Here is a 56134-nt window from a genome sequence, read left to right as displayed (position 1 = left end):
TTGTCACGCAAAACTGGACATTTCCCCTTGTGATTAATGTCAAGCGATTGGCCAGCACCCGCACCGGTGCCGTCACGCCGTCAAGGCGCCCCACACTGCCTGCCCGATGCACATGACCAGGCTGACGACCACGACGAGACCGGTCAGGGAGAAGATCACTCCGGCCCTGGACGGTTTGCGGATCGGCAGGTCGTCGCCCAGCAGTTGAGCGATCCTGGCCTCGGCTGCGCCGTCGAAAGCCGCGGCTGTCGCCGGTGCGGGGCCAGCGCCGTCCATCCGGGTCAGCGCCCGTGCCACCGCCTTGGCGCCCAGCCGGTCGATCGCGGCCCGGTCGGCTGACAGCTCGGCCCGTTCGCTCTGCCGCCCGAACCACCATCCCGCCAAGGGCAGGAAGAACAGGACGTCAGCGGCGGCGCGGAGCATGAGACGGCGCAGCGGGTCACGGCGCCGCGCGTGTGCGGCCTCGTGGACGAGGATCGCGTCGAGCTCTTCGGCGGGGATCGCCTCGGCGGCCCCGGCGGTGAGGTAGAGGCGTGGCCGCAGCACTCCGGCGCAGAAGGCCGCCGGATTCGCACCGGCCAGACAGACGACACCTGGAACGCCGCTTCGCCGTATCGCGCCCTCAAGACCGGCCGGCTCGGCCGCCCGCGGGAGTGCGGCCAGACTGCGGGCGGCGGCGACGCCGAGCCAGGTGGCGCGGGCGGCGACAGCCAGCAGGCTCGCCCCGGCCACGACGGCGATGGAGACGAGCCAGCACTGGGCCATCGTCATCCCGGCGGAAACGCTGGGGTGCCATACCAGGCGGACGCCTATCAGTCCGGCCAGCACTGCCAGGCCGATGCGGTTGTGCCGCCACAGGTAGACGATCACTCGGTCAGCTCCCGCAGGCGGCGCCGCTGCTCGGGCGACAGGCCGTCGAGGTGTGCGGCGAAGGCGGCCAGTGCGGCGTCGCCGTACTTGTCCACGAAGCCCGCGGCGGCCTGACGGCTCGACTGGGAGAGGAACTGAGCGGGCGTGACCGCGGCCCGGTATTCATGGGCGCGGCGACCCGGCTCGGCGTGAGCCGCCAGCATTCCCTTGTCGGCCAGCCGTCGCAACGTGGTCATCACGGTGGTGTAGGCCAGCTCCGGCACCAACCCCTGCACGTCCCGGACCACGAACGGCTCAGTGACCGCTCCCGTCCACACGGCCCGCATGAGCCGCCCCTCCAGCGGGCCGAGAACGGCGACCGCCCGATCCAGTTCATCCTGCACGACGTCATACTACTATCCACTGTGAGTACTATCTTTAGATAGTAGATCGTCCGATTCGAGGAGCTTCTATGTCGCACACCGAACATGCGTCTGTCGCCAACCCCGAGCAGGCCAAGGCGTGGAACGAGGGCGACGGCCGGCACTGGGTCGCCCACCGGGATCGCTACGACGAGATGATGAAAAGGATCAGTCCCCACCTGTTCGAGGCGGCCGCCATCGCCCCCGAGGACCACGTGCTCGACATCGGGTGCGGAAGCGGCCAGACCACCTGCACGGCCGCTCGGGGCGCGCAGGACGGCCAGGCACTCGGCATCGACCTGTCCGCTCCCCTGCTGGAGGAGGCCCGGCGCCGAGCCAAGGGCGAGAACCTCGGCAACACGCGCTTCGAACAGGCCGACGCACAGGTTCACCCCTTCGCCGCGGCGAGCGTCGATGTGGCGATCAGCCGTTTCGGGGTGATGTTCTTCAACGATCCTGTGGCGGCCTTCACCAACATCGCACGGGCGACTCGCCCCGATGGGCGTCTGGCGTTCCTGTGCTGGCGGAAACCGCTCGACAACGAATGGATCACCGAACTGGGCGCGGTCCTGGCCTCGTACGTCCCCCTGTCCGGTTCCCTCGACAACGACGGCCCGGGGCCCTTCTCCCTGGCGGCATCCAGTCGGATCACCGATCTCCTGCGCACAGTCGGCTACACCCAGATCAGCGTGGACCCTGTGGACGAGCCCATGAGACTCGGGGACGACGTGAACGACGTGCTGGACTTCGTCTCCCAGATGGGCCTGGTCAGCGGCCTGCTCGAGAAGGCCGACGAAGAGACGAGAGTCAAGATGCTCGACGCCCTCCATGAGCGCCTCGCCTCGCACGAGACGGCGGCCGGAGTCTTCCTCAGGAGCGCGGCCTGGCTGGTCACCGCTCGACGTCCCAGATGAGCTCCCGGTATTGAGATCAGTGAGAGGTGAGACGGATGGAATCGAGGCCACGCGACGAACGGTTGCGCCGCTACTGGGACAAGCAGTCCGGCTCCTACGACAAACAGATGACCTTCCTCGACCGGAAGGTGTTCGGAGACACCCGTTCGTGGATCTGCGGGCAGGCCGGCGGCGACACCCTTGAGGTCGCCATCGGGACGGGCCTGAACCTCCCCCTCTACCCGGAGGACGTACGGCTGACCGGCATCGATTGGAGCCCGGCCATGCTGGACATCGCCCGGCGCCAGGCCGCCTCCCTGGGCCGGGAGGTGGACCTGCGTGAGGGGGATGCTCAGGCGCTCGACTTTCCGGACGAGAGCTTCGACACGGTTGTCGGCACCTTTTCCCTTTGTGCGATCCCTGATGATCGGCGAGCGATCGCCGAGATGGTGCGCGTACTCCGACCCGGCGGCGTTCTGCTGCTCGGTGACCATGTGGCCGCGTCAGCGTGGCCGGTCCGGGCGGCTCAACGCCTGATCGAACTGGTGACCGTGCCCCTGGGAGGCGAGCACTTCCTGCGCCGCCCCATCGAGCGGCTACCTGATCACGGCCTGACCGTTGAACGTCACGACCGGTTCAAGCTCGGCATCGTCGAACGGTTGGCCGCCCGGAAACCTCCCGGGTGACCAACGTACGGCTATGAGACGGCGGACACCGGGATGTCCGTAAATTTGGTGCCTTCGCAGGCCAACCACCACCAGAAGCTGTCAATTACCCCCTCCGATCAGGAGGGATGCAAAATTACCCCAGGGGGGTACTTGACGCTTCGGACATAATGGCCCACCGTATACGCCATGGACATGTAAGCCCCAACCTGGGGATGTCCACGGTTCACGGGGGTTTAGAGCCGGGCGACTGCTGCATGACAAGGAGCCCATGGTGGCGAAGAAGATACGTATTCAACCCCTGCTGGCGGCAGGCCTGTCCACCGCCCTAACGATCACCCTGTCGGCGTGCGGCCACAGCTCCGCGGACGCCGCCGACCTCCTGCAGCGGGTCAAGGAGTCCGGCACCCTCCGGGTGGCCCAGACGCAGGCCAATCCGCCGTGGAACTTCCTGGACGGCGGCAAGCCCGCGGGCTACGACGTCGACGTGGCCAACGAGCTCGCCAAGCGGCTCGGCATCGCCAAGGTCGAGTTCGTCGCCTCCAACTACCAGAGTTTCATCGCGGGCGTTCAGGCCGGCCGGTTCGACGCCGTCGTCGCCGGTCAGACCATCACCCCGGAACGTGCCAAGCAGGTGGACTTCTCCCGCCCGTACGAGGTCAACGGGATCTCGATCTTCGTGGCCGACGCCAATTCCGACATCACGGGGCTGACCGACCTCCAGGGCAAGAAGATCGCGGTGACGGCCGGAACCACACAGGCGGCCTTCGCCAAGAAGAGCATCGCCGACGCCGACATCAAGACCTACGACAACGCCACACTCGGGCTGACCGAGGTGGCGCGGGGGCGGGCCGACGCCGTGCTGGCGTCACGGTTCCAAGGGGCGTTCCTGGCGGCGAAGAACAACCTGAAGGTCAAGGCCGCAGGGCCGCTGCTCGAATCGGAGGTCAACGGGATCTCCTTCGCGAAGGGCTCGGTGAGCTTCAAGCAGGCCGTCGACAAGGCGCTCAACGACATGATCGCTGACGGCACCCTGACCGCCATCTCCCGCAAGTGGCTGGGCGGTCTCGACATGACGCAGGAACTCGCCAAGGTTCCGGCGAGCTGAGCAGGGAAGGTACTCATGGATCTGCTGGTCGACTCCTTTCCCGATCTCCTCACCGGCCTGGTGATCACCCTTCTCCTCGGTGTGGTCTCCTTCATCCTGGGCAGCCTCCTCGGGGCCGCGATCGTGCTGGCGAAAATCTCCGGCAACCGCGTCCTCTCCGCCGTGGCGACCGCGTACGTCTCGGTCTTCCGCGGCACGCCGCTGCTGATCCAGATCATGATCATCTACTTCGGGCTGCCACAGATCGGCCTGGAGATTCCGCCCATCCCGTCGGCGATCATCGCCTTCACCCTGTTCACCGCCGCCTACCTCAGTGAGAACTTCCGCGCGGGCATCCTCGGCGTCGACAAGGGACAGTGGGAGGCGGCGGCCTCGATGGCCATGCCATACGGGAAGACGCTGCGCCGCGTCATCTTCCCCCAGGCCATCAGGATCGCCCTGCCGCCCGTGGGCAGCCGGTTCATCGCCCTGATGAAGGACACCTCCCTGGCCTCCGCGGTCACCGTGGTGGAGCTGACCAGGGTGGCCGAGGGCATCGGCACCTCCACCTTCCGCTACATGGACGCGCTGCTGATCGTCGGACTCATGTACTGGATGATCAACACCCTCCTGCAGGTCGGCCAGCAGGCTCTCGAACGCCGGATGAGAAAGGCCTACGCATGACCAGCTCAGAACCCATCGTGAGCGTGCGCGGGCTGACCAAGCGCTTCGGCGACAACGAGGTGCTCAAGGGCATCGACCTCGACGTGCGGCCGGGCGAGGTCGTGGTGGTCATGGGCCCGTCCGGCTCCGGCAAGACCACCCTGATCCGCTGCCTCAACCTGCTGGAAGAGCCCGACTCCGGCACCGTCCGCCTGTGCGGCAACCACGTCGACTGCGGCACGCGCCAGGGCGGGCGTCGCGCCAGGGCCGCCCGGATCCGCGAGATCCGTCGGCATTCGGCGATGGTGTTCCAGCAGTTCAATCTCTTCCCGCACCTGACGGCGCTGCAGAACGTCATGGAAGGCCCGATCTCCGTACGGAACGTGCCCCGCGCCGAGGCGACCGAGCTCGCCCGGCGGCTGCTCGCGCTGGTGGGCCTCGGCGACAAGTGCGACTGCTACCCCGCCACGCTGTCCGGCGGTCAGAAGCAGCGCGTCGCCATCGCCCGTGCACTGGCGATGGAGCCGCAGGTCATCCTGTTCGACGAGCCCACCTCCGCGCTGGACCCCGAATTGCACGCCGAGGTCCTGCAGGTCATCCGTGACCTGGCCGGAAACGGGATGACCATGGTCATCGTGACGCACGAGACCGCCTTCGCCCGCGATGTGGCCGACCGGGTGGTGTTCATGGACGGCGGGAACGTCATCGAAGAGGCTCCCCCGCAGCGCTTCTTCACCGCGCCCGCACATCCCCGCGTACAGGCGTTCCTGCGCCTCATCGGCCCTTCGCACAACGGCCGCCCCTCACTCGAGAACGTGGAGCGAACATGATCGACCTCGCACGGGCCCGGGAGCTGACCCCGGGCACCGCGAACACCGTCCATCTCAACAACGCCGGAGCCTCGCTGCCCTCCACGGCCGTACTGGAAGCGACTGTCGGGCATCTGCGCCTGGAGGCGGAGATCGGCGGGTACGAGGCGGCCGACCGCGCCGCCGACTGCGTCGAGGCGGCCTACGACTCGGCCGCCCGGCTGCTGAACTGCTCCCGCGACGAGATCGCGATCGTCGACAGCGCGACCCGCGCCTGGGACCTGGCCTTCTACGCCATCCGGTTTCGCCCCGGCGACCGGATCCTCACCAGCAAGGCCGAGTACGCCAGCAACTTCATCGCCTACCTGCAGGTCGCTCGCCGCCATGGCGTGAGCGTCGAGGTGGTGCCCAACGACGGACTCGGCCAGCTCTCCGTCGACGCGCTGCGGGTGATGATGGACGAGCGCGTACGCCTCATCTCCGTCACCCACATCCCCACCAACGGCGGCCTGGTCAACCCGGCCGCGGAGATCGGCAAGATCGCGGCCGAGGCGGGCGTGCTGTACCTGCTCGACGCGTGCCAGTCGGTGGGCCATATCCCCGTCGACGTCGAGCAGATCCGCTGCGACATGCTGTCCACGACGGGGCGCAAGTACCTGCGTGCGCCCCGTGGGACTGGCCTGCTGTACGTCCGGCGGGCCGTACTCGACCAGCTCGATCCCCCCTTCCTCGATCTGCGGTCCGCCAAGTGGACGGCGCCCGGCCGGTTCGAGATCCAGCCGGGCGCCCGCAGATTCGAGAACTGGGAGTACGGCGTGGCGGGCCGGGTCGGCCTGGCGACCGCCGTCGAGGAAGCCCTCGCCTGGGGCCTGGACGACATCCGCGACAGCGTCTACCTGCTCGGCGAGACCCTGCGCGAACGGCTGGCGGCCGTTCCCGGCTGTACCGTGCGGGACGTCGGCGCCGAACGCTGCGGCATCGTGACCTTCACTCTTGACGGTGTCACGGCCGACACGATCAAGGCCTTCATGGCGGAGCGCCGGATCAATGTCAGCGTGTCGCGAGCTCCGTCGACGCTCCTCGACATGACCGACCGCGACATCTCCGAACTCGTCCGAGCGTCGGTCCACTACTACAACTCCGAGGAGGAACTGGACCTCTTATGCGAGGAACTGACCCGGCTCAGTGCATGACGTGAGACCGCCCGGGCACGCATGAAGATCCCTTCATCTGCTATGCCATCTAGTAGCGAATATTCAGCAGTTGCTAGATTTATGCAAAAGCGATGAAGGGCTCCCATGCAGACCAGCAGCCGACGATTCACCCGGACCGACGTCCTACGCCTGATCCCCCTGCTCGGCGTGGTCGCCGCTCTCCACGTCGCGGGGTTCGGGCTGTTCGCCTACTACAACGCCCAGCCCGCCTACCACAACCTGACCGACGGCCGCGGCCAGCTCGTCTTCGCCTCCGCCGCCGGGATCGTCTACCTGCTCGGCATGCGCCACGCCTTCGACGCCGACCACATCGCCGCCATCGACGACACCACCCGGCTCCTGCTGCAGAAGGGCCGGCCCTCGCAGGGCGTGGGGCTGTTCTTCTCGCTCGGCCACTCCACCGTCGTGCTGGCACTGTCGGTGGCGGTCGCGTTCGCCACGCAGGCGGCCGTGCGGTTCCAGAGCTCGTTCGCCGACATCGGTGGCATCATCGGCACGACCGTCTCAGGCGCCTTCCTCTACCTGGTGGCCGGGCTGAACCTGGTCATCTTCGCCGGCATCTGGAAGATGTGGCGACAGGTACGCCAAGGTGCCTACGAACCGGAGCGGCTCGAACGCCTGCTGGCCGAACGCGGCCTGCTGAACCGCCTGCTCAAAGGCCGCTACACCCGGCTGATCAGCGCCGGCTGGCACATCTACCCGGTCGGCCTGCTGTTCGGGCTCGGCTTCGACACCGCCACCCAGGTCGGCCTGATCGGCGTCTCCGCCGGAGCGGCCGCGGGCGGTCAACTCCCTCCGCTGGCCATCATCTCGCTGCCGTTGATCTTCGCCGCGGGCATGTCGCTGTGGGACACCCTCGACGGCGCGTTCATGGCCCACGCCTACAACTGGGCCTTCAGCAACCCGCTCCGCAAGATCTACTACAACCTCTCCACCACCGGCCTGTCCATCTTCGTCGCCTTCGCCGTCGGCACCGTCGAACTGCTCGGTATCCTCGCCGACCAACTCGGCCTGGCCGACCGTCAGCCGTGGGCCGCTCTTGCCGCCATCGACCTCAACACGATCGGGTACGGGATCGTCGGCGTCTTCCTCCTGACCTGGCTGGGCAGTGTCGCGTACTGGAAGCTCGCCAAGCTCGAACAGCGGTACGCCCAACCGGTGACCGCCGAAGCCGACCTCCGATGAACATCACGCGCGGCCTCGTCTGGCCAGGTACACGGTCAGTGACAGCATGACCAGCCCGGCCAGATACAAGCCGACGCCCGCCGCGATCTGCCCGCCGATCACTACCGCCCGACCTGCTGGAAGGTAGATGTCACGTCTCTGCCGCACGACCTTGCGGTCAATCGGGAGCCATGCCTCGACCACGCCGCCCCGATAACGCATCTCCGCGTACAGGAACCACCGGCCCTCCTGGTCGACCCGTACCTGGCCACGGCATCCACCAGGTGTCGAACCAAGCGGACCGGCTATCTCCTCTCCGGCCCGGCGAGCGACCACTCTGAGCGGCGTCATACCCCCACACCCCTCGACCGTGAGCGTCATCCCCCCAGAACCGTCCGAGGTGCCGGTCAGCACGGCCGTAGCGACAACCTGCCCCTGTCCGGGATCGTGCGCCGAAGCAGGCTCTGGATCCAGGACGGTCAGACCGAGCGGCAGCAGCAGTGCGACGACCGCGACCGCGCCACGCGTCCGGCGCTCGCCCAAGATCACAACCGCGCCGAGGGCGGCCACCACCAACGCGGGCACGAGCACGGCGTCGGGACTGACACTGCCGATGCCCAGCACGGAGGACAGGTAGGAAGTGACGGCGGCCCCCGCCGCTCCTGCCGCGTAAGCGGTCACGGGCCGCCGCCACGGCAGGTCGATCGCCGCCAGCCCGACGACGGCCAGCGGAAGGTCGGGGCTGGTACGCCCGAGGGCCGGCAGCAGCGCGGTGATCACCAGCCGCGCGAGCACGTAGACGCCGACCGCTCCCGCCACGAGATGTCGGCGCGGTGCCAGCGACCGCAGCAGCACGGCCGCGTACATCGAGCAGACCAGCAGCACGGGGAAGTACAGCACCTCGGAGAACTGCGGCACGTCCGTCTCGAACTCCATCACCGACGTGACAGCGCTGCCCAGCAGCAATGCCCCGCCGGCCCACCACAGCGGTCGAGGGCTGTCCGGCCGCATGCCCGCGAGCACCCCGCCGATCAGGGCCAGTGTGCTGAACACGGTCAGCATGTGACTCGGGCTCCACAGCACCGAATCCCGGCCGAAGGCGTCGTGCCAGAGTGCGTCGACGGGCGCGGAAGCCAGCGTGGCCACGCCGCCGACAGCGGCGATGAGCAGCGGAGGTTGTCTCAGCACGGCGATCAGCGATCGCGTACGCCACAGCGTGAGCAGACCCCAGCCCGCCACTGTCAGCCCCACGACGGCCACCGCTCCATACAGCAGCAGGTGCGGCGGTATCAGCGCGTCGTCCCTGCCGATATCGGTGTGCCAGGCATCGTCCCAATACGTGGCGAACAGCGAGATAAAGCCGGCCGCCACCACGAGGACGACCGCAGCGGGAGAAAGGCGCTGTGGCGCTCCGTCGTCCGGCATGTCATCAGTCATGCCGTCAGCCTGGCCCTGCCGCCTCCTCGATCGCTTGTACGGAGCGGCTGACCTTCACTTCCAGCTCATCCCGCGAGCCAGCACCGAGGGTGCCAGTCCGAACATGGCATGCGTCACCCGGGTCAGATGGGCGCTGTCGGTGAATCCGGCGGCATGCGCGGCATCCGTCAGCGAGCCACCTGCGCGTACGGTGTCCATCGCCGCGCGCAGCCGCGCCCACCGTACGTACGCCGTGAACGGCAACCCCCATTGCTCACTGAACAGATGCCCCAGCCTGCTCGGCGACAGGCCCACCCGCGCCGCCAGGTCGCGCAGCCGCAAAGGACCGGCGATGCCCCGCCCGACCAGCTCCATCACCTGCCGGACCACCCGATCCGGACAGGCGGCGCGCGACTCGCTCAGCAACGCCAGCGCCGCATCGGCGAACTTCTCATCAACCTGAAGCGCCAGCAGGCCGGCCACCAGGCTCTCCCCGTCGTCCTCCAGAAGAGCCGGATCGAGATAGACGGACGCTCCGAACGCGTCCTCGGCGCGCATGGCGTGCGGGACCCCGGCGGGTATCGCCACTGCCGACACGCTCCTCTCGGCTGCCCGCTCGTCGGTGAGGATGACGCGGCCGGAGCTGACGACAAGCAGTTGCACGGCGGCATGCGCGTGAGCGCGCGCGTCGCCGAGCCTGCCGATGTACACCAAAGCGCCCGGCCTCAGCCACACCGCTCCCGTCCATGACGCCATGTCTGACATGACTACGATGATAGATAGTAGGAACGGTCCAGGCGCAGCAATCCCACCAAAGGGGATTGACCACCATGAGTCGGTGAATTAAAACCAATTCACCGACTCATTCTCACGCTATGGACATCAAACCTGTGCGCCGCGAGCGGCGCGGACGACGGCGGCTGGCCACTGAGAACCCCGAGGTCCAGCGGCGGTTGCTCGCTGCCGCAGGGGAGATCATCGCCTCAGATGGCTGGCCGGCCCTACGCATCGAGGACCTCGTCCGGCGTGCCGGGCTGTCGGTCGGCACGTTCTACCTGTACTTCGACAACAAGGCCGACCTGTTCGTCCAGCTCGTCATCCAGCACACCGAACGGCTGCAGGCACGGCTGCGCGAGGCATACGACGCAGAAGGCACCGCGCAGGACCGCCTCGACCGGGCCCTGGACGCCTACCTCGACTTCGTCACCGACACCGGACCGGGCTTCCTGCACTTCCGCAACGCCGGCAACATCGAGACCACCATCGGCCCGCTGTCCACGTGGGCCTTCGAGCAACATGCGAGCGATCTGCGGCCCATCCTGGAGACGGCGATGGGTGAAGGGGCGGTCCGCCGCGACGACCCGGACCTTCTCGCGCAGGCCATGCTCGCCCTGAACCAGCACATCGCCGCCTTCTGGCTGGAGCACCCCGACCGGTACTCCCGCCGGCAGATCAAGCAGTTCCTCTCCGATTTCGTCGCCTTCGGCCTGAACGGCAACCGCTGAGCAGGCTCATACTTCCTGGCTGAAACAAGGGAGACGCACATGCGAAATCGCACCCTCGTCGTGCTGGTCGGCGCGCTCCTCCTGGTGGTGATGTCCGCGCCCGTCAGGGCCGGCGCGGCGTCGTACGAGCCCCCCGCCTGGAATCCGCCCGCCGGTCAGAACGTCACGACCGTCCGCTGGGGCCCCATCACCATTCCCGCCATGTCCGGCGGCAAGGTGGGCGAGATCAAGAACGAGATCGCGCTCGACGGCAACTGCAACCCGCTCATCGGCATCATCACCAGTTGCCGCAGCATGAAGATCGCCAAGCCGTGCGAGAACTGCTACATCACCGGCATCATGCCCGACCTCGTCTTCGCCGGGACGAACACCGGCGTCAACATGGACACCGGCGGCATGCTCCACCACGCCGTCAACGTCAACTTCAGCCGCTGGGACGCCACCTGCCCACCCGGCCTGGGAGACTCGATCAACCGACTCGGCCTGCTCCAAGGTGGCAACGAACGCTTCTTCGCGGCCGGCAACGAACGCACGCTCAACACCCTCTACACCACCGGCAACAACGGCTACTACGTCAAGGCCGGTGACAAGTGGGGTCTTATCTACGACCTGATGAACATGACCGAGCGGCCGATCACCGTCGAGTTCAAGTACACCTTCAGCTGGGTCCCGAACGCCACCCGGGTCGACCCGGTCTGGCTGGACATCGACCAGTGCGGCGACTCCGAGCGCTCCATCCCGGCCGGCTACTCCGACTCCCACTGGACCACGATCGCGGCGCGCGCCGGGACCCTGGTGGCGGTCGGCGGCCACGCCCACGACCACAGCATCAGCGTGTCCCTGGAGAACGCGACCAAGAACCGCTACTTCTGCACGTCAGTCGCGGGGTACGCGCCGGACTCCATGGACGTGCCGGCGGGACCGGGAGCCGGTACGGACGGGCATCCGGCGAGCGCGAACACCGTGACCACGGACGGGCATCCCAACGCACCGCTGATGGCATACATGGGATCGGTATCGGACTTCAGCCCCTGCGAACCGAACCTGTCCTTCTCTCTCGGCGACCGGATCCGGGTGCACACCCAGTACAACGAGCCGGCCGCCTATGACAGCGCCATGGGCATCATGGTGGCGTTCGTCCGCTGGCGGTGACCAGTTGAGACCGGCCCTGGCGCTTTGGCGCGCCCGGGCCGGTCACCAACGAGCCGAGGACGGTCCGATCAAACGGCGGTCAGTTCGTAGCCCGCCTCTTCGACGGCATCGCGAACGAGGGCCTCTTCTGCGGTTCCGGCCACGGTGACCGTGCCGCTGGTCAGGTCCACCTCAACGTCGGTGACCCCGTCCACCTTGGAGATCTCCGACTTCACCTTGCCCGCGCATCCGCCGCAGGTCATTCCGCTCACCTTGTACGTGCTGCTCATGACATCTCCTCCTGGTTCAGATAACTAACCCCCGAGGGGTATTTTGCATCATATACCCCCTGTGGGTATAGTCCGCGACCATGAGAACGCTGAACACCGTTGCCGTCGTCGGTGCCTCCCTGGCCGGCCTGCGTGCCGTGCAGACGCTCAGGCGGGAGGGCTTCGCGGGCGACATCACCCTGATCGGCGCCGAGCGCCACCTGCCCTACAACCGCCCGCCCCTGTCCAAGAGCATGCTGAGGGGCGACGACGAGATCACCCTCCCCGGCGCCGAGGAGCTCGGCGACCAGTGGCTGAAGGGCCGCCAAGCGGTGCGCCTGGACACCTCCGACCGGCGTCTTACCTTGGACGACGGCACCGAGCTCGGCTACGACGGGCTTGTCATCGCCACGGGCGCCCGCCCGCGCCGCCTGCCCGACCACCCCGACGGCGTCCGCACCCTTCGCACCATCGAAGACGCCTTGGCCCTGCGCGCCGAGCTACAGGCCGGGCACGAGCGCGTCGTGGTCATCGGCGGCGGTTTCATCGGCGGCGAGGTGGCCTCGACCGCCCGTGCCCTCGGCCTGGGCGTCACCCTCGTCGACGCCTCCCCGTACCCCATGACGAATGTCCTGGGTGCCGCGGCGGCGCGCTGGCTCGCGCGCCACCACCGCGACAACGGCGTCGAGCTGGTCAGCGACACGCGCGTGACCGGTTTCGAGAGCAATGGCCGGGTGACGGGCGTGCGGTTGGGCAACGGCCGGACGCTGCCCGCCGACCTGGTCATCGCGGGCATGGGCGTTACCCCGAACACCACCTGGCTGGAGGGCAGCGGCCTGACGCTCAGTGACGGCGTGGTGTGCGACGAGACCCTGTACGCCGCCGGCAACGTGGTGGCGGCGGGTGACGTCGCGCGCTGGCCGCACGGCCTGTTCGGCGGCGAACTCGTACGCGTCGAGCACTGGGCGAACGCCAACGACCAGGGCGCCCTCGCCGCCCTCAACCTCCTGGCCGGGCCGGAGAACGCCAAGCCGTACGCCGACCTCCCCTCCTTCGCGACCCACATGCACGGCGCCCGCATCCAGACCGCCGGGCTGCCGCACCTGGCCGACGAGAGCCGCCTGGTAACCGGGGAGCCGGACGAGAACCGATTCGCGATCGCCTTCGCCAGGAGCGGCGTGCTCGTCGGCGCCGTCACCGTCAATGCCCCCAAGGACCTGATCCGCCTCAAGCGCGCCACCGCCGCGGGTGACCACCTGGACGCTGTCGGGTGACCCAAGGACGCTATCTACGATAGTCAATAGTAGTATTTGGCCATGCAACATGTGGGTCGGCGGCTGCTGTCGGCAGCCGCACTGAGCTTCGCCTTGGTCGCGTGCGGACAGGCGGCCCCGGAGCACGGCGGAACGAGCGGGTCGCCGGACCTCGGGGTCGGCCACGTCCACGGCGTCGGCGTCGATCCGGCCGATGGCGTCCTCTACGTCGCCGGGCATTACGGGCTGTTCACGGTCACCTCCTCGACCACCGTCGCCCGCGTCGCCGACCGGGACCAGGACCACATGGGCTTCACGATCACCGGCCCCAAGACCTTCCTGGCCAGCGGCCATCCCGCTGCCGAGGACGTCTCCCCGGATCGCCCGCCGCACCTCGGACTGGTCCGCTCCACCGACGCGGGGCTCACCTGGAAGACGATCTCGCAGGACGGCTCCGCCGACTTCCACTCCCTCCAACTCGCCGGCGAGAACCTGTACGCCTTCGACAGCCAGACCTCGAAGGTCTGGCGCAGCGGAGACGGCGGCGCCACCTGGACCCAGGGCACCGAAGAGAAGGTCCTCGACCTGGGCGTGAGCGCCGAGAAGCCCACCCGCCTGTACGCCACCACCCCGGAAGGACTGAAGGTGAGCGAGGACGGCGGCGTGAACTTCGTCGAGATGCCGAAGGCACCACTGCTCAGTCATGTGGACGTTCTGGCCAATGGCCTGCTGGTGGGCGCGGGGGCCGACGGCCGCATCCACACCAGCCAGGACGACGGCAAGACCTGGACCAACGTCGGCAAGCTACCCGGCCAGGCCACCGCGTTCACGGCCGTGGACCGCCGGCGACTGCTGGCCGCCCTGGAAGACGGCACCATCCTGGAGTCCAAGGATGGCGGCAAGACCTTCACCACCGCCTTCGCCCCCGCGAACTGACCCACCACCCGGCCCTGGACGTCAGCGGGCGCCGCCCAGGGCGATGGCGGTCACCGGCTGTCTGACCCGAGCGGTCTTGCACCCCTTCCTCCTCCCGGTCGTCGGTGTGGGAGAAGTCGGGCAGGTCGGGGATCTCACCGAGCCGGCGCGGTCCTGCCGTCGCCGACGGTTGCCGAGCTCGAGTTCGTAGCTTGACATATACCCCCGCCTAGTATAGAAAACTCTCGATGTTAATACCCCCAGGGGGTATATAGCTTGATGGTGACTGCGGTTGCCCGGGAGGAGACGGACATGGGATTGTTCGCGATTCGCGACTACCGGCGGCTGTTCAGCGCTCAAGTCATCGCGTTGTTCGGTACCGGTCTGGCTACCGTCGCGCTGGGGCTGCTCGCGTACGAGCTCGCAGGTCCGCGCGCCGGTGCGGTTCTCGCCACCGCACTGACGATCAAGATGGTCGCGTACGTGATCGTCGCACCGCTCGCGGCCGCGTACGTCGATCGGCTGCCCAGACGTTGGTTTCTCACGATCCTCGACGCGGTGCGCGCTCTGGTGGTGATCGCGCTGCCGTTCGTCACCGAGGTGTGGCACATCTACGTCCTGATCGGGGTTCTCCAGACCGCGTCAGCGGCATTCACCCCGACGTTTCAGGCGGTCATCCCCGACATCGTGACCAAGGAGGCCGACTACACCCGCGCCCTGTCCGCATCGCAGGTGGCCTACACCATGGAGAGCCTGTTGAGCCCCGTGCTCGCGGCTGTGGCGCTCACCTTCATGTCGTTCAACCTGCTGTTCATCGGCACCTCCGTCGGGTTCGCCGTGTCCGCGCTGCTGGTCCTGTCCACGCGCATCCCCAACGCGCGCCCCAGTTCACACACGAACGCCTGGGACCGGGCCGTGGCGGGGATCCGCACCTTCGCGGCCACCCCGAGTCTGCGCGGCGTCATGGCACTGAACCTCGTAGTCGCCGCCGTCGGCTCCATCGTGGTCGTCAACACCGTGAACTACGTCCGCGACGTTCTCGGCGGAGCCCAGTCCGACGTGGCCTGGGTGCTCGCCGCGTCCGGAACGGGGACGCTGCTGGTGGCCCTCGTCCTCCCGCGCGTCCTGGACCGGGTGGCGGACCGGTTCGTGATGCTGATCGGTGCCGCCGTACTGATAGTCGCGGTCGGCGCGGCGGTCACGATGTCCGCGGCGAGCGTCGCCGCACCACTGCCGACCGGGGTGATCTGGGTAGCGATCGGCGGCGGGATGGCGCTGATCGTCACGCCGACCGGGCGGGTGCTTCGCCGGGCGGTCGATCCCACCGGAATTCCCGAGGTCTTCGCCGCCCAGTTCTCGCTGTCCCACCTGGCCTGGCTGGTCACCTATCCCATCGCCGGATGGGTCGCCACGAACGCGGGCTTCACGATCACCTGGACCGTGCTGGCGGGCCTGGCGGCAGTCGGAGCTGTAACGGCACTGGCGATCTGGCCGCGCGACGAGAAGGTCGAGGTCGGAGAGCGTACGGCAGCGGCGGTCCAGCCGCGCATCAGGAAGGCCGAGGCCGGAGGCCGCGTCGCAGCGGTGGTTGCTTCCGCCAGGACCGAAGGCGCCACGCGGGAAGTCGCAGAGGCTGCGGAGGGTACTCTCGCGGCATGCCAGTGCGCCTGCGTTCGCACCGTCTGAGTTCGCCGACCAACACCGCGTAGCGGCCGGCCCGCTCTCCACCTCGCCTACGATCGTCCAGCCGGTGGCCCCACCAACCTTCCCGGAGGGTCCATCAGCGGGTCGGGAGGCAGCATGGTTTTCGGAGCAAGCGCCACGACGGAACAAACGGGTCGTCGAGTGGCAGGCTTCCTAACTATCTACGGCTTGCGCTAGTAGGGCAGTTAGACTTCGCGCCATGTGCCATGTCGATCCACGATCTCGCGGGGCCTTGCGATGAGCCCGCGTGCCGCTCTGGCGCAGCAGGTGGCGCCCAGGAGCGGCCGCGCGGGAAGGCGCCGACGTCGCTGGATACTCGTCGTGGTCGCAGCGGTCGCCGTCCTGGCTGCGGCTTATGCCGTTCCCGCGATCGCCTTGGGGGGTCAGGTGCCGTCCGGCACCAGCATCGGCGGCGTGGACGTCGGCGGCCTGCCGGAGGCGGACGCTCGCGCCCGGCTGGAGCGTGAGCTCGGCAAGCGGGCCACCCGACCGATGGCGCTGTCCGTGGCAGGCAAGACGACCCGGCTCACCCCCGCCGAGCTCGGGCTGGGGTTCGACATCCCGGCGACACTCGAGGCGGCGCTGGCCGGCGCGGGCAGCCCGGCCGGAGTCGTCCGGTCGTTGTTCGGCGAAGACAGAGAGCTCCAGCCACGGATCACGGCCGACGAATCCCGCCTCACCACCCGACTCGCCGTTCTGGCCAAGACAATCGACCGCAAGCCTCGCGAGGGCGGCGTGCGCTACCAGGGCCTCGAACCGCAGGTGATCCCCGCCAAGTCGGGCCGCGCCCTCGACCGCGACGCCGCCGCACGGCTGCTCCGCGAGGCCTTCCTGGGAAACCGCGCTACGGTCGCGCTGCCCCTCCGCACGCTACCGCCCCGGATCTCGTCGGCCGAGGTGCGTCGCGTCGCGGGCTCCATGGCCACCACGGCGGTCGCCAGTCCGCTGACCTTGGTCAACGGCGACAGGAAAGCGAGCCTGACCCGCGCCCAGTTGGCCGCCGGGCTTCGCTTCGTCTCCGACGGCCAAGGCAGCTTGCGCCCCTCTTTCCGCAGCGGAGAACTCCTCCCTGACTTGCAGAAACAACTCGTCCCGGCAAGCCATCAGCCCCAAGACGCCTCCTTCAAGATCGTGAAGGGCAAGCCGCGCGTCCTCCCCGCCCGTCCCGGCCGAGGCATCGACGCGAAGGCTTTCGGCGGGGCCGTCTCCGCCGCCCTGGCGGCCGGCCAGCGTGAGGTGAAGGTACCGGTGGCCGAGGCGCAGCCCCGGTTGACCACCGAGCAGGCCAGGAAGCTGGGGGTCGAGAAGAAGGTCAGCACCTTCACCACCCGCCACCCGTGTTGCGCGCCACGAGTGACCAATATCCACCGCATCGCCGACATTGTGGACGGCCATGTCGTCATGCCCGGCGAGACGTTCTCGCTCAACGGCCTGGTCGGCAAGCGCGACAAGGCGCGCGGCTTCGTCGAGGCGCCGATGATCCTGAACAACCGGTTCGTCAACGACGTCGGCGGCGGGGTGTCGCAGTTCGCCACCACGATGTTCAACGCCGTGTTCTTCGGCGGATTCCAGGACGTGCAGCATATGGCGCACCAGTACTACATCTCCCGCTATCCGGCCGGCCGCGAGTCCACCGTCTCCTATCCGCAGCCGGACTTCCGCTGGCGCAACGACTCCCCGTACGGCGTGCTGATCAAGACCTCCTACACGAGCACGTCGATCACCGTGGACTTCTGGAGCACCAAACGCTACGACGTCACCGCCCAGAGTTCGGCCCGCTACGACGTCAAGACCGCCCCCTCCCTCACCGACTCCGGCAAGGACTGCATTCCCATGGGCGGCGCGGAGGGCTTCGCGATCGATGTCTGGCGCATCTTCAAGAAAGACGGCAAGGAAGTGCGCAGGCAGAAGTTCCACACCGTCTACGCCGCCGAGCCGCGTTTGACATGCAAGTGAGGCAGGCTCTCGGACCACGTGCACGGCTGGTTGCCGTCCCGTCGCCCCCCTCGACCGCCTGACACTCCTTCCCGCCACAGTCTCACACGGCAATCTACGACGAACCTTCGTAGATGCCTGCCCATGCGGGATGGTCACCACCCAGGAAAACCGCCCGGCAGGGCGGCCACATGGGCGATCAGTCCACCATATACGCAGCTCAGCCGACTGAACAGCTCCCCTGCGGGGAATTGTGGTGTTAACCGAACTGGCACTTGTATCTACGGAAAATGCCTATAGAGTCACCTGAAACCCCGCCCCTGACACCGAGGACGTCTCGACCTCTCATACCCCCCGGAGGTTTCTGTGCATCGCCGCTTTCTGAGTCTGATCGCTACGGCAGCAGCGCTGACGGCGCTGGCCGGCTGCGGCGCCGGCACCGCGCCACCCGCCGGCGGAAAGGCCCCGGCAGCGGCGAAGAGCCTCACCATCGCCATCTCGTCCGACGAAGGCACCTTGACCCCGTTCACCAACCAGACCGGCTACCCGGGCAACAACCTGGTGAAGCTGCTCTTCGACACGCTGGTCGTCGTCCAAGGTGACGGGGTGACGCCGCTGCTGGCCAGGGAGCTGCGGACCACCGACAACAAGGTGTTCACGATGCCGCTCCGCCAAGGCGTCACCTGGCACGACGGCAAACCGCTGACCGCCAAAGACGTCGCGTTCAGCGTCGACTTCTACAAGAAGCACATGGAGGGCGACTCCTCGATCGACCTGCGCCCGATCGACAACGTGACCGTGTCCGGCGACACGGTGACGATGACGCTCAAAGCGCCCGACCCCGAGTTCCCGCGGCGGATCCTGGCCGACATGGCGATCCTGCCCGAACACGTGTGGTCATCGGTGGCGAAGGTCAGCGAGGCCGGGACCGACAAGGCGATCGGCACGGGTCCGTACAAGCTGACCAAGTACGACAACGCCCGCGGCTACACCCTGACGGCCAACACCTCGTACCCCATGGGCAAGGCGAAGGCCGACACCGTGAAGATCGTGGTCATTCCGGAGGAGTCAACGCAGTTCGCCGCCCTGCGGACCGGTGAAGTGCACATGTCCACCAGGATCGTCCCGCCGCAGCAGCTCTCCGCACTGGAGAAGCAGCCGAACATCGGCGTGGTGAAGGGCACCGAGTTCGCCTCCACGCTGCTGGCCTTCAACACTGGCCGGGCTCCGTTCGACAAGCCCGAGGTACGCCGCGCGCTGGCCAAGGCGATCGACGTGACCGACCTGGTCAAAACCGCGCTGCTGGGTCAGGGCACGCCCGGCAACCCCGGCTTCATCCACGCGGATTCGCCCGTAAAGCCCGATCAGCTCGCTCCCCTCTACGACGTCGAGGCGGCCAAACGGGAGCTCGACGCCCTGGGCGCCAGGCCGGGCGCCGACGGGATCCGGGTGCTCGGCGGCAAGCCGATGTCGTACGAGCTGCTGGTCCAGAGCACCTCCACCGACCGGCTGCGCAGCGCGGAGCTGATCCGGGACATGCTCAAGGCGGTGGGCGTCGCGGTGAAGGTGACCGCGCTCGACCCCGACTCCCTGGACGCCAAGGTGTGGCCCGACTACGACGTGAGCAAGGGCCGCAACTATGACATGTCGATGTGGGGCTGGTCCGCGCCGGTCATGCTGAGCAGCGGATCGATCGCCCAGCTCCTCGCCTCCGATCCGGAGGACGGCTCGCTCAACGTGGTCGGGTTCAAGAACGACAAGGTGGACGAGATCATCCGGACGCTGACCTCGGCCCCCACCATGGAGGGCAGGACGGCGGCGGCCAAGCAGCTTCAGGCCCAGATCGCGGAGCAGCTGCCGTTCCTCACGCTGTACTACCGCAATGGCGCCTACGCCTTCCGCAAGGACGTCTACAGCGGCTGGACGTGGCAGAACGGCTCCGCGGCGCTCAACAAGTTCTCGCTCGTCGATTTCCAGCTCTCATGAGCTGGAGATACACGGCAGGCCGGTTCGGCGAGTACGCGGCGGTGCTCGGGGTGGCGCTCACGCTCAACTTCGCGCTGCCTCGGGCCCTGCCCGGCGGGCCGCTGAAGCTGTTCGGCAGCCCTGAGGCGCTGGCCCGGCTCACCGCCGACGAACGCGCCCAGCTCGCCACCCAGTACGGCTTCGGCAAGCCCCTGCCCGAACAGTTCCTCGACTACCTCACCGGCGTCTTCACCCTCAACCTGGGCACCTCGCTGTCCGACGGCCGCCCGGTCACCGAAGCGCTCGGTGAGGCGCTCCCCTGGACGCTGCTGCTGGTCGGCACCAGCACCGTGGTGACCGCGCTGCTCGGGGTCACCCTCGGTGTGGTGGGCGGGCTGCGCAGGCGCGAAGGCAAGGGCTCCGGCCTGCTGAGCACCGCGATCGTGCTGGACTCGCTCCCCCAGTTCTGGCTGGGCATGTTGCTCATCGTCCTGTTCGGGGTGCGGCTCCAGTGGCTGCCGACCTTCGGCGTGTCGGGAATCGAGGGTGTGACCGTCCAGGGTGTGCTGCTGCACCTGATCCTGCCGGTCAGTACGCTGACGCTGACCGGCCTCGGTTACCTGTTCCTGTACACCCGCTCTTCTCTGCTGACCGTGCTGACCAGCGAGCCCATCCAGCACGCGCAGGCCCGGGGCGTACCGTACGGGCGGCTCGTCCGGCGGCACGCGCTGCGTCCGGCGCTGCTTCCCGTGCACACGATTCTCATGATGGAGATCGGCTTCCTGGCCGCGGGCTCGATCGTGGTGGAGACGGTCTTCGCCTATCCCGGGCTCGGGCGGCTGACGTTCGGCGCGATCTCGGCCCGTGACTACCCGCTGATGCAGGGCGCGTTCCTGGTACTGACGCTGCTGGTCGTGCTCATGAACGCGCTGGCCGACGCCACGTACCCGTTCCTCGACCCCCGGGCCCGCCGATGATGTTCCTACGCGCACCACGCCGCCGGCTACTCGGAGTCCAGGGCCTGATCGGAGCGGGGATCCTCACGGTCGTCCTCGGGGTCGCCCTGTTCGGGACGACCCTTCCCGACGACGCGGGCCGGGCCCGAGTCGCGGAGCCGTACGCCCCTCCCGGGGGCGGGCTGCTCTTGGGCACGGACGACCTGGGCAGGAACCTGCTCGACCAGCTCATCGTGGGCGCGGGCACCTCGTTGAGCCTGGCGTTCATCGTCGCCGCGGCCACCACACTGCTCGCCGCGCTGGTCGGCGGCGCCGCCGGGATCGGGCCACGTTGGCTGTCGGCCACGCTGATGCGCGGCACCGACATCATGCTGGTGCTGCCCGAGCTGATCCTCTACATCCTCGCGGCGGCCTTCCTCGGCCAGTCGTTCGGCATGCGGGTGGCGATCTTGGCGCTGATTCTCTGGCCGGTCCCCGCCAGGGTGCTGCGCGCCGCCGTACTGACGGCGTGGTCACGAGGACATCTGGAGGTGGCCCGCGCCATGGGAGCGCCGCGCTGGTGGCTCCTCCTGCGGCACGGCTCCTACCTGATCGGCCCGCTGCTCATCCCCGTTTTCGTGCGTACGGCGATGCGGGCCGTCATCTACGACGCCACCCTGTCCTTCCTCGGGCTCGGCGACCCGACGGCGCCGAGCTGGGGCACCACGCTGTACTGGGTACAGACCAACGGCGTGTTCCTGTCGGACGCGTGGCTGTGGTGGGCGCTCCCGCCCGGCGCCGCGATCTCGCTCACCGTTCTCGCCCTCGCCCTCATCGGCACCGCCGTCGAGGAACGTCTCAACCCCGCGCTGAGAGAGGCCGCCCGATGACCCTGGCGCTGAAGGAGCTCACAGTCGGCTACGGCGGCCTGACCGCGGTGGACGGGATCAACCTCGACGTCGCGGACAGCGAGATCGTGGCGCTGGTGGGCGAGAGCGGCTGCGGCAAGACCTCGCTCGTCCGCGCGCTCCTCGGGCTGCTCCCCCGCACCGCCACGGTGACCGGCTCCGCCCTGCTCGACGGCGAGCACGAGCTGACCGGCCGCGTCGACTGGCGAGGCATACGCGGCAGCCGAGTGGCGATCGTGCCACAGGGCGCGATGACCGGCCTGAGCCCCGTCCACCGGATCGAAGCGCAGCTCACCGAGATGCTCACCTTGCACGGCGGCCAGGCGCAGCCCGGTGACCTGCTCGAACGCGTCGGTCTCAAGCACGGCATGCTGCGCCGCTACCCACACGAACTGTCCGGCGGGCAGCGGCAGCGGGTCGCGATCGCTCTGGCCCTGGCCGGCGAGCCCCGCCTGCTGATCGCCGACGAGCCCACCACCGGGCTGGACGCGATCACCCAGCGGCAGGTCCTCGCGCTGTTGTCCGGGCTCGGCATCAGCACGCTGATCGTGTCGCACGACCTGGCCGGGCTCATGCCGTACGCGGACCGGGCCGCGGTGATGTACGCGGGACGGCTGGCCGAGGTCCGCTCCGCCGGCACGCTGTCCCGCGAGCATGCCCACCCGTACACCACCGGCCTGCTCACCGCCACACCGGTCGCCGACCGGCAGGTGCCGTGGGGCAGCATCCCCGGCTCGGCACCCGCGCTCGACCTGCTGCCGGACGGCTGCAGGTTCGCCCCGCGCTGCCCGCTCGCCACCGACCGCTGCACCTCAGAACAACCGCACCTTCGTCCGCACGGCGAGGCGCAGGTCGCCTGCCATCACCCGGACGAAGCGGCCTATCCGGTGGTACCGCGGGCCGAGCATGCCCAGGGACCGCCGGTGGTGCGCGTCAACCAGGTCCGGCACGCGTACAGGACCCGTTCAAGAACCGTGGAAGCGCTGCGCGGCGTGGACCTCGACATCCACGCCGGGGAGATCGTCGGCTTGGTCGGCGAGAGCGGATCCGGCAAGAGCACCCTGGCCAGGATCATCCTCGGCCTGCTCCACCCCTCCGAGGGCCAGGTCGAGATCTCCGGAGAAGACCTGACCGCACGACGCGGCCGGGCGCTGCGCCGTCTCCAGCGGCGGATCGGCTTCGTGCACCAGGACCCGTACGACGCGCTCCATCCCGGCATGCGGGTCGCGAGCCTCGTAGCCGAACCGCTCGTACTGGCCGGTGTAAAAGGGGAACAACGGGTGCGGGACGCCATCACCGCTGCTGGACTGCCGGAAACCTCCGAGTTCCTCCAACGCTTCCCAGGTCAGCTGTCGGGCGGACAGCGGCAACGCGTGTCTATCGCGCGAGCACTCGCCGCCGACCCCATCCTCCTCATCGCCGACGAAGCCACCTCGATGCTGGACGTCTCCACCCGAGCAGGCATCGCCACCACGCTGCGCGCTCTGGCCACGGACCGCGGCTTGGCGGTCCTGTTCGTCACCCATGACCTCGGTGAGGCGGTGCAGTCCTGTGACCGGATCGTCGTGCTGCGCAACGGCACCGTCGTCGAGGACGGCGCCTCGGAGGACGTCTCCCGCACCCCTTCCCACCCGTACACCGTGCAGTTGCTCGAAGCGGCTCAGACATGAAAGACAAGGACGGCAAGTGACAGACGTCTTCACGCGACTGGAGTCCTTCGGCGAACGTTTCCGGCTCGAACAGGGGCTCGCGCCAGGAGAGGACTGGATCGCCTGTGACCGGCTGCTGGATCCGCGGTCGGCGGAGCTGGGCCGGATTCTCGAAGCCGAGCGCCGGGCGAGCGGCCAGGTTTCCGATCACGCGACCGCGCTCACGGTCATGGCCGTGTACGCCGGCACCGTGACGGCGGCCGCGGTGCTGGCCTGGGCCGTCGAGGGCGTGGTGATCGACATGCGTCCCGGGAACGTCGCCATCCGGCTGTCTCCCCACCACGGCTTCGAGGCAGTCGGGCTGCGCGAGCCCCGGGTCGCGGAAGCCCCCGTGACCACCCTGGTGGAATGGGTCCTGGACGACCATCTTCTGCCGCTCGCGCAGGCCATGCGGGTTCGTACCCGAGCCGGACTCCGGCAGCTTCATGGCGGCGTGGCGCATGGCTGCGCGGCGGCCTTCTGCATCGCCAGCAGACGCGGCGGGGACGTCGATCAGCTGGAGAGCGCCTACAAGACCTTCTCGGCCGCGTCCACCATCGACCTCGACCGCCTGGGCAAGGTCGTCCGGCTGACGGCAGACGACCGGAAGGGACTGTTCTATCTGCGCGACACGTGCTGCCTGTACTACACCTCCATGGAGGAGACGAAGTGCTCCAGCTGCTGCCTGGACAGCGTGGACCAGCGCATCGCCAACTATCGGCGGGTTCTGGTCGAGGGCGTCGTCCCGCACTAGGGAAGCGAGGGCCTGGTCAGTCCTCGCCTACCACGGTCAGGTCGTCGTCCAGCGCCGCGGCGATCGCGGCGGCGCGGGAATGATCATCCAGTCGTCGCGTCAGGTAGGCACAGCCGTGCCCGTGCTTGAGCGACCACCAAGCGGCCGAACCGCCGATCCCGCCCTTGGCGATCTTGCCGCGGTCTCGTACGAACCCCAACGTCCAGGTGATCCTGGTGCCGAAGACCTCATCGAAGTCGGTGACCTGGGAAGCCAGGAGGTCGGCGTGCAACCGCGGCCCGAGCAGCGCGCATACGGGGCCGTCCGCGCTGGTCAGCTCGGCGAAGAACTTGGCCATGGCGGTCGCGGTGGTGTGCAGGTTGACAGCGCCGAACACCGCCTGCCGCCACGATCGTGAGTTCGCCCGCTCGACGTCCAGGGTCCCGTCGGGGATCTGCAGCCACGGCGCCGCGTGCAACTGGCTGGGCCATTCCGGGTCGGCGTACTCCAGGTCGGCGACGCGCTCCAGCGCGTCATCCGGCACCCCGAACCAGGCGTCCAGCCCCAACGCGGGCCGCACCCTCTCGTTGAACACCTCCCCTAGCGTGGTCCCGGCGCCGGCGCGCAGGATGCCGTCCACGAGATGTCCGTAGGTCAGCGCATGCTCTCCGAGCGACGTCCCGGGGACGTACTCCGGCGCCGCCCTCGCCAGGCTTTCCCGCAGCCCCGCGTCGTCCAGCAGGTCCAGGCCTGCGGCTTCGGCCGGGAACCGAGGCTGCCCCGACCGGTGCGTGAGCACCTGACGCAACGTGGTGCGCTCCTTACCGCTGACCCCGTACTCCGGCCAATACCGGGATACCGGCTCGTCCAGGACCAGCGCGCCATCACGCACCGCCACCAGAGCGGCGAGCGTCACGAACGACTTCGACAGGGAGTACGGCTGCACCAGGGTGTCGGCGCGCCATGGACGGCCCTGAACAGCGTCGGCCCAGCCCCCGCTCAGCCGGACGACCTCGCGACCGTCCCGCCAGACCGACACTCCGGCTCCTGTCTCCCGGCCGTCGCGCACCAAGTCCTGGAAGACCTCGCGCACCCTGTCGTACCCGTCCGCAACGAATCCTGCGACCTGCACCGCTTCGCTCACCCCTGTCCGACTTCTCTCTCGAATATACCTATGGAGGGTATATGGAGAACATGAGCATCTGCGAAGTTCCTGGGGCAGGCCCTTGTTACGAGCGGACACCGAGAACAACTAGATAGAAGAAAGCCCCCTCCACGAGGGAGGGGGCTTTCCAACCGCGGCTGTTCAGCGGCGGCTGGGCGAGGCCAGAGTCAGCACGCCGGGTCGGCTCTCCAGACCACCGGATCACTCAACGGAAGTGTCGAAGCCCGCCGGGCCTACTTTGCGCTCCAGGATTCTGACGATCTTGCCGGACTCGTCGTTCTCGCCCGGGACGTAGAACGGCTTTCCGTCGCGGCCGAAAGTGATCGCCGACGGACCGCCCTCCCAGGTGCCCAGGACGTGGGAGGCCGAGTCGAAGGTCACGAACGGCTCCAGGCCCAGCGTGCGGGCATAGTCGACCGAGCCGAAGACGAGATGCTGAGCCAGCTCGATCGGCGCCTCCTGCCAGCCCGCGTAATCGCTGAAGAAGTACTCGCGGAACCTGCTGAGCTGCCGGTCGTCAATGACGTCCGGCCCGATCAGGTCCTTGACGCCCGTGCAGTAGACGTCGGCGAGGTAGCCGCAGACCGTCATCCGGTCCCACTTGTGCCGCCGGGCCACCAGCACGCACACCTTGCCGTCCAGCCCGTCGGCATCCGGCTTCTCGTCGATCCAGCCTCGGGCGGGGTCGACGGTCAGGCCGTTGCTCCAGCCGACGTTGATCCAGCAGCCGGCCACCTCGGGCTCCCCCGTCGCCGCCGCGCTGCCCTCGGCCGCCACGGCCCGGACGAGCGGGGCCACCACCGACGGCGACACCCCCAGCGTGCGGGCGATCTCCTTGGGAGACCGGCCTTCGGCTCGCAGCTCGCGTACCCGGTCCTTCAGTTCTGCGCTGTCCACGGAGGAAGCCTAGCGACCTCCGGTGCCCCGGACGTCCGCGCAACGGCAAAGCGGAGGTGGCAGGCTGATCTCCAAGTGCCATCGGGGATCGACATCTCGGTCGGCTGACGCCGGCCAAGGAGAGGAAGCCCATGCTGCCCTGGTCCGACGAGCTGGCCGGCCGCCTTGACCACAACGTCATCGACAGCGTGCTGCTGCGCGGCAACCCCCTTGGGGATCCGCATGAGCGGCCTCTGTACGTGTACGTCCCCCCGGGGTACGACGACCAGCCCGACCGGCGTTACCCGGCCATCTACGTGCTGCAGGGCTACACCGGACACGTCGCCATGTGGTTCAACCGGACGCCGTTCCGCCGTACGTACCCGGAACTGGCCGACGGCGTGTTCTCGGCCGGTGACGTGCCGCCCGCGATCGTCGTCTACGTCGACGCGTGGACCTCGCTGGCCGGCAGCCAGTATCTCGACTCGCCCGCGACCGGCCGCTACCACTCCTACCTGTGCGACGAGGTCGTGCCGTGGGTGGACGCCCACTACCGTACGCTGGCCGGCCGCGACCACCGCGCGGTCACCGGCAAGTCCAGCGGGGGCGGCGGGGCGATGGTCACCGCCATGCTGCGGCCGGACGTGTTCGGGGCGCTCGCCACCCATGCGGGCGACTCGCTGTTCGAGGTCAGTTTCCGGTCCGCGCTGCCGGTCGTCGCGCGGCGGCTACGCGACATGTACGGCGGTTCGTACGACAAGTTCCTGTCCGACTTCCGGAGCAGGATCGCCGGGACCAGGGAAGGCGACCTCGAACTGCTGGAGATGTACGCCTACGCGGCGGCGTACTCGGCCGACGAGGACGGCACGGTCCGCCTGCCGTTCGACGACACGGGCGCCGTCATACCCGAGGTGTGGGAGCGTTGGCTGGCCCGCGACCCGGTGCTCATGGCGGCGCGGCCCGAGTACGCCGAGGCGCTGCGGTCGATGCGGGCGATCTGGGTGGATGCCGGCAACAGGGACGAGTACTTCCTGGACTTCGGCGCCACGGCGTTCCGGCGGGCGCTGGAGGTGGCGGGGGTGCCCGATGAGCGGATCTACTTCGAGCTCTTCGACGCCGGGCACGGCGCCATCGAGTATCGCTACCCGCTCGCCCTGGCCTGGCTGAGCCGCCGCCTCTCGCCCTGAGACCCCACTTCTCGCCCTGAGGTCGGCGACAGCGTCAGGTCGGACGGGGTCCCGTTAGGCTGGCGGGCGTGTCTCGACTGACGGCCTCATTCCGGCTGATGGCGATGACGACGCCGTGGAGTCGGCGGACCGATGTCGTGCTGGCGGGGACGCTGGCCGGGTTGTCGTTCGTGCCCGGGATCGCTCATCAGGGCGTCGATCTGGCGGACCTGCCGGACCTGCCGCTGGACGCGGTGGGAGTGCTGCTGATCCTGGCGCAGAGCCTGCCGTTGGCCATGCGGCGGCGGTGGCCTGCCGGGTGTCTGGCGGTGGTCGGCGGGGCGTTCATAGCGTTTCAGCTGCTGCGCTATCCCACGGCGTTCGCGGCGCTCGGGCTGATCGTCGCGTTGTACAGCGTGGGCGCCCACCTGCGGCGTCGGTCGCTCGCGGTGGCCGTGGTCGCGGTGGTGGCGTACGTGGGGCTCGCTGTCGCCCTGCACGAGCTGGGGTCGCCGGAACGTCCGCTGGACTACACGACCTTCCTGCTGTTCCTGGTGGCGTGCTGGGCCACGGGTGTCGTCGTACGGGAGCGGAGCGCCGCCGAGGCGGAGCGGGTACGGCTGGCCGAGGCGGCGGTCGTCGCGGCGGAGCGCGCCCGGATCGCGCGGGAGCTGCACGACGTGGTCACCCACCACGTGACGGCGATGGTGGTCCAGGCCGACGCGGCGCAGTTCCTGGCCGGGCAGCCCGAGCGGGTCACCACCGGCCTGGAGGCGATCAGCGAGACCGGCCGCCACGCGCTGACCGACCTGCGCTACCTGCTCGGCGCGCTGGACGGTACGCCGGACGCGGACGGCGAAGGCCGCGAGCCGTCGGTGAGCCGGCTGCCCGATCTGGTGGCGCGGACCCGGGGCGCCGGGCAGCCGGTGGAACTGGTCGAGGACGGACAGCCGGGCGCCATGGAGAAGGCCGCGGAGTTGGCCGCTTACCGGGTCGTCCAGGAGGCGCTCACCAACGCGGTGAAGCACGCCGCGGGCGAGCGCACGCTGGTCCATGTACGCCATGGCGAGGAGTGGATGGACGTGGAGATCACCACGGACGGACCCAGCCGCGCCGGACTGGGCCGTGGTGGCGGGCGAGGGCTGGTCGGGTTACGGGAGCGCGTCAGTGTGGTCGGTGGTGAGCTGAGCGCCGGGGTACGGTCCGGCGGCGGATTCACGGTTCGGGCCCGGATCCCGATGGGCCTGCGCTGAGCGCGATCCGGGCGCTGGGCTTGACAGCCGCACAGGCCTTATGGGCTCAGGTCGGCCGCGTCCTCGAGTTTCAGCCTGCCGCCCTGCTCGTACGCGATGCCGAACGCCGCCTCCCCCAACGCTTCCACGACCACCTCGGTGACCCGCGTGACCTCAGCCGCCTCCGACGGCGCGGCAGGCGTCTGGTTGTGCTCGCGGACGCCCGCCGCCAGCCCCAGCAACCGGGCGGCCCGTTCATGGGCGCCTCCGGCGGCCACGGCGGAGGCCAGGCCCTCCACGGCCCACGTCGCCGAGCGCGGGTCGCCGATGCGCTGCGCCGCCGTGAGCGCCTCCAGGTGCAGGTCCCTGGCGGTCGCGACGTCGCCCCGCCGCTCGATGAGGAAGCCGAGCTCGACGAGAGTGTCCGGCAGGTGCAGGGCGGGCTCGACGCCGGGACCCCTGGCGATCCCTTCGAGCAGATGGTTCAGGCGCTGCTCCGCCAGGTCGAGGTGGCCGGCCCGGCGCTCGGCATAGGCGAGCCCCATCTCGGCCATGATCGTGGTCTCTCGATGGCCCTGTCCGGAGGCGATGTGCAGGGCCCGCCCGCACAGCTCCATGGCCCGCTCGAAGTCGCCCGCCCCCAGCTCCATCCAGCCCAGCCACGCGGTGCGCCCGGCCACCTCCGGCCAGAGCCCGAGGTCCTCCGCCATCCGCAGCCCGTCGGCGAACAGCCGCCTGGCCCGCTCCGCGTCGCCCCCCATCTCGGCCAGCCCGCCGAGCCACTCCGTGGCCTGGAGCACTCCCCACCGGTCGCCGAGCTGCCGGAACAGCCGCGCGCTCTCCTCGCCGTCGCGTTCGAGGGCCACGAAGTCCCGTCGCGTGAAGGCGTCCCGCGCCCGGCAGCTCAGGGCCGCGGCGATCCCCCACTCATCGCCCATGGTCCGGAACGTCGCCAGCGCGCTCGTCACCAATTCCTGCCCGGTCACCATGTCGAGCGCCGACGAGCCGATGAACCACTCGGCCCTGGCCCGTACGCCCGGATCCGCCACCTGATCCACGGCGGACCGCCAGTCGACGTCCTCCCCCAGCATGACGGCGAACCCGGCCCGCCACGCCCCCGCCCTGGCCCGAGCCTCCGAAACAGCACCGTCGTCCGCGATGGCCAGGGCCGACTCCAGGGACCGGCGCCCCTCGGCCAACCGGCCGCGCAGCACCCAGTACCAGGCCAGCGCGTTCACCAGCGTCAGCGCACCGGCCGCGTCCCCCGCCGCCGCGGCCGCGTCGAGCGCCGCCCGCATGTTCGTGGCCTCCGCGTCCAGCCGCAGCAGCCACTCCCGCTGGGCGTGCCCGTAGAGAAACGGCTCAGCCTGTACGGCCAGCGCCGTGTAATAGGCCGAGTGCGCCTGTCGTACCCGATCCAGCTCACCCGCCTCCGACAACCGCTCCAGGCAGTACTCGGCCACCGACTCCAGCAACCGATACCGCATGCCCCCCGTACCGTCGGCCACGACCACCAGCGAGCGGTCGACCAGCCGCGCGAGCAGGTCGAGCACGTCGAGCCCGTCCTCCGCGCAGGTCTCCTCCGCGGCCTCCAGCGTGCAGCCGTCGGCGTGGACGGCCAGGCGGCGCAGGACGGCGCGTTCGGGCTCGGTGAGCAGCTGCCAGCTCCAGTCGATCACCGCCATCAGCGTCTGCTGACGCGGCGGCGCGCCGCGCTGCCCGGAGGCGAGCAGCCGGAACCGGTCGTCGAGCCTGGCCACCACCCCGTGCACGCCGAGCGCGCGTACCCGCGTCGCGGCCAGCTCCAGAGCCAGCGGGATGCCGTCGAGCCGCCGGCAGAGCTGCGCGACCGCCCCGGCGTTCCCCTCGTCGAGGGTGAAGCCGCGTGCGGAGGCGGCGGCCCGCGCCACGAACAGCTGGGCCGCCTCGGACCGCGCCACCTCTTCGGGGTCGGCGCCGGCCGGTACGTCCAGCGGCGGCACGCTCCACAGCACCTCACCGGCCACCGCAAGCGGTTCCCGGCTGGTGGCCAGCACGCGCAGCCCGGGGGCGGCCCGCAGCAACCGGCCGGTCAGCTCGGCGACCCGCTCGATCACGTGCTCGCAGTTGTCGAGGACGAGCAGGAGCCGCCGGGAGCGCAGCGCGTCGGCCAGCCGGTCGACCAGGGGCGTCCCGTCGGACTCTTCCCGGATGTCGAGCGCCGCCGCGACGGTCTCCGCCACCGCCCGGATGTCGAGCTCCGCCGCCTCCGCCCGCCCGTCGGGGTCCGGTGAGCGCGTCCCCCGATCGAGGGGGGCCAGCTCGACCAGCCATGCGCCGTCCGCGTACGCGTCGGCGAGCCGGGTGGCGGTCTCCAGGGCCAGCCGGGTCTTGCCGACGCCGCCGCTGCCGGTCAGCGTGACGAGCCGGTTGCTCTCCAGCAGGGTACGGACCTCGGCCAGCGCGCCGTCCCGGCCGATCAGGTCGCTGAGCGAGGCGGGCAGGTTCGTGACGGGCCGGTCGGCCGGGCTGCTCAGCGCCGGGTCCTGGCCGAGTATGGCCTGGTGCAGCGCGGCCAGCTCGGGCCCGGGATCGAGGCCGAGCTCCTCGGCCAGCCGTTCGCGCAGGTCGGCGTAGCTGGCCAGCGCCTCACTCTGCCGTCCCGCGCGGTACAGGGCCCGCATGTGTACGGCCCGCAGCCGCTCCCTCAGCGGATTGCGGGCCACCAGGTCACCGAGCTCACCCACGAGCAGGCCGTGCTCGCCCAGCTCCAGCCGCGCCTCGGCCTGCTGTTCCAGGGCGGACAGCCGCTGCTCCTCCAGCCGGAGGATCGCGGACCTGGTGTACTCCTCGTCGGCGAAGTCGGCGAACGCCGGGCCGCGCCACAGCGCCAGCGCGTCGGACAGCAGCTCCGCCCTGGTCCGCGGGCTCTCGGCCGTCTCGGCGCGGGCCAGCAGGTCGGCGAACCGCGCGGCGTCGACCGTACCCTCGGCGGCCTTGAGCAGGTAGCCGGGCGCGCGCGAGATGATCAGGTTCTTCCCGCCGGGCTCGGCCTCCTCCAGCGCGCGCCGCAGCTGCGAGACCCGCACCTGGAGCGCGCCCGCGGACTTGGCGGGCGGTTCGCCCGCCCACAGGTCGTCCACGAGCCGGTCGGTCGACACCGGCCGGCCCTCGTCCACCAGCAGGTCGGCGAGTAGCGCGCGGACCTTCAGCCCGGGGATCGTGACGGGCTCCCCCTGGTCGGTCCATACGGCCAGCGGCCCGAGCACCCCAAAGCGCATAAGGGCCACCTTAAGCGGACGAGAAGTGGATCTGAAGGCCGCTCCAGCACCGTGAAGGCATGGGAAACACGATGAACGACCTCGCCGGACGACGGGAATGGCTCGGGCTGGGCGTCCTGGCCTCGGTGGCCCTGCTTCTCTCCCTTGACGGGAGCGTCCTCTACCTGGCGCTGCCGCGGCTGAGCGCCGGTCTGGGCGCGAGCGCGCCGCAGCAGCTGTGGATCCTGGACATCTATTCGTTCATGCTGGCCGGGTTCCTGGTCACGATGGGAACACTGGGCGACAGGATCGGCCGCCGCCGGCTCCTGATGATCGGCGCCGCCTGCTTCGGCGCCGCGTCCATGCTGGCCGCCTTCTCGGTCAGCGCCGAGATGCTCATCGCCACCCGGGCTCTGCTGGGCGTCGCGGGGGCCACCTTGATGCCGTCGTCGATGGCGTTGCTGCGCAACATGTTCCGGGATCCGAAGCAGATGGGTGCCGCGATCGGGATCTGGTTCAGCTGCTTCATGGTCGGCATGGCGCTCGGTCCCCTGGTGGGCGGCCTGCTGCTGGAGCACTTCTGGTGGGGCTCGGCGTTCCTGCTCGGCGTGCCGTTCATGGTGCTGCTGCTGGCCACCGGGCGGGCGCTGCTGCCCGAGTATCGCGACCCGGCCGCCGGGCGGCTCGACCCGGCCAGCGTCGCGCTGTCGCTGACCGCCATCCTGCCGTTCATCTACGGGCTCAAGGACGCCGCCAGGAACGGCGTCAACCCCGTGGCCGTCGCCGCGGTCGTGATCGGTGTGGGTGTCGGCGTGGTGTTCGTCCGCCGCCAGCGCCGTCTGGCCAGCCCGCTGCTCGACCTGCGCCTGTTCGGCAACCGCGCGTTCGCCGCCACCCTCGGGATCATGCTGCTCGGCGGCGTGGTCATGGCGGGCACCACGCTGATGTCCACGACGTACCTGCAGACGGTCGCCGGGCTGTCACCCCTGAGCGCCGGGCTGTGGCTGGTGCCGCAGAACATCGTGATGATCGCCGCGCTGACGCTCGCCCCGGTCCTCGCCCGCCGGTTCGGGACGGCGTACGCGATGGCGGGTGGGCTGGTGGTCGGCGCTGTGGGGCTGTTCGTGCACACCCAGGTGCCCAGCGTCGGCGGTACGTGGCTGGTCGTGGTCGGCCTGATCCTCGCCTCCGCCGGGATCGCGGTGCCGATGGGCGCGGGCAACGGCCTGATCATGACGGCCGCCCCGGTGGAGAAGGCCGGATCGGCGGCGGCGCTCGGCGAGACCTCCGGCGAGTTCGGGGTGGCCGTGGGCGTGGCCGTGCTGGGCAGCCTCGGTACCGCCGTCTATCGCAACCAGCTGCCGGACACGCTGCCGGTGGAGGGTGCCCGCGAGAGCATCACCGCGGCGGTGACGGTCGCCAAGGACCTGCCCGGCGTACTGGAGGTCGCCAGGGACGCCTTCACCACCGGGCTCAACGCGGTGGCGGCGGTCGGCGTGGTGGTCTTCCTCGTCCTCGCCGCCGTCACGATCGCCGTGCTCCGCCACCACGACCGCGCCGCGCAGGCGGACAACTCGGAGGCACTCGCCGCCGCATGACGCCCTCAGCCCAGCTCGGCCGCCTTGCGCAGCAGCACTGAGCGTTCGCGCTGGTTGGCGCACAGCCGGGCGGCCAGCTCCAGCTCGGCGCGCGCTTCCGGTCGCCGTCCGAGCCGGGCCAGCAGCTCGCCGCGTACGGTCGGGACCAGATGCGAACCGGGAAGCCGGTCCGAGGCGATCAGCTCGTCCACGATGGCCAGGGCTTGCGCCGGGCCCGAGGCCATGGCCACGGCGACGGCCCGGTTGAGTTCGACCACCGGCGAGGGCGCGACCCGGCCGAGTGCCTCGTAGAGCACCACGATCCGGTCCCAGTCGGTCGCCTCGACCGAGGGCGCCGACGCGTGGGTGGCGGCGATCGCGGCCTGCAGGCCGTAGGGGCCGAGGCCGCGCGTCGATGCCTTGGCCAGCGCGGCCAGCCCACGGCGGATCGCCGAGAAGTCCCACAGCCGCCGATCCTGATCCTCCAGCAGGATCGGTGAACCGGCCGGCCCGGTCCGGGCCGGGAAACGCGCGGCCGTCAGCTCGCACAACGCCAGCAGGCCATGCACCTCCGGTTCGTCCGGCTGCAGCGCGGCCAGCGTGCGGGCCAGCCGAATCGCCTCGTAGGCGACCTCGGGGCGCAGCAGCCGGTCCCCCGACGTGGCCGTCGACCCCTCGGTGAAGATCACGTAGAGGACGCTGAGCACGCCGCCCAGCCGTTCCCGGCGCTCGGCGGCCGGCGGCAGCTCGAACGGCACCCCGGCCGCCGCGATCGTCTTCTTGCCCCGGGTGATGCGGGCCTGCACGGTCGGCACGGGTACGAGGAACGCGCGGGCGATCTCCTCGCTGGACAGGCCGCCGACCACACGCAGGGTCAGCGCCACCCGAGCCTCCGGGGAGAGCACCGGGTGACAGCTGACGAACATCAACGCCAGCACGTCGTCATCGATCTTGTCGGGATCGATGTCTTCGTCAACCGCCGAGTCGGCCGCCAGGTCGGCCGCCAGCAGGGCGTATCGGTCCTGCAGGGCGGTCCGGCGGCGGATCGCGTCGATCGCCCGCCGCCGGGCCGTGGCCATCAGCCAGCCGGCCGGATTCGCCGGAGAGGCGAGCGGCCACGACACCAGCGCCTCGGCCACCGCCTCCTGGGCCGCGTCCTCTGCCAGCCCGAAATCGCCGGTGAACCGGGTCAGCGCGGCGACGATCCGCGCCGACTCGATCCGCCAGACGGCCTCGACATCAGCCGCACCCATCAGATCTGGCCGTTGCTCTCGCGCCCGGCCCAGTCCTTGACGATCACCGGTCGACCTGCGGGACCTCGTCGCTCCCGGCCACCCGCCGGACCTCGATCTTGGACCCGGGGGCCGCCGGGACCCGCTTGGCCCACTCGATCGCCTCCTCTTTCGAGGCGACGTCGAGCAGGAAGTAGCCCCCGAACAGTTCCTTGGTCTCTCCGTAAGGCCCGTCCGTGACCACCGGGGCCTGGCCGCTGAAGTCGACCACGACGCCCCGGGCCGGATCATCCAGCCCTTCCGCCGCGAGGAGAACGCCGGCCTTGACCATCTCCTCGATGAACTGGCGGGTCGTGGCCATCATCTCGTCGATGTCGGCCATCATGGCCGCGTTCGACTCATCGGTACCCCGCATGATCAGCATGTACTTCGACATCGCGTTCTCCTCATCCGGCGGGGCCGCCTCTCGGCCCTCACACCCACATGTCGAACGAGCCGCCCGCGGATCGACACGGCCCCGGAGAAATCTCTCGCCGCGACGCGGCCGATCCCGCCAACCCGCGTTTCGCCCGTCAGATCGGCCCCTGAGCGGTGGCTGACGCGCGGACGCCATGCTGATCAGAAAGCTTGCCATGCTGAGCAGAAAGCTTAACGTCGCAGCTCTGGAAGGCGACAAATCCCGCCCCCTCCACACCGCGGAAAGGCGGCATGTGGTGTTTTCCATCAGGCGGGCCAGCCCAGGTCGATACCCGCCAGGTCCGTGCGCGAGGAGACGCCCAGCTTCGGGTACGCCTTGTACAGGTGGAACCCCACCGTCCGCGGGCTCAGGAAGAGCTGGGCGGCGATCTGCCGGTTCGTGGCGCCCGTCGCGGCCAGCCGGACGACCTGCAGTTCCTGCGGGGTCAGCGTGTCGAGTGGTCTGGCCTGGCCGCCGGGCTCCGGCAGGTCGGCGCGGGCGCCGGTGGCGGCCAGCTCCGTACGGGCGCGTTCGGCCCAAGGGTTCGCGCCCAGCGCGGCGAACCGGTCCATCGCGGCACGCAGCCGCACGCCGGCATCGGACCGCCGGCGGCCCCGCCGCAGCCACTCGCCGTACAACAACTCGGTCCTGGCCCGCTCGAACGGCCGCCCACCCTGGGTGTGCCGCTGGAGCGCCTCGGCGTAGTGCGCCTCGGCCTCGCCGGGTGGGGCGAGCAGGGCCCGGCAGCGGTACGCGACGGCGGCGGCCCACGGCTGGGCACTGGCCGCCGCCCAGGCGTCGAACCGGGCGAACGCCTCGGTGGCCAGTGACGGCTCACCCAGGCGGGCGCAGGCCTCGACGTAGTCGGCTATGGCGAAGGTGACGATCACGGTGTGGCCGAGCGGTCCGCCGAGGACCCGCGCCATCCGCTCGGCCACCGCTTCGTGCCGAGCGCGTACGAGGTCGAGCAGGGTCAGCGCGCAGCCGCCCCAGCCGGATCCGTTGCGCTCCTGGGCGGCGCCCTCGGCTTGCTGGGCGAGCCGTACGCACCTCTCGTCATCGCCTTCTATGGCGGCGAGGCGGGCCAGGATGCCGTGCAGGTGGCGCAGCCGCCCGGCCTGCCCGGTGTCATGCGCGATCTGCCACGCCTCGGCACCTGAGGCCGCCGCCTCCGCGTGCCGGCCGTGGAGGATCTGGGCCTGGGTGAGCAGTTGGAGAGCGTGCGGCAGAGCGCCGATCAGGCCCTGTTCGCGGCAGGTGTCCACCTGCGCGGCCGCCATCTCGCAGGCGGCGGCGTCATCGCCGGTCATCAGGGCGCTGAACACGGCGTACGTCCCGATGACCCGGCCGGCGGCGGGCGTGGGAAGGCTCGCGTGCGGTGCCGGGATTGCGGCGCTCGTAGGGAAGGTCGCGGTGCTTGTGGGGAGGGCCGCGCGTAGCGGGACGATGGCGGCGCGCAGGAGTGGGAGTCCGGCGGCCGGGTCTCCCGCGGCCACCCGCTCCATGCCGCGTACCGCTCCGGCCACCGTCGCGAGGGAGGCGTCGATCCCCGGGCCGAGAGCGGCCAGGAGGTCCGTGATCTGCCCGAGCGCGGCACGGTCGCCCGCGAACCAGGCCTCACCGGCGGCGGTGGCGAGGAGGGTGGCCGCGTCGTCCGGCGCGTTCCCGGCGATGCCCACCGCGGCCTCGATCAGGGTGTGCGCGGCCGGCGTCGGGCCGCCGTGTTCGGCGTCGACCACGGCCCGTACGGCGGCCAGCCGGGCCAGCACCGCGGGATCCCCGGTCAGGCGTCGTCCCCGGTCGGCGGCGGCGCCCGCGCGGGCCAGCTGCCCGGTGCCGATCGCCGCCTCGGCGGCCGCGGCCAGCCACTGAGCCCGCAGCCGCCGGTCGACGGTCAGCTGCGCGGCCCGCTCGTACGCGGTGGCGGCCGAGGCGTGGCTGCCGCGTTGCCGGGCGCGGTCCCCCGTCGCGGCCAGTACGGCCGACGTCTCCTCGTCCGGCCCGACCGCGGCGGCGGACAGATGCCAGGCGCGGCGGTCGGCCTGCTCGTCACCGTCGAGAACCCGCGCCAGCGCGTGATGGGCGGCCACCCGATGGGCGAGCGGCGCCTCGCGATATGCGGCGGTCTTGACCAGGGGGTGGCGGAACCACAGCCGATCCTCCGAGACCCGCACCAGCTGGCGGCGCTCGGCCGGTTCCAGATCGGCCAACCCGGCCCCAAAGCCCGCCGCCTCGAAGCTCTGTGCCGCTCGCAGGACGAGGTCCAGGTCGCCGGAGTCCTCGGCCGCGGCGATCAGGAGTAGCCGCTGGGTGCGTTCGGGGAGCAGCCGGATCGCGGCGCGCAGCGACTGTTCGAGGCGGCCGGCCAGGGAAAGCCGGGGTGGTTGCAGGGGCAGCGGGCTCAGCCGGCCGGCCCGCTGCTCGGGAGTGAGGGTCCCGGCGAACTCCAGCAGCGCCAAGGGATTCCCCTCGGCCTCCTCGATCACCCGATCCCGCGCCTCGGGCACCAGATCGGCCGCCACCTCGGCCAGCAGCGCCTCGCAGTCGGGCCGGGCGAGACCGGCGAGCCGCAGCTCGGGTACGCCGTCGACGGGCCGCTCCGTACCGTCGTCGCGAGCGGCCAGGATCATGGTGATCCGCTCGGCGCCCAGCCGGCGGGCCGCGAACACCAGCGCGTCCACCGAGGCACGGTCCAGCCACTGCACGTCGTCCACGAGGCACAGCAGGGGGCGCTCGCCGGCGAGGTCGGCGAGCAGGGTCAGCACCGCGAGGCCGACCAGGAACCGGTCCTGGGCCCCGCCCTCGCTCTGGCCGAAAGCGCCGCGCAAGGCGTCCCGCTGCGCCGCCGGAAGCTCCGCGATGAGCTGCCGGGCCGGCCCCAGCAGCATGTGCAGGGCGGCGAAGGGCAGCTCGGCCTCGGCCTCGACGCCGGTGACGCGGAGCACCAGCGGGTCCCCGCCGGCTGTCCGGGCGACCTCCGCGAGCAGCGCCGATTTGCCGATCCCGGCCTGGCCGTACACCACGATGGCGTTGCCCTGGCCGGCCCCGGACTCGGCGATCATCCCCCGCAGGAGGGCGATCTCCGCGTGTCGGCCGATCATGCTGCCCGACCCTACCTAACCGGTGACCGAATCCCGTGAGCCGCCCTCCCAGGTACCGGTCACCGTGACGGATTCGGCCGGGGCGGCGCGGCCCTTACGGTCCTGAGTTATGGAACATGTGAGCCTGCAGCCGGTGGGGACCGTCGTCGGCGGGCGTACCGAGGCGTTCGACGACGACTGGAACACCGAGGAGGCCGTGATCCGGCTCGACGGGAGCCGCTTCGCGCCGGACTCCCTGGCCGGTTTGGAGGCGTTCTCGCACCTGGAGGTGGTGTTCCAGTTCCACCTCGTGGACCCCGCTTCGGTGAACACCTCGGCCCGCCGTCCCAGGGGCAACCCGGACTGGCCGCTGGTGGGCATCTTCGCCCAGCGCGGCAAGAACCGCCCGAACCGGCTGGGCGTCTCCCGCTGCCGCCTGCTCGGCGTCGACGGCTTCGACGTACGCGTCCGCGGCCTGGACGCCATCGACGGCAGCCCGGTCCTCGATCTCAAGCCCTATATGGCGGAGTTCGGCCCGCAGGGCGAGGTCGTACAGCCGGCCTGGGCGACCGAACTGATGCGTCACTACTACTGAGGGGACTCCACAACATGAATGCCAAGCTTCCCGCCAGTACGGACGTCCTGATCGTCGGCGCGGGCCCGGCCGGGCTCTCCTTGGCCACGGCGCTGGCCGGGCAGGGGGTGGACGCCGTACTCGTGGACAAGGCGCCGGAAGGCGCGAACACGTCGCGGGCGGCGGTCGTGCACGCCCGCACCCTGGAGGTGCTGCGCGCGATAGACGTGAGCGACGAACTGGTGGCCGCCGGTGTCACCGTGCCCCGCTTCACCGTCCGCGACCGTGACCGGGTCCTGCTCACGGTGGGCTTCGACAAGCTGCCGACCGATTTCCCGTACACGCTGCTGGTCCCTCAGAACATCACCGAGCAGGTCCTGCTGAACCGGCTGCTCAGCCAGGGCGGCACGGTCCACCGCCCGTACGAGATCTCGATCGTCGAGCAGCAGCCCACCGGCGTCACCGCCAAGACCTCCGACGGCGGGCTGATCCACGCCTCGTACGTCGTCGGCACCGACGGCATGCACAGCACGATCCGCGAGCAGAGCGGGATCTCCTTCACGGGCGACACCTACGCCCAGTCGTTCATCCTGGCCGACGTCCATCTCGACTGGACGGGACCCGCCGACGAGGTCGCGCTGTACTTCGCCCCGGAGGGGGTGACCGTGGTCGCCCCGCTGCCGGGCGGCCGCCACCGGATCGTCGCGACGGTCGACGAGGCTGCCGAGCACCCGACTGCCGCCGACATCCAGGCGCTGCTCGACGCCCGTGGTCCCCACGCTCACCGGTCCATGGTCACCGGCCTGGTCTGGAGCTCCCGTTTCCGGGTCCACCACCGGCTGGCCGACCACTACCGGGCGGGCCGGCTGTTCCTGGCCGGCGACGCCGCCCACGTCCACAGCCCGGCCGGCGGCCAGGGCATGAACACCGGTATCCAGGACGCGCTCAACCTGGCCGGGAAGCTCACCGCGGTGCTGCGCGACGGCGCTCCGGAGACGGTCCTGGACGAGTACGAAGCGGAGCGCCGCCCGGTCGCCGAGGAAGTGGTCGCCTTCACCCACAAGATGACGAAGATCGCGACCGTGGGCAACTCACCGCTGCGAGTCCTGCGCAACACGGCCCTGCGCGCCCTGGACTGGATCCCGGCGGTCCACCACACGATGGCGATGAACCTGTCCGAGCTGGCCGCGGCCGACAGGCACTGAGCTCACGCGGTCGCCGCCCGGCGCCCGCGCTGGGCGGCGAGCAGCATGCCCGCCGGGATCACGACGAGTACGAACGGCGTGGGCTCCAGCACCACGGCCGCGACCAGGCCCCACACGGCCACCCCGATCGCGATGTACGGCGGCGGCACCTGTCCGAGCCGCCCGAACCGGACCACCAGCGCCCCGACCAGCCCGAGCGGCACGGCGAAGCTGCCCCACACCATCCAGAAGGCGCCCGCCGCCGGTGCCGGATCGCGCAGGCCGTCGAGCCCGTCCGCGCCCAGCCACAGCGCACCGCTGAACCAGTCCGGCAGGTGCTGGGCACTGATCACTCCGGTGATCAGCAGGTGCCCGGCGGCCAGGAACATGATGATCCCGCCCGCCCACACCACCCCTCTTACGGAAACATCAGTTTCGGAACTCATAGTTCCGTATCATGGATCTGCTTTGACCTCTGCGCAAGTCTTTTCCGGAACTATGAGTTCCGTATACTCGCCGCCATGCGGGAACGAAAGCAGCCCCTGGGCCGCCCCCGGGACGACCGGGTGGACAAGGCCATCGCCACCGCCGCGCGCGAGCTGATCGCCGAGCACGGTTACGCGCAGCTGACGGTCGACACGGTCGCGACCAGGGCAGGCGTGGGCAAGGCCGCCATCTACCGACGGTACGCCACCAAGCAGGAGATGATCTTCGCGGTGGCGCTGCACGACCTGGAGCTCGACACGCCTCCCGACGCGGGCTCACTCCGCGCCGACCTCGCCACCCTGACCCACCTCATGGTGGACCAGCTGGCCGCGCCGCCACCCGGCGTGGTGCCCGGCCTGCTGGCCGACGTCCACGCGGATCCGGCTCTGGCGGCCAAGTTCACCGCCACGTTCGTCGCCGCCGAACGGCGCTGCCTGGTCGAGATCCTCGACCGGGCGATCGGGCGGGGCGAGCTGGCGCGGCGGCCCGAACCGGCGGTGGTGCACGCGCTGCTGCTCGGGCCGGTGTTCGCCTGGCTGTTCCTGCTGCTCGAAGACCGATCCAACCTGCCCGCCTTCGCCACCACCGTCGCCGACGCCACGGCAGCGGCGCTCACTCGCGAGGAGGCCGGCTCTCGCGAGGAGACTGGTTGAGGGGTGGGGCCTTTCTGGCGGAGCCGCGGTAGAGGTCGGCGTCATAGCGTTGTTCGCCCTCGTCGAGCTTGGCGTTGGCGGCCGCCACCAGGTCGACGCCGAGCACGTCCGCCAGCCGTACCAGATAGAGCGTCACGTCGGCGAGCTCCGAGCGGACCCGGGCGAGCGCCTCGGGGTCGAGGTCGGCCGACTCGTCGGGGGTGAGCCATTGGAACTCCGCCAGCAACTCCCCTGCCTCCCCCGCCAGTGCCATGGCGAGGTTCTTCGGCGTGTGGAACTGCTCCCAGTCTCGCGCACGCGCGAACTCCCGCTGCCGTTCGGCGAGTGGCTCCAACTCGTTCGTCACGCCTGACGACCTTAGCGGGCCGCGCGGCGCCCGCCGTCAACTGCCGAGGAGGCCATGGAGGTCATGGAGGTCATGGTCACCCGTTGAGGAGGTCGTGGATCGCCTGGAAGACGGCGTCGGGCCGGCGGAAGATGATGGAGGCGTGGCCGACGTCGTCGACTAGGCGGTTCTCGCCGCGCGAAACCGAGGCGGCCAGCGCGTCATAGAGTCGCCGCTTGCCGTCGATCTCCTCGCGCAGCAGCGATTCGGGGGTGCCCTGGGACACCGCTTCCTTGAAGGCGTCGATACCTGTGGCGGTGAGCACGATCAGCGGCACGTCGGGCAGCCGCCCCGCCCCGCATACCTCGTCGTGGAGTTGGTAGCGGTTCGCCGCCTCCTGGGCGCCGATCCCTATCCATTCCGGGCTGACATGGCGTTCGACGAGCAGCTCGCGGGTGGCCGCCGGCCAGTCGGCCAGCACCTGCGTGAACAGGCCGCGGTAGAACTGGATGACCTCGTCGGGCAGCTCGTCGGGAATCGCCTGGTCGGGGTGCCATTCGGCCCAGGTCTCGACCAGCTTCGGGGGCATGTACGCGTCGTAGTCCTCGTGTTCGGGTTCGACCAGGACCAGGCCCGACACCTCGCCGGGGAAGCGCTGCGCGTAGTGGCGGGCGTACAGGCCGCCGAGGGAATGGCCGACCAGCAGGTACGGCGCGGGCACGCCGGCGACCCGCAGCAGCTCGCGCAGCTCGTCGGTGACCTCGGTGGAGGTGCGCGGCAGCTCGGCCCGGTCGCTCCATCCCGTTCCGGCACGGTCGTAGAGCACGCTCGTGGTGAGCTCGGCGGCCCGCTCCTGGACGTTCAGGAAATCCATGCCGGACGATCCGGCTCCAGGCAGAAACACCACCGCCGGGCTCCCGTCGCCCGATCGGTGCAGCGGCAGCCGCCGCCCTCCCACCTCGTAGAACCGCCCCAATGGGAGCGTCGGTTGGTCCTTCATCGCGGAACCCCTCCTGTACGTTGCTTTCCCAAGTTTGGGAACAGTACCAGATATGGGATCGTAGCCAGATGGACACGCTTGACTTGCTCCTGCACCCGGTTCGGCTGCGCATCGTGCACGCCATGTCCGGCGGACTGACCCGCACCACGTCCGACCTGTGTGCTCGCCTGCCCGACGTCCCCAAGACCACGGTGTACCGGCACGTGGGCCTGCTGGCCGAGGCGGGAGTCCTGGAGGTGGAGGGCGAGCAGCGGGTGCACGGCGCCGTCGAACGCCACTACCGGCTACGCCGGACGCGGGCGGTGATCGATCAGGACGCGGCCGCGTCGATGTCCTTGGAAGACCACCGGCACGGCTTCGCCGCGGCCATGGCGGCCCTGCTCGCGGAGTTCAACGCCTATCTCGACCGCGAGAACGCCGACCCGACCGCGGACTCGGTGTCGTACCGGCAGTTCCCGCTCTGGCTCAACGAGGACGAACGCACCGAGATGATCAGCGACATGGTCGGCGTCATCATGCCCCGGCTGCGGAACGAACCCGCACCGGACCGCGGCCACCACCTGCTGAGCACGATCTTCTTTCCGACCGAGGATCCACAGCCGGAAAGTCACCGACCTCAAGGTGAGTAGGACGGGGTTCAGAGCCAGCCGGCGTCGCGGGAGATGCGGATGGCGTCGATGCGGTTGCGGGCGCCGACCTTGTTGATCGCGTTCGACAGGTAGTTGCGTACGGTGGCCTGTGACAGCGAGAGATCGGTGGCGATCTGGGCGACGCGGATGCCGGTGGCGGCGGCGCGCAGGACCTCGGTCTCGCGAGGGGTGAGCGGGCTGCTGCCGGTTTCGAGGGCGGCGGCGACGAGTTCGGGGTCGATGACGCGTTCGCCGCGGGCTATGCGGCGGATGCCGTCGGTGAGGGCGTGGGCGGGGGCGTCCTTGACGATGAAGCCTCTGACGTGGACCTTCAGGGCGCGGAGGAGGTTGCCGGGCTGGCTGAGGCCGGTGAGGACGAGGGTGCGGCAGGCGGGGAGCTGGGCGGACAGTTGTTCGGCGGCGGACAGGCCGTCCAGGCCGGGCATGTCGATGTCGAGGACCGCCACGTCGGGGTGGACGCGGAGGGCGGTGGCGAGGACCTCGTCGCCGCGTTCGATCTCGGCGACGACCTCCATGTCGTCCTCCAGCGACAGCAGGGCGACCAGGGCTGAGCGGATCATGTGCATGTCCTCGGCGATCAGCACGCGGATCACGCGACCTCCTCGGGGACTTCTACCGACAGCAGGAACAGGCCGTCGTGGACGGTGGTGAGCCACGCGCCGGAGGCGGCGCGGGTCCGCTCGGCCAACCCGGAGAGCCCTGTGCCGGGCGGGGTGAGGTGGGGTGGGGTGCGGGTCAGGTCGGCTGCCCCAGAGGAGGGCTGGACGCCGTCGTTGACGATCTCCAGGCGTATCGTGCCCTGGTGGTGGGTGAGGGTGATGGCGCAGGTGCGGGCGTCGCTGTGACGTAGCAGGTTGGTGGTGCCTTCGCGGATCGCCCAGGCCAGGGCGTTCTGGGCAGGGGCCGACAGGGGCGGCAGGTCGGCCACGTCCAGGCGGGTGTCGACGCCGGCGGCGCCGAGCAGGGCCGCGGCGCCGTCGATCTCGGTGCGCAGCGATACGGAGTGCTCGTCGCGGGTGATCGCGCGTACATCCCGCAGCGCGTCCCTGGCGACGCCGGTCAGGCTCTCGACCTCGTCGCGGGCGGCGGCCACATCTTTCGCGAGCAGGCGGAGGGCCAGGTCGCCTTTGAGGGAGATGGCCGACAGGCTCTGGCCGAGCAGGTCGTGCAGGTCGCGGGAGACGCGGATGCGTTCCTCGCCGACGGCGGTGGCGGCCAGCTCGGTGCGGGTGGCCTCCAGCTCGTTCAGCAGCCGGACCAGCCGGGCGCCACCGACCAGCGTGCCGGCATACAGGATGAGGGCGAACAGGGCGTACGCGCCCAGAAGGAGGGCCTGGGGGATGGTGTGGGCGTCGTCGCGCAGCATGGCGATCACCTCCTTCGCCGGGTTGTGCAGGAGCTGCGCGATCACCGCGAACAGCATCAGACGGCCACGCAGCAGCATCACGATCGAGGCGAGGGCGAAGCTGGTGAAGGCCTGCCAGTTCGAGCCGAACCACCACAGGGGGACGTTGGCGAGGATGACGAGCGCCGCCAGGGTCCAGGGCCAGCCCGCCGGGCGTTCGCCTCTGGAGGCGGCCAGGCTGTGTCGCAGGCTCAGCCAGAGGGCCAGGGCGCAGGCGGCAGTGGCGGCGACCGGGTTGCCGGGTGGACCGTCCATGCCGAGGGTCGTGTAGACGGGGACCTGTACGGCCAGCAGAACGTGCAGGGCGATCAGCGGCCAGAGGGGGTGGCGCACGACCCACCGCGGCGCGATCGGCGGGGTCATGGGCGGGCCTCGGACGTGTGGATGTGGGGCCGCACGTCGATGGTTTCGATGGTGTCGTCGGCGCGCACCTCCAGGCGTACTCCGCCGGCCAGGACGGTTGCCGTGATCGTGCAGGTGTTCACGCCGTCGGCGCGCAGCAGGCCGGTGACCGTCGCGCGCAGAGCCGCCCGGGGCCGCGGTGCGATCGTGTCGGGGATGCCCGTGCGGGGCAGTTGCAGGCGGGTCTCGATGCCGGCCGCGGAGAGCAGGGTGGCGGCCGTGTCGAGTTCGGCTCGGAGGGACGGCTGGCGGTAGCCGCGTACCCGCTGCCTGGCCTCGGCGAGCGTACGCCGGGAATCGTCGGCGAGCCCGGACAGCTCCGCCTCCAGATCAGCCCGCTTGTCGAGCGGGGTCGTCAGCAGGTCGGCGGCGCGTGCGCCGCGGGCTGCGAGGGACTCCAGGGCGGTGCCGAGCGTACGGCGGAGGTCGTCGTCGATGCGGCGCCGCTCCTGTGCGACCGCCCGCTGGGCGAGCACCTCCCTGGCCGACCGCAGGCGGACGAGGGCGGCGGAGAGCCAGACGAGCAGGAGTACGGCCCCGCTGCCGCAGAGCTCCGAGAGAGTGAGCCACGGCGCGGCGTTCCATGGCAGGCCCAGCAGCAGGGCGACGGGTGCCGCCGCGATCGCCAGCGACAGGTACGCGACGAATGACCACGGGCCGGGGAGGACCAGGACGGCCGACACGGCGAGGCTCGCGTAGGTGCGCGGCCACATGTTCCCGGCCAGTGGAGTGGCGGCGAGGATGATGACGGCCATCGCCGCGAATGTCCCATGGCCGGCCGGCGGACGGATGGCGCGCGCCGCGTACCAGACGTGGCGCAGGTGCAGAGGCAGGTACACCGCGGTCGTCGCGAGGCTCCACAATCCGGTGCGGGAGTCGTTGCCCAGATAGCTGAACGACAGCGCGACCTGCAGCAAGGGCAGCAGGCCGCTGCAGGCGACCGCGCCGACCGGAGCCAGCCGGACGACGCGGTCGGATCGCCAGAATGCCACCAGCCGAACCACCCCCCGTCCACGTGTCCCGGGTGACCAGGGTAGGTGGCCCGGCCGAGTGGCGGCCACCAGCGGCGGCCTGGCCGGGGAGAGGAGCAGGGTCATGGCTTGGCCATGCCTACGCGCCTGCCTCGTCGGCGTCGATCACACGGCCGAGGTTGTCGAGCTCGTTGGCGCGGCCGGCGGCCAGCCGCTGGGTCCACTCCTCGTCGTGCATCGCGTCCGCCGTCATCGTGACGCGGACACCGCCCTCGACAGTCTCGAGCTCGACCACGGTGAGGAAGTCGTACGGGTCCACGCCGGGGATGAAGTCGGCGAGCGAGGTGTAGGAGAGTCTGCCCGGCTCCGACACCTCGACGAACTTCTTACGGGATTCGGTGCTCAGCGGCATCCCGTGGCTCTCCATGAACGCGATCTGCTCCGGCGCCGTGGCGGTCATCGTGTAGATGAGGTCGCCGCCGGGCCGCAGGTCGAGCTTGCCGACCTCGACGGTGAAGCCGTCCGGCGACCACCAGGAGGCGATGCCCTCGGGGGTGGTCCACAGCCGCCAGACGTGCTCGGGGGTGGTCGGGTAGGTACGTGTGATACGCACGCTCTCGTTGGCCAGTGTCATGGTCTGCTCCCTAGCAAGTGGGTGATGAACCCAACCCTGCACCCGCGTCGGCCAGGACAAACAGATACAGATGTCACTTAGCGGCCCGTGTATTTCGCGTGGATATTTTGCGTGGACGGGCAAGAACTGAAAGACAAGCTCAGAGGTCGGCGTCGTGGACGAGGATGGCGGCCTGGACGCGGTTGGTCAGGCCGAGTTTGGCCAGTAGCCGGCTCACATGCGCCTTGACCGTCGCCTCCGAGAGGCGCAGGTCGCGGCCGATCTCGGCGTTCGACAGACCGCGGGCGAGGGCTCTGATCACGTCCTCCTCGCGGCCGGTGAGCGCGGCGAGCTGCCTGCGGGCCGAGTCCGACCGCGAAGGCGCACGGTCCACGAACGCGTCGATCAGGCGCCTGGTGACCGACGGGGAGAGCATGGCCTGGCCGGCGGCCACCGTACGGACGGCGGCGGTCAGGTCTCTTGGCGGCGTGTCCTTGAGCAGGAAGCCGACCGCGCCGAGCCGCAGCGCCTCGTGGACGTACTCGTCCAGGTCGAACGTGGTCAGCATGACGATCTTGGGCGGGTCCGGGGCGGCCAGTACGCGGGCGGCGGCGGTCAAGCCGTCGGTGCCGGGCATCCGTACGTCCATGAGCACCACGTGCGGCCTGAGCCGGGCCGCCGCCCCGACGGCCTCCTCGCCGTCCCTGGCCTCGCCCACCACCACGATGTCGTCGGCCGTCTCCAGGATCATCCGCAACCCGGACCTGACCAGGGCCTCGTCGTCCACGACCAGCACCCGGATCATGCCGCGGCCCTCACGGGAATGTCGGCGGTGACGCGGTAGCCGCCCTCCCGTCTGGGGCCCGCCGCCAGCGATCCCCCGAGCAGCTCGACACGCTCACGCAACCCCGCCAGCCCCCACCCCGCCCCGGGCAGCGCCCGTTCCGCCCCGGACAGCGCCTGCTCCGCACCCGGCCCGTCCGACCGTGTCGTGTCCTGCCCGTTCGACAGCGTCGCGTCCTGCCCGTCTGGCAGCGGCCGCTCCGCGCCCGGCCCGTCGGCGGTGCCTCGGTTCAGGATCTCCACCTGGAGTGTGTCGTTCAGGAAGCGCACGTGTACGTCGGTGTGGGCGTCGCGGGCGTGTTTGTGCACATTGGTGAGTGCCTCCTGAACCACCCGGTAGGCGGTCCGCTCAACCGTAGAGCCGAGTGCGCGCGGCTGACCGTGGTCGTGCCTGCGTACCGAGATGCCCAGCGCGCGCGACTGGTCGAGGAGCCGGTCGAGGTCGGCCAGCGTGGGCTGCGGGCTGAGCTCGGCGGGCTGCTGGTTCGAGCGCAGTACGCCGAGCAGCTCACGCAGGTTGGCGAGCGCCTCCCGGCCGATGTCGCCGATCATGGACGCCGTACGGGCCGTGGGCTCGTCGGCGGCCCGTACCTCCAGGGCCCCCGCGTGCAGCACCATCAGCGAGACCCGGTGCGCGACCACGTCGTGCATCTCTCTGGCGATACGCGCCCGTTCCTGGGCTCTGGCCTGCTCGGCCCGCATCACCTGCTCGCGTTCGAGCCGGTCGGCCCGCTCTCTGGCGGCGGCCAGCACGTCGCGCCGGGCCCGGGTCCAGAGCCCGAACACGAACGGCAGCCCCACCAGGGCCATGGCCATCAGCGCCACGTTGGCGGGGGTAGCCGTGACCATCTCCCGGCGTCCGCCGATCAGGTCGCCGACGACGACGGCCGTGCCGAGCGCCACGGCGGTGCCACCCAGGTAGCTCGCGATGCCGCGGGTGCCGCGCAGGGTCGTACCGGCGTAGTAGGAGGCGACCATCAGCGGCGGCCACATCACCAGCCACACGTAGAAGACGGCGCCGAGTACGGCGAGTGGCCACCACGACCGCCGCGCCCACCACGCCGCCACGCCCGCGGCGGCCGCCGTCGTGACGAACACCGGCGACGTCAGGCCGTCGGTCTGATCGAACGGCACCGCGGACACCACGAACACGGCCGGCCCGAGCAACACCGGCAAGCCGCCCTCGATCCGTCTGCTCACCTGCATGTTCGTCAGCCTATGGGGCGACGCGGGGCCGCCGCCCGAGCCGATCGTCGATCGGGACCGCTACGAAAGGAGGGGGTGCCGGTCGACTTCCCGGGCAAGCCGGGCCGGTGGGTACGGGCCCAGGCTGGGCCGCATGAAACGACACCTGATCGTGGCCCTGGGCGTGGCCCTGCTGGCGACGCCGACCGTACAGGCACAAGCACAAGCCGAGACCGCGCGCACCGGGCCCCTACAGACAACTGCGGGCACCTCGTTGCCCGCGCCCACCGGGAAGTACCCCGTCGGACTGGCCTCCCTGCATCTGGTCGACACCGACCGTCCCGATCCGTGGGTGCCGCAGGACGGGCCGCGGCAGCTCATGGTCTCCCTGTGGTACCCCGCCATGAAGGCGGGCACGCGGGCGGCTCCCTACGTGACGCCGCAGGAGTCGGCGCTGATCGTCAAGCCCTATCCGAACGTCCCCGCCGACACGCTCGCCAAGACCCGGACCTACGCCACGGTCGACGCGAAGCCGCTCACCCGCAGCCTGCCGCTCGTGCTCGTGTCTCCGGGTTTCAGCTTTCCCCGCGCGACGATGACCTCGCTGGCGGAGGACCTGGCCAGCAAGGGGTACCTGGTCGCGGCCGTCGAGCACACCTATGAGTCGGCGGCCACCACGTTCCCCGACGGGCGGACCACGACCTGCGCCGCGTGCGCTGGGGCGAACACCGAGGAGAGAGGGGCCGCGATCGCGAAGAGCCGGGTGATCGACCTGTCGTTCGTGCTCGACCGGCTCACCGCCAAGAGCGGCTGGGGGCGGCTGGTCGACAGGTCGCGGATCGGCGTGGTCGGCTTCTCGGCGGGCGGCAACGCCGCCCCGCAGCTCATGGCGGCCGACAAGCGGGTGCGCGCCGGGGTGAACCTCGACGGGAGCTACAACCCGAAGCAGCCCACGGGTACGGTACGCGGGCCGCTTCTCATGATGGGCACCAAGGAGAACCACACGCCGGCCGGTGACGTGTCATGGGTCAACTGGTGGCCGAAGGTGAACGGGTGGAAGCGCTGGCTGTCGGTCGCGGACACGGACCACGCCTCGTTCACCGACTACGCGGTGATCAGGCCGCAGGTGGGTCTGCCCGCACCCGCGCTGGACGGTGAGCGCGCCGTGTCGATCACCCGGACGTACGTCGGCGCCTTCCTCGACCGGCACCTGCGCCAGCAGCGGGAGCCGCTGCTGGACAAGCCGTCGAAGGACTTCCCCGAAGTGACGTTCTGGCCTGAGCCCGCCTCGCGGCGCTGAGGGTCACAGCAGCGCCGCGTGCAGCCGGGTCATCATGGCCCAACACCAGCCACAACGGACCGTCACCTGGAACATCGTGAGCACCGTAGATCCAGCCCGCCCCCGTTCAGCTGTATCGTGCCTGAGGTGAACGGGGTCGAGTTGTTCCTGCTCGGGCGGACGCTGATGAAGATCGGCGAGGAGGCCATGCCCACCGAGGGCATCGGCGAGCACTCCACCAGCGTCCGGACCGTCCTCATCGTGGTGAGCGACATCCGGGAGCACCCCGACACCTCCGTGGGCGAGGTGGCGGCCCGTACCGGCCTGCCGCAGAGCGCCGTCTCCGCCGCCGTCGCGCGGCTCAAGACCGTGGGCGCCCTGGAGACCATGACCGACCCCCGCGACCGGCGGCGCTCCCTGATCAGGGAGTCGCCGCAGGTTTCGGCGCGGCTGTCGGAGGTACGTGCCGCGCCGGTGGATGACGCCGTGGCCGCGGCCCTCGACACCGACGACCGGCACGATATCGCCGAGACGGTCGAGATGCTGGAGGAGCTGGCCCGCCGCCTCATCCCCAGGACGCTCAGCCGTTAGCCGTACGAGGGAGTTGATCGACATCGAACGCACCGTGATCGACGGCAGGCTCGCCGAGGCGCCGGAGGTGACGCTGGCCGTCTCGGCGAGATACGGGCACTTCACCGCGATGCAGGTCAGACAGGGCCGGGTACGCGGCCTCGACCGCCACCTCGACCGGCTCGACCGGGCCACCGAGGAGCTGTTCGGCCGCCCGCTCGACCGTGGGCTGGTGGTCGACTCCATCAGGTCGGCCCTGGGTCTGGACCGGCGGCCGGCGGTCGCGCCCGACGCGTCCGTACGGGTCTACGTGTGCGAGGTCGCCCGCCTGCACGTACTGGTGACCGCCAAGCCGCCCGTCGAGGTCGCCACCACCCCGCGCAGCCTCAAATCGGTCCGCTACCAGCGCTTTCTCCCGCACGTCAAGCACCTGGGCGGCTTCCCCCAGGGCTACCTGGGGCGGAAGGTGCAGGCCGAGGGGTTCGACGAGGCCCTGCTCACCGCGGACGACGGGGTGATCTCCGAGGGTTCGATCACCAATCTGGGCTGTTTCGACGGCACCCGGGTGATCTGGCCGGACGCGCCCATGCTGCACGGCATCACGATGCAGCTCATGGAGGCGGGGCTGGCTCAGGCGGGTGTGCCGTATGAGAGCCGGGTGCTGCGGGTGGCGGATCTGCCGGACTTCGAGACGGTGTTCCTGACGAACTCGCACGGCGTCGTGGCCGTGAGGCAGGTCGACGATCTGACGCTGAAGGTGGACGAGGCGGCGATGGGCCGGCTGATCGGCTACTTCGAGGGCATGCCCTGGGAGGAAATCCATCATTCTTGATACATCATTCTTGATGCATTAGGGTGAGTGCCATGGAAACTGGCATGTTGCGGGTGGCCGGCGCGCACCTCTACTTCGAGGTACGGGGCACCGGCCCCGTCCTGCTGATCTCGCAGAGCGGCGAGGGTGACGCCGGACGCAGCGTCGACCTCGTGGACCGGCTCGTCCCCGACCACACGGTGATCACGTACGACCGGCGCGGGCTCTCGCGCAGCACCCTGGACGACCCGGCACGGGGCGCGACCGTCGAGGAGCACGCCGACGACGTACTACGCCTGCTCGACCACCTGACCAGCGAGCCGGTGACGATGCTGGGCATGAGCTTCGGCGCCACCATCGGGCTGCACCTGGTGGCCAGCGGCCGGCTGAACAGGCTGATCGCGCACGAGCCCGTCGCGCCGTGGCTGCTCCCCCCTGACGAGTGCCTCGGCCACCGGCGGGAACTGGCCGAGGGGCAGGAGATCTATCGGCGCGACGGCCTGCCCGCCCTGATCAAGGAGATCAGCAGGACACTCGGCATCGACCTCGCCGCCAAGGACGTCGAGCCGGCCTTGACCCCGCAGCCGATGACCGAGCAGCGGGCCGCCAACTTCGGCTACTTCGTGGAGCACGACTGGACGGCGATCATCGCCGACCGGCTGGACCCCGCCACGCTGAAGGGCGCCCCGATCGTGCCCGTCGCCGGTCGCGCCACCCCGCGCACGGTCTTCGACTATCGATGCGCCGAGGAGCTGGCGCGACTGCTCGGCACCGACCTCATGCACTTCCCGGGCGGGCACAACGGCAACACCTCGCACCCCAGGGCGTACGCGGCCTCACTACGCGAACTCCTCGCGTAGCCGGAACCTGCCATTCCTTCGACTTTTCCCGAAATATCGCCGCCGCAGGTGAAGTGTCGGCGATCATCCCGGCATGAACGCTGCGGAATTCCGCCCCGAAGACCTCGAACGGATCACCGCCCAGGCGGAGCAGATGCTGCTCCGCGTCGAAGAGGTACGCAAGGAGGTCGACGTGGTCGTCGGCCGGGGCACCGGCGCGGACGGGCACGTACGAGTGGCCGCCGGCGCCAACGGGCGGCTCGTCGAGCTGGTCATCGCCCCGCGCGCGATGCGCCTGGACAGCCAGAAGCTCGCCGAGGAGCTGCTGGGCGCCGCCCAGCAGGCGCAGGACGAGGCCGACAGGAAGGCCAGGGAGATCATGGCCGACACGCTCGGCGAGTCGATGCCGACCCAGCGGGAGCTCGACGACCGGTTCGGCCAGGTCCTCGAGTCCTTCGAATCGTCGATGGACGAGCGCATGCGGGCCATCGACGAGCGGCGCCGGGGCACGACCTGACCGACACTTCGAGGTTGTTTGAAGAGTGCCCCCAGCCGACCCCGCCGCTCTAGGGTGTCGGCGGGTATGCATGTGCGCAAATGTCGCGGGATGTGAATTTGGTGGCCATTCGGTGGCAGAAGGCGGCACGGCGGAGAGTGGCGGGCCTCGTCGCGCTCGCGGTCGTCGCCGCGCTCACGGGCATCGGGTTCTTCCTGGGTACGGGCGTGTCCAGCGCCCGGCCCAAGCTCGCCGACATCGGCGCCTGGCTCGCCAGCGCGCTCAACGGTGAGGTCGTCCACGCCAACGGCCTGTCCGGCCAGGTCGACGGCCGGGTGGACCTGGCCGCCGCGAAGGGCGACGAGCTCAAGGTGGTCCAGGACGGCAACAGCGTGCTCGTCGTCGACGAGTCGACCGGCCAGGTCAGCCGCATCGATCCGACCCAGCTCGAAGTCGCCCAGACCAAGAGCCTGGGCGCCGGCGGGACGCAGCTGGTCATGGGTGCGGGCAAGGCGTACGCGATCGACCCGCAGGCGGGCACCGTCCAGCAGGTGAACCCCCTGACCGTGGACACGATCGGCGCCGCGATCACGCTCAAGGGCCCGCTCGGCCAGGCGGGCATCGACAAGAACGGAACCCTCTGGGTCCCCGTGCCGGAAGAGGGCACGCTGGCCCAGATCAACGGCGCCCAGCAGGGCAAGGCCGTCACCGTGGGCGAGCCGGGCGACCCGCTCACGCTGACCATGGCGGACGGCGTACCGCTGGTCACCAACTCCGCCGCCGCGTCGGCGATGGTCATCGGCTCGACCGGTACGCGGCTCACGGTGAGCCTGCCCAGCACGGTGACCGAGGCCGGGCGCGGCGGCATGCTGATGCCCGCCGTCGCCGAGGCCACGATCGTCCCGATGCTCGCGCCCAAGCAGGGCGCGCTGGTGCTCGTGGACACCGCGAGCGGCGCGCTCAGCACCGTGTCGGTGAAGGGCGGCAAGCTCGGGCCGCCGCAGGCTCTCGGCCGCCGCGTCTACATCGCCGATGAGAGCACCGGGCGGCTCATCGTGTACGACACGGTGGCCAAGAGGTTCGACGCCGAGAAGGTGATCACCGGCAAGGCGGGACCGCTGGAGGTGTTCGTCAAGGACGGGCTGCTCTGGGTCAACGACCAGTTCAGCGAGACCGCGCTGGTCGTCGAGCAGGACGGCAGGGCGCACCGGGTCGGCAAGTACGACGAGGCGCTCGGTCAGAAGGACACCCCTACCCCGCTGCCCGTACCCACCGGCACGCCCACCATGGCGCTCCCGACCACCGTCCCGACCCGGCAGACCACCCAGCCCACGGCACGGCCGACGGTGACGGTCACGCGTACCCCGAAACCCACCACGACGAAGCGCTCGGAGACCCCCAGCCCGCCCCCGACCAGCACCCCCACACCGACGCCTACCCCGACACCCACGCCCACACCGACGCAGACCCCCGGCCCGCCGGGCACCGTCACGGCGAACTCGGGACCCGGCTGGATGGAGATCGTGTTCACCCCGTCGAGCCAGGGCAAGGCCACCGGCTACACGCTCAAGGGCGCCCCGGACAGCGCGAACGTGACCCCGGACCGCGTACGCTCCGACGGCCCCTTCCAGTTCCGGGTCACCGGAGGCCGCTGCGACCAGGAGTACACCTTCCGCGTCGCGGCCCAGTACGACGGCGGCGAGTCCGTCTCCGACCCCACCATCCCGGTACGCCCCTGCGTCGCCCCGGGCAGACCGGCGAGCTTCGAGGCCAAGGGCAAGAACCACGGCGCCGACCTCACCTGGTCGGCCCCCGACAACGCCAAGGACGGCGGCGTCAGCTACGTACTCGAAGGCCCTGGCCAGCACCCGGGCACGCTCGACGGGACCAGCGCGGAGGTGACCGGCCTGAAGAACGGCCAGGACTACACCTGGACATTGCGTGCCAAGAACGGCGCCGGCGAGGGCCAGGAGCGCGCCGAGGCCAAGGCGGGGCTGCAGCCGCCGTCGGCGCAGTTCCGCAACGCGCACAACGACAACAGGGACACCCTGATCCGGTCCGGCCCCTCGGCGGGGGCGGAGGCGGGCCGCATCCCCAAGGGCGAGTACATCACCATGACCGTGATCTGCCAGACCAAGGGCGCGGGCTTCACCGACACCGACACCGGCATGAGCAGCGACGTCTGGAACAAGGTGGAGTCCAGCCGGGGCAGCGGCTGGCTGAACGACGTGCTGATGGACACCCCGAAGGGGGGATTCCCCGCCGCCCCCCTCTGGGAGTGCGAATGATCACCAGAGCCGGCTGGGGCACCCTGGCCGCCTCCGTGCTGCTGTACGCGGTGGCGGCGCCGCTCGGCTACCAGCAGGCGGGCGCGCTGTCGGCCGGCGGGATCGCGGCCGTCGGCGCCGGTCTGCTGTGGACGCTGCGCCGGCCACGCCTGGAGGTACGCCGTGAGGTCACGCCCGTCAAGGTCGCCAGAGGCGAGGCGGCCATCGCGATGCTGCGCGTCACGAACAGGGGCCGCTGGCGGCGCGACGCCCTGGAGGCCCATGACACCTGCCGGGACACCGCGATCGTGGTCGGCGTACCGCCGCTGGCCAGGAACTCCACCGGAACCGTGTCGTACCGGCTGCCCACCCGCAGGCGCGGCGAGACCCCGGTGGGCCCGCTGCGGCTCGACCGGGCCGACCCGTTCGGCCTGGCCCGGCGCACGACCTCGTACGGACAAGCGGATCTGCTGCTGGTCCGGCCGCGTACGGTGCCGCTGGAGCCGCTGAACTCCGGCCGGCAGCGCCACCTCGACGGCTCCGCCTCCCGCTCGCCGAGCGGCACGATCACCTTCAACGGCGTCCGCGACTACGTGATCGGCGACGACCTGCGGCACATCCACTGGCGGTCCACGGCGCGTACCGGGACCCTCATGGTCAAGGAGCTCGAGGACGTCAGCCTGCCGTACACGACCACGATCCTCGACACGCGCGCCGACTCCTACGGGGGTGACGACGAGTTCGAGCTGGCGGTCGACGCGGCCGCGTCGGTCGCCTGGTCGGCGAGCCGCCGCCGCTTCCCGGTGCGGCTGCTGACCGGCGCGGGAGAGCTGCTGTCCGTCAAGGGCGGCGCCGAGGAGGCCGAGGAGGTGCTGGACCGGCTGGCCCTGGTCGAGCGGACGGCCGACGCGGAGACGCCGGTGGACGCGGTACGCCGCGCCGGCTCGGGTGGGGCATTGATCCTGGTCACCGGGGCGCGGACCGCCCTGTCGAGCGTCGCGTCGGTGCGGCGGCGCTTCGACCAGGTGGTCTGTGTCTGGGTCGGGGCCTCCTGCGGCGACCGGCCGCCGATGGTGCCCGGTGTGACGGTCATCGAGATCGGCGAACTGGCCGAACTGGCGGCGGCATGGCCGCGCTGACCACCCCGCCGGGCCGGTCGGTCGCCCCACCCCCGCCGGACGTGCCGCCTACGCCGGACGTGCGGGCCATGCCGGTCGCCCCGCCCACACCGGTCGCCCCGCCCACGCCGGGCGTGCGACCGGGGACGTCCGAGGCTGCGCCGCTGCCGCCTGTGCCCGAGTGGCGGCGGGTGGTGTCGATCGTCATCGTGGTCCTGCTGGCGGGTACGGCCGGGCTGGCGTTCGACGGGGTGTTCACGCTGGGCGCGCTGATCCCCGTGGTGGCTGTGGCGGCGATTGTGCCGGGCGTGGTGTC

52 protein-coding genes and 1 pseudogene (1 of these 53 only partly in view) are annotated in these 56134 nt (G+C 70.3%); 33 read left to right on the top strand and 20 right to left on the bottom strand.

The window, feature by feature from the left end:
* Positions 1 to 72: 72 nt before the first annotated feature.
* Together AB0B64_RS14735 and AB0B64_RS14730 are read right to left on the bottom strand one after the other, a co-directional pair.
* Positions 73 to 870 (bottom strand): M56 family metallopeptidase, encoded by a 798-nt coding sequence (locus tag AB0B64_RS14735; protein WP_358177567.1) that lies wholly within the window; start codon positions 868 to 870, stop codon positions 73 to 75.
* Positions 867 to 1253: a BlaI/MecI/CopY family transcriptional regulator gene (locus AB0B64_RS14730; protein ID WP_357942308.1), complete on the bottom strand. Its 387-nt coding sequence runs from the start codon at positions 1251 to 1253 to the stop codon at positions 867 to 869. Before AB0B64_RS14730 ends, AB0B64_RS14735 begins: the two co-directional genes overlap by 4 nt.
* Positions 1254 to 1321: 68 nt before the next feature.
* Between AB0B64_RS14730 and AB0B64_RS14725 the strand changes: the two genes are divergently transcribed.
* From AB0B64_RS14725 to AB0B64_RS14695, 7 genes are all read left to right on the top strand, one after another.
* Positions 1322 to 2185, top strand: coding sequence for a methyltransferase domain-containing protein (locus tag AB0B64_RS14725; RefSeq protein WP_357942306.1), 864 nt, complete (start codon positions 1322 to 1324; stop codon positions 2183 to 2185).
* 35 nt (positions 2186 to 2220) lie between these two features.
* Positions 2221 to 2850 carry a methyltransferase domain-containing protein gene (locus AB0B64_RS14720; RefSeq protein ID WP_357942304.1) on the top strand — a complete coding sequence of 210 codons (630 nt, stop codon included), beginning with the start codon at positions 2221 to 2223 and terminating at the stop codon, positions 2848 to 2850.
* 250 nt (positions 2851 to 3100) lie between these two features.
* Positions 3101 to 3937 (top strand): transporter substrate-binding domain-containing protein, encoded by an 837-nt coding sequence (locus tag AB0B64_RS14715; RefSeq protein ID WP_357942302.1) that lies wholly within the window; start codon positions 3101 to 3103, stop codon positions 3935 to 3937.
* Between the two features lie 15 nt (positions 3938 to 3952).
* Positions 3953 to 4600, top strand: coding sequence for an amino acid ABC transporter permease (locus tag AB0B64_RS14710; protein ID WP_357942300.1), 648 nt, complete (start codon positions 3953 to 3955; stop codon positions 4598 to 4600).
* A gap of 14 nt (positions 4601 to 4614) precedes the next feature.
* A complete protein-coding gene (locus tag AB0B64_RS14705) occupies positions 4615 to 5409 on the top strand; it encodes an amino acid ABC transporter ATP-binding protein (RefSeq protein WP_357943100.1) in 795 nt (264 codons plus the stop codon).
* Positions 5406 to 6581 carry an aminotransferase class V-fold PLP-dependent enzyme gene (locus tag AB0B64_RS14700; RefSeq protein WP_358177564.1) on the top strand — a complete coding sequence of 392 codons (1176 nt, stop codon included), beginning with the start codon at positions 5406 to 5408 and terminating at the stop codon, positions 6579 to 6581. The genes AB0B64_RS14705 and AB0B64_RS14700 overlap by 4 nt, the downstream gene beginning before the upstream one ends.
* A 105-nt stretch (positions 6582 to 6686) precedes the next feature.
* Positions 6687 to 7787, top strand: a complete 1101-nt coding sequence (locus tag AB0B64_RS14695) for a HoxN/HupN/NixA family nickel/cobalt transporter (protein WP_358177561.1) — start codon at positions 6687 to 6689, stop codon at positions 7785 to 7787.
* A 3-nt stretch (positions 7788 to 7790) separates the two neighbouring features.
* Here AB0B64_RS14695 and AB0B64_RS14690 read toward each other — a convergent pair whose 3' ends face one another.
* Both AB0B64_RS14690 and AB0B64_RS14685 read right to left on the bottom strand, forming a co-directional pair.
* The gene (locus AB0B64_RS14690) at positions 7791 to 9203 is read right to left on the bottom strand and encodes a hypothetical protein (protein ID WP_358177558.1); all 1413 of its coding nucleotides are present in this window, start codon (positions 9201 to 9203) and stop codon (positions 7791 to 7793) included.
* Positions 9204 to 9257: 54 nt separating this feature from the next.
* Positions 9258 to 9947, bottom strand: coding sequence for an AraC family transcriptional regulator (locus tag AB0B64_RS14685; protein ID WP_358177555.1), 690 nt, complete (start codon positions 9945 to 9947; stop codon positions 9258 to 9260).
* Between the two features lie 110 nt (positions 9948 to 10057).
* On the opposite strand from AB0B64_RS14685, the gene AB0B64_RS14680 reads away from it, so the two are divergent.
* Both AB0B64_RS14680 and AB0B64_RS14675 read left to right on the top strand, forming a co-directional pair.
* A complete protein-coding gene (locus AB0B64_RS14680) occupies positions 10058 to 10687 on the top strand; it encodes a TetR/AcrR family transcriptional regulator (RefSeq protein WP_357942290.1) in 630 nt (209 codons plus the stop codon).
* 39 nt (positions 10688 to 10726) lie between these two features.
* Positions 10727 to 11839: a hypothetical protein gene (locus AB0B64_RS14675; protein WP_358177552.1), complete on the top strand. Its 1113-nt coding sequence runs from the start codon at positions 10727 to 10729 to the stop codon at positions 11837 to 11839.
* A 68-nt stretch (positions 11840 to 11907) separates the two neighbouring features.
* Here the strand turns inward: AB0B64_RS14675 and AB0B64_RS14670 are convergent, their stop codons facing one another.
* Entirely contained in the window at positions 11908 to 12108 is a 201-nt protein-coding gene (locus AB0B64_RS14670) for a heavy metal-associated domain-containing protein (protein ID WP_357942286.1), read from the bottom strand.
* Positions 12109 to 12188: 80 nt separating this feature from the next.
* On the opposite strand from AB0B64_RS14670, the gene AB0B64_RS14665 reads away from it, so the two are divergent.
* The 9 genes from AB0B64_RS14665 to AB0B64_RS14625 all read left to right on the top strand — a co-directional run bounded on the left by AB0B64_RS14665 (position 12189) and on the right by AB0B64_RS14625 (position 24144).
* Positions 12189 to 13361, top strand: coding sequence for an FAD-dependent oxidoreductase (locus tag AB0B64_RS14665; protein WP_358177549.1), 1173 nt, complete (start codon positions 12189 to 12191; stop codon positions 13359 to 13361).
* Between the two features lie 42 nt (positions 13362 to 13403).
* Positions 13404 to 14276, top strand: coding sequence for a F510_1955 family glycosylhydrolase (locus AB0B64_RS14660; RefSeq protein ID WP_358177546.1), 873 nt, complete (start codon positions 13404 to 13406; stop codon positions 14274 to 14276).
* A 291-nt stretch (positions 14277 to 14567) separates the two neighbouring features.
* Entirely contained in the window at positions 14568 to 15941 is a 1374-nt protein-coding gene (locus AB0B64_RS14655) for an MFS transporter (RefSeq protein ID WP_357942280.1), read from the top strand.
* Positions 15942 to 16196: 255 nt separating this feature from the next.
* Complete coding sequence (locus tag AB0B64_RS14650) at positions 16197 to 17915, top strand: VanW family protein (protein ID WP_358177543.1); 1719 nt, start codon at positions 16197 to 16199, stop codon at positions 17913 to 17915.
* A gap of 345 nt (positions 17916 to 18260) precedes the next feature.
* On the top strand, positions 18261 to 19880 hold the full coding sequence (locus AB0B64_RS14645; protein ID WP_358177540.1) for an ABC transporter substrate-binding protein: 1620 nt from the start codon (positions 18261 to 18263) through the stop codon (positions 19878 to 19880).
* Complete coding sequence (locus AB0B64_RS14640) at positions 19877 to 20836, top strand: ABC transporter permease (protein WP_357942274.1); 960 nt, start codon at positions 19877 to 19879, stop codon at positions 20834 to 20836. The genes AB0B64_RS14645 and AB0B64_RS14640 overlap by 4 nt, the downstream gene beginning before the upstream one ends.
* Positions 20833 to 21684, top strand: coding sequence for an ABC transporter permease (locus AB0B64_RS14635; RefSeq protein WP_357942271.1), 852 nt, complete (start codon positions 20833 to 20835; stop codon positions 21682 to 21684). The genes AB0B64_RS14640 and AB0B64_RS14635 overlap by 4 nt, the downstream gene beginning before the upstream one ends.
* Positions 21681 to 23372 carry an ABC transporter ATP-binding protein gene (locus AB0B64_RS14630; protein ID WP_357942269.1) on the top strand — a complete coding sequence of 564 codons (1692 nt, stop codon included), beginning with the start codon at positions 21681 to 21683 and terminating at the stop codon, positions 23370 to 23372. Before AB0B64_RS14635 ends, AB0B64_RS14630 begins: the two co-directional genes overlap by 4 nt.
* 16 nt (positions 23373 to 23388) lie before the next feature.
* Positions 23389 to 24144, top strand: coding sequence for a hypothetical protein (locus AB0B64_RS14625; protein ID WP_357942266.1), 756 nt, complete (start codon positions 23389 to 23391; stop codon positions 24142 to 24144).
* Positions 24145 to 24160: 16 nt separating this feature from the next.
* Here the strand turns inward: AB0B64_RS14625 and AB0B64_RS14620 are convergent, their stop codons facing one another.
* Both AB0B64_RS14620 and AB0B64_RS14615 read right to left on the bottom strand, forming a co-directional pair.
* Positions 24161 to 25267 carry a serine hydrolase domain-containing protein gene (locus AB0B64_RS14620; protein WP_357942264.1) on the bottom strand — a complete coding sequence of 369 codons (1107 nt, stop codon included), beginning with the start codon at positions 25265 to 25267 and terminating at the stop codon, positions 24161 to 24163.
* Between the two features lie 222 nt (positions 25268 to 25489).
* A complete protein-coding gene (locus AB0B64_RS14615; protein WP_357942262.1) occupies positions 25490 to 26185 on the bottom strand; it encodes a helix-turn-helix domain-containing protein in 696 nt (231 codons plus the stop codon).
* Positions 26186 to 26316: 131 nt separating this feature from the next.
* On the opposite strand from AB0B64_RS14615, the gene AB0B64_RS14610 reads away from it, so the two are divergent.
* Positions 26317 to 27351: an alpha/beta hydrolase-fold protein gene (locus AB0B64_RS14610; RefSeq protein ID WP_357942260.1), complete on the top strand. Its 1035-nt coding sequence runs from the start codon at positions 26317 to 26319 to the stop codon at positions 27349 to 27351.
* A 68-nt stretch (positions 27352 to 27419) separates the two neighbouring features.
* A complete protein-coding gene (locus AB0B64_RS14605; RefSeq protein ID WP_358177537.1) occupies positions 27420 to 28583 on the top strand; it encodes a histidine kinase in 1164 nt (387 codons plus the stop codon).
* A gap of 38 nt (positions 28584 to 28621) precedes the next feature.
* On the opposite strand, the gene AB0B64_RS14600 is transcribed toward AB0B64_RS14605, so the two are convergent.
* Positions 28622 to 31822 carry a BTAD domain-containing putative transcriptional regulator gene (locus AB0B64_RS14600; protein WP_357942256.1) on the bottom strand — a complete coding sequence of 1067 codons (3201 nt, stop codon included), beginning with the start codon at positions 31820 to 31822 and terminating at the stop codon, positions 28622 to 28624.
* Between the two features lie 59 nt (positions 31823 to 31881).
* Between AB0B64_RS14600 and AB0B64_RS14595 the strand changes: the two genes are divergently transcribed.
* Positions 31882 to 33399, top strand: coding sequence for an MFS transporter (locus AB0B64_RS14595; protein ID WP_357942254.1), 1518 nt, complete (start codon positions 31882 to 31884; stop codon positions 33397 to 33399).
* A gap of 5 nt (positions 33400 to 33404) precedes the next feature.
* Here AB0B64_RS14595 and AB0B64_RS14590 read toward each other — a convergent pair whose 3' ends face one another.
* The 3 genes and pseudogenes from AB0B64_RS14590 to AB0B64_RS14580 all read right to left on the bottom strand — a co-directional run bounded on the left by AB0B64_RS14590 (position 33405) and on the right by AB0B64_RS14580 (position 38168).
* Entirely contained in the window at positions 33405 to 34631 is a 1227-nt protein-coding gene (locus tag AB0B64_RS14590; RefSeq protein ID WP_358177534.1) for a sigma-70 family RNA polymerase sigma factor, read from the bottom strand.
* A pseudogene (locus tag AB0B64_RS14585) lies at positions 34631 to 35046 on the bottom strand (YciI family protein). Before AB0B64_RS14585 ends, AB0B64_RS14590 begins: the two are co-directional and overlap by 1 nt.
* A gap of 287 nt (positions 35047 to 35333) precedes the next feature.
* Positions 35334 to 38168, bottom strand: coding sequence for an AAA family ATPase (locus tag AB0B64_RS14580; RefSeq protein WP_358177531.1), 2835 nt, complete (start codon positions 38166 to 38168; stop codon positions 35334 to 35336).
* Between the two features lie 109 nt (positions 38169 to 38277).
* Between AB0B64_RS14580 and AB0B64_RS14575 the strand changes: the two genes are divergently transcribed.
* Entirely contained in the window at positions 38278 to 38742 is a 465-nt protein-coding gene (locus AB0B64_RS14575) for an SAM-dependent methyltransferase (RefSeq protein WP_358177529.1), read from the top strand.
* Positions 38743 to 38756: 14 nt separating this feature from the next.
* Entirely contained in the window at positions 38757 to 39926 is a 1170-nt protein-coding gene (locus AB0B64_RS14570; RefSeq protein ID WP_358177527.1) for an FAD-dependent monooxygenase, read from the top strand.
* A gap of 2 nt (positions 39927 to 39928) precedes the next feature.
* On the opposite strand, the gene AB0B64_RS14565 is transcribed toward AB0B64_RS14570, so the two are convergent.
* On the bottom strand, positions 39929 to 40351 hold the full coding sequence (locus AB0B64_RS14565; RefSeq protein ID WP_357942244.1) for a hypothetical protein: 423 nt from the start codon (positions 40349 to 40351) through the stop codon (positions 39929 to 39931).
* A 75-nt stretch (positions 40352 to 40426) separates the two neighbouring features.
* Between AB0B64_RS14565 and AB0B64_RS14560 the strand changes: the two genes are divergently transcribed.
* Positions 40427 to 41044 carry a TetR/AcrR family transcriptional regulator gene (locus AB0B64_RS14560; protein WP_358177524.1) on the top strand — a complete coding sequence of 206 codons (618 nt, stop codon included), beginning with the start codon at positions 40427 to 40429 and terminating at the stop codon, positions 41042 to 41044.
* Here the strand turns inward: AB0B64_RS14560 and AB0B64_RS14555 are convergent.
* Positions 41004 to 41390 carry a nucleotide pyrophosphohydrolase gene (locus tag AB0B64_RS14555; protein ID WP_357942240.1) on the bottom strand — a complete coding sequence of 129 codons (387 nt, stop codon included), beginning with the start codon at positions 41388 to 41390 and terminating at the stop codon, positions 41004 to 41006. The genes AB0B64_RS14560 and AB0B64_RS14555 overlap by 41 nt on opposite strands.
* 76 nt (positions 41391 to 41466) lie before the next feature.
* Positions 41467 to 42369 (bottom strand): alpha/beta hydrolase, encoded by a 903-nt coding sequence (locus AB0B64_RS14550; protein WP_358177521.1) that lies wholly within the window; start codon positions 42367 to 42369, stop codon positions 41467 to 41469.
* A 68-nt stretch (positions 42370 to 42437) separates the two neighbouring features.
* Between AB0B64_RS14550 and AB0B64_RS14545 the strand changes: the two genes are divergently transcribed.
* On the top strand, positions 42438 to 42998 hold the full coding sequence (locus tag AB0B64_RS14545) for a helix-turn-helix domain-containing protein (RefSeq protein ID WP_357942236.1): 561 nt from the start codon (positions 42438 to 42440) through the stop codon (positions 42996 to 42998).
* Positions 42999 to 43006: 8 nt separating this feature from the next.
* Here AB0B64_RS14545 and AB0B64_RS14540 read toward each other — a convergent pair whose 3' ends face one another.
* From AB0B64_RS14540 to AB0B64_RS14515, 6 genes are all read right to left on the bottom strand, one after another.
* Positions 43007 to 43612, bottom strand: coding sequence for a response regulator transcription factor (locus AB0B64_RS14540; RefSeq protein WP_357942234.1), 606 nt, complete (start codon positions 43610 to 43612; stop codon positions 43007 to 43009).
* A complete protein-coding gene (locus tag AB0B64_RS14535) occupies positions 43609 to 44787 on the bottom strand; it encodes a histidine kinase (protein WP_358177518.1) in 1179 nt (392 codons plus the stop codon). Before AB0B64_RS14535 ends, AB0B64_RS14540 begins: the two co-directional genes overlap by 4 nt.
* Positions 44784 to 45818, bottom strand: a complete 1035-nt coding sequence (locus AB0B64_RS14530; RefSeq protein ID WP_358177515.1) for a hypothetical protein — start codon at positions 45816 to 45818, stop codon at positions 44784 to 44786. The genes AB0B64_RS14535 and AB0B64_RS14530 overlap by 4 nt, the downstream gene beginning before the upstream one ends.
* A gap of 118 nt (positions 45819 to 45936) precedes the next feature.
* Positions 45937 to 46431: an SRPBCC domain-containing protein gene (locus tag AB0B64_RS14525; RefSeq protein WP_357942228.1), complete on the bottom strand. Its 495-nt coding sequence runs from the start codon at positions 46429 to 46431 to the stop codon at positions 45937 to 45939.
* A gap of 139 nt (positions 46432 to 46570) precedes the next feature.
* Positions 46571 to 47215: a response regulator transcription factor gene (locus AB0B64_RS14520; protein WP_358177512.1), complete on the bottom strand. Its 645-nt coding sequence runs from the start codon at positions 47213 to 47215 to the stop codon at positions 46571 to 46573.
* A complete protein-coding gene (locus tag AB0B64_RS14515; protein ID WP_358177510.1) occupies positions 47212 to 48459 on the bottom strand; it encodes a histidine kinase in 1248 nt (415 codons plus the stop codon). The genes AB0B64_RS14520 and AB0B64_RS14515 overlap by 4 nt, the downstream gene beginning before the upstream one ends.
* A 133-nt stretch (positions 48460 to 48592) precedes the next feature.
* Here AB0B64_RS14515 and AB0B64_RS14510 point away from each other — a divergent pair, with 133 nt between their 5' ends.
* The 8 genes from AB0B64_RS14510 to AB0B64_RS14475 all read left to right on the top strand — a co-directional run.
* A complete protein-coding gene (locus AB0B64_RS14510) occupies positions 48593 to 49738 on the top strand; it encodes an alpha/beta hydrolase (RefSeq protein WP_358177507.1) in 1146 nt (381 codons plus the stop codon).
* 126 nt (positions 49739 to 49864) lie between these two features.
* Complete coding sequence (locus AB0B64_RS14505) at positions 49865 to 50308, top strand: MarR family transcriptional regulator (protein ID WP_358177505.1); 444 nt, start codon at positions 49865 to 49867, stop codon at positions 50306 to 50308.
* A 13-nt stretch (positions 50309 to 50321) separates the two neighbouring features.
* Positions 50322 to 51119: an aminotransferase class IV gene (locus AB0B64_RS14500; protein WP_358177502.1), complete on the top strand. Its 798-nt coding sequence runs from the start codon at positions 50322 to 50324 to the stop codon at positions 51117 to 51119.
* A gap of 32 nt (positions 51120 to 51151) precedes the next feature.
* Entirely contained in the window at positions 51152 to 51958 is an 807-nt protein-coding gene (locus tag AB0B64_RS14495) for an alpha/beta hydrolase (protein ID WP_358177499.1), read from the top strand.
* 73 nt (positions 51959 to 52031) lie between these two features.
* Positions 52032 to 52454 (top strand): YbaB/EbfC family nucleoid-associated protein, encoded by a 423-nt coding sequence (locus AB0B64_RS14490; RefSeq protein ID WP_358177496.1) that lies wholly within the window; start codon positions 52032 to 52034, stop codon positions 52452 to 52454.
* Positions 52455 to 52555: 101 nt separating this feature from the next.
* Positions 52556 to 54721: a hypothetical protein gene (locus AB0B64_RS14485; RefSeq protein WP_358177493.1), complete on the top strand. Its 2166-nt coding sequence runs from the start codon at positions 52556 to 52558 to the stop codon at positions 54719 to 54721.
* The gene (locus AB0B64_RS14480; protein WP_358177490.1) at positions 54718 to 55839 is read left to right on the top strand and encodes a DUF58 domain-containing protein; all 1122 of its coding nucleotides are present in this window, start codon (positions 54718 to 54720) and stop codon (positions 55837 to 55839) included. Before AB0B64_RS14485 ends, AB0B64_RS14480 begins: the two co-directional genes overlap by 4 nt.
* Positions 55827 to 56134: the 5' end (the start) of a transglutaminaseTgpA domain-containing protein gene (locus AB0B64_RS14475; RefSeq protein ID WP_358177487.1), read on the top strand. 2032 nt of this gene lie beyond the right edge of the window; 308 of the gene's 2340 nt are visible here — the first part of the coding sequence; it begins with the start codon at positions 55827 to 55829; the stop codon falls past the right edge of the window. The genes AB0B64_RS14480 and AB0B64_RS14475 overlap by 13 nt, the downstream gene beginning before the upstream one ends.

This window comes from Nonomuraea sp. NPDC049129, from assembly GCF_040648495.1.
In the GTDB taxonomy this organism is placed as follows: domain Bacteria; phylum Actinomycetota; class Actinomycetes; order Streptosporangiales; family Streptosporangiaceae; genus Nonomuraea.
The sequence above is the reverse complement of the archived record's forward strand: the minus strand, read 5'-3'. Positions and strand labels throughout refer to the sequence as shown.

Excerpts from the sequence above, each read along its gene's own strand:
- AB0B64_RS14725 (WP_357942306.1), top strand. The coding sequence starts at position 1,322 with ATGTCGCACACCGAACATGCGTCTGTCGCCAACCCCGAGCAGGCCAAG.
- AB0B64_RS14720 (WP_357942304.1), top strand. The coding sequence starts at position 2,221 with ATGGAATCGAGGCCACGCGACGAACGGTTGCGCCGCTACTGGGACAAG.
- AB0B64_RS14715 (WP_357942302.1), top strand. The coding sequence starts at position 3,101 with ATGGTGGCGAAGAAGATACGTATTCAACCCCTGCTGGCGGCAGGCCTG.
- AB0B64_RS14710 (WP_357942300.1), top strand. The coding sequence starts at position 3,953 with ATGGATCTGCTGGTCGACTCCTTTCCCGATCTCCTCACCGGCCTGGTG.
- AB0B64_RS14700 (WP_358177564.1), top strand. The coding sequence starts at position 5,406 with ATGATCGACCTCGCACGGGCCCGGGAGCTGACCCCGGGCACCGCGAAC.
- AB0B64_RS14695 (WP_358177561.1), top strand. The coding sequence starts at position 6,687 with ATGCAGACCAGCAGCCGACGATTCACCCGGACCGACGTCCTACGCCTG.
- AB0B64_RS14690 (WP_358177558.1), bottom strand. The coding sequence starts at position 9,203 with ATGACTGATGACATGCCGGACGACGGAGCGCCACAGCGCCTTTCTCCC.
- AB0B64_RS14685 (WP_358177555.1), bottom strand. The coding sequence starts at position 9,947 with ATGTCAGACATGGCGTCATGGACGGGAGCGGTGTGGCTGAGGCCGGGC.
- AB0B64_RS14680 (WP_357942290.1), top strand. The coding sequence starts at position 10,058 with ATGGACATCAAACCTGTGCGCCGCGAGCGGCGCGGACGACGGCGGCTG.
- AB0B64_RS14675 (WP_358177552.1), top strand. The coding sequence starts at position 10,727 with ATGCGAAATCGCACCCTCGTCGTGCTGGTCGGCGCGCTCCTCCTGGTG.
- AB0B64_RS14670 (WP_357942286.1), bottom strand. The coding sequence starts at position 12,108 with ATGAGCAGCACGTACAAGGTGAGCGGAATGACCTGCGGCGGATGCGCG.
- AB0B64_RS14665 (WP_358177549.1), top strand. The coding sequence starts at position 12,189 with ATGAGAACGCTGAACACCGTTGCCGTCGTCGGTGCCTCCCTGGCCGGC.
- AB0B64_RS14660 (WP_358177546.1), top strand. The coding sequence starts at position 13,404 with ATGCAACATGTGGGTCGGCGGCTGCTGTCGGCAGCCGCACTGAGCTTC.
- AB0B64_RS14655 (WP_357942280.1), top strand. The coding sequence starts at position 14,568 with ATGGGATTGTTCGCGATTCGCGACTACCGGCGGCTGTTCAGCGCTCAA.
- AB0B64_RS14650 (WP_358177543.1), top strand. The coding sequence starts at position 16,197 with ATGAGCCCGCGTGCCGCTCTGGCGCAGCAGGTGGCGCCCAGGAGCGGC.
- AB0B64_RS14640 (WP_357942274.1), top strand. The coding sequence starts at position 19,877 with ATGAGCTGGAGATACACGGCAGGCCGGTTCGGCGAGTACGCGGCGGTG.
- AB0B64_RS14635 (WP_357942271.1), top strand. The coding sequence starts at position 20,833 with ATGATGTTCCTACGCGCACCACGCCGCCGGCTACTCGGAGTCCAGGGC.
- AB0B64_RS14630 (WP_357942269.1), top strand. The coding sequence starts at position 21,681 with ATGACCCTGGCGCTGAAGGAGCTCACAGTCGGCTACGGCGGCCTGACC.
- AB0B64_RS14610 (WP_357942260.1), top strand. The coding sequence starts at position 26,317 with ATGCTGCCCTGGTCCGACGAGCTGGCCGGCCGCCTTGACCACAACGTC.
- AB0B64_RS14600 (WP_357942256.1), bottom strand. The coding sequence starts at position 31,822 with ATGCGCTTTGGGGTGCTCGGGCCGCTGGCCGTATGGACCGACCAGGGG.
- AB0B64_RS14595 (WP_357942254.1), top strand. The coding sequence starts at position 31,882 with ATGGGAAACACGATGAACGACCTCGCCGGACGACGGGAATGGCTCGGG.
- AB0B64_RS14590 (WP_358177534.1), bottom strand. The coding sequence starts at position 34,631 with ATGGGTGCGGCTGATGTCGAGGCCGTCTGGCGGATCGAGTCGGCGCGG.
- AB0B64_RS14580 (WP_358177531.1), bottom strand. The coding sequence starts at position 38,168 with ATGATCGGCCGACACGCGGAGATCGCCCTCCTGCGGGGGATGATCGCC.
- AB0B64_RS14575 (WP_358177529.1), top strand. The coding sequence starts at position 38,278 with ATGGAACATGTGAGCCTGCAGCCGGTGGGGACCGTCGTCGGCGGGCGT.
- AB0B64_RS14570 (WP_358177527.1), top strand. The coding sequence starts at position 38,757 with ATGAATGCCAAGCTTCCCGCCAGTACGGACGTCCTGATCGTCGGCGCG.
- AB0B64_RS14565 (WP_357942244.1), bottom strand. The coding sequence starts at position 40,351 with ATGAGTTCCGAAACTGATGTTTCCGTAAGAGGGGTGGTGTGGGCGGGC.
- AB0B64_RS14560 (WP_358177524.1), top strand. The coding sequence starts at position 40,427 with ATGCGGGAACGAAAGCAGCCCCTGGGCCGCCCCCGGGACGACCGGGTG.
- AB0B64_RS14550 (WP_358177521.1), bottom strand. The coding sequence starts at position 42,369 with ATGAAGGACCAACCGACGCTCCCATTGGGGCGGTTCTACGAGGTGGGA.
- AB0B64_RS14545 (WP_357942236.1), top strand. The coding sequence starts at position 42,438 with ATGGACACGCTTGACTTGCTCCTGCACCCGGTTCGGCTGCGCATCGTG.
- AB0B64_RS14535 (WP_358177518.1), bottom strand. The coding sequence starts at position 44,787 with ATGACCCCGCCGATCGCGCCGCGGTGGGTCGTGCGCCACCCCCTCTGG.
- AB0B64_RS14525 (WP_357942228.1), bottom strand. The coding sequence starts at position 46,431 with ATGACACTGGCCAACGAGAGCGTGCGTATCACACGTACCTACCCGACC.
- AB0B64_RS14520 (WP_358177512.1), bottom strand. The coding sequence starts at position 47,215 with ATGATCCGGGTGCTGGTCGTGGACGACGAGGCCCTGGTCAGGTCCGGG.
- AB0B64_RS14515 (WP_358177510.1), bottom strand. The coding sequence starts at position 48,459 with ATGCAGGTGAGCAGACGGATCGAGGGCGGCTTGCCGGTGTTGCTCGGG.
- AB0B64_RS14510 (WP_358177507.1), top strand. The coding sequence starts at position 48,593 with ATGAAACGACACCTGATCGTGGCCCTGGGCGTGGCCCTGCTGGCGACG.
- AB0B64_RS14495 (WP_358177499.1), top strand. The coding sequence starts at position 51,152 with ATGGAAACTGGCATGTTGCGGGTGGCCGGCGCGCACCTCTACTTCGAG.
- AB0B64_RS14490 (WP_358177496.1), top strand. The coding sequence starts at position 52,032 with ATGAACGCTGCGGAATTCCGCCCCGAAGACCTCGAACGGATCACCGCC.
- AB0B64_RS14480 (WP_358177490.1), top strand. The coding sequence starts at position 54,718 with ATGATCACCAGAGCCGGCTGGGGCACCCTGGCCGCCTCCGTGCTGCTG.